Source organism: Mariprofundus ferrooxydans PV-1, from assembly GCF_000153765.1.
In the GTDB taxonomy this organism is placed as follows: domain Bacteria; phylum Pseudomonadota; class Zetaproteobacteria; order Mariprofundales; family Mariprofundaceae; genus Mariprofundus; species Mariprofundus ferrooxydans.
The window spans coordinates 736,178-791,618 of the sequence record NZ_DS022294.1; the positions used below are offsets into that span (position 1 = coordinate 736,178).

65 protein-coding genes (2 of these 65 cut by a window edge) are annotated in these 55,441 nt (G+C 55.0%); 27 read left to right on the top strand and 38 right to left on the bottom strand.

Features of this window, described 5'->3' with window-relative positions:
* Positions 1-1,117 carry the final stretch of an AsmA-like C-terminal domain-containing protein gene (locus SPV1_RS03390; protein ID WP_009849700.1) on the top strand. Its footprint begins 1,961 nt before the window's first position, so the window shows 1,117 of its 3,078 coding nt (coding positions 1,962-3,078); the start codon falls outside the window, past its left edge; it ends in the stop codon at positions 1,115-1,117.
* Between the two features lie 69 nt (positions 1,118-1,186).
* Here the strand turns inward: SPV1_RS03390 and SPV1_RS03395 are convergent, their stop codons facing one another.
* The 17 genes from SPV1_RS03395 to rpmE all read right to left on the bottom strand — a co-directional run bounded on the left by SPV1_RS03395 (position 1,187) and on the right by rpmE (position 15,539).
* Positions 1,187-2,083, bottom strand: a complete 897-nt coding sequence (locus SPV1_RS03395) for a tyrosine recombinase XerC (protein WP_009849701.1) — start codon at positions 2,081-2,083, stop codon at positions 1,187-1,189.
* A complete protein-coding gene (locus tag SPV1_RS03400; protein WP_009849702.1) occupies positions 2,070-3,188 on the bottom strand; it encodes a DUF484 family protein in 1,119 nt (372 codons plus the stop codon). Before SPV1_RS03400 ends, SPV1_RS03395 begins: the two co-directional genes overlap by 14 nt.
* A complete protein-coding gene (locus tag SPV1_RS03405) occupies positions 3,185-4,465 on the bottom strand; it encodes a L,D-transpeptidase family protein (RefSeq protein WP_009849703.1) in 1,281 nt (426 codons plus the stop codon). The genes SPV1_RS03400 and SPV1_RS03405 overlap by 4 nt, the downstream gene beginning before the upstream one ends.
* Positions 4,449-5,399 carry a nuclear transport factor 2 family protein gene (locus SPV1_RS03410; RefSeq protein ID WP_009849704.1) on the bottom strand — a complete coding sequence of 317 codons (951 nt, stop codon included), beginning with the start codon at positions 5,397-5,399 and terminating at the stop codon, positions 4,449-4,451. Before SPV1_RS03410 ends, SPV1_RS03405 begins: the two co-directional genes overlap by 17 nt.
* Before the next feature lie 41 nt (positions 5,400-5,440).
* On the bottom strand, positions 5,441-6,088 hold the full coding sequence (locus SPV1_RS03415; protein ID WP_009849705.1) for a DUF502 domain-containing protein: 648 nt from the start codon (positions 6,086-6,088) through the stop codon (positions 5,441-5,443).
* The gene (locus tag SPV1_RS03420) at positions 6,085-7,044 is read right to left on the bottom strand and encodes a divergent polysaccharide deacetylase family protein (RefSeq protein ID WP_231288261.1); all 960 of its coding nucleotides are present in this window, start codon (positions 7,042-7,044) and stop codon (positions 6,085-6,087) included. The genes SPV1_RS03415 and SPV1_RS03420 overlap by 4 nt, the downstream gene beginning before the upstream one ends.
* Before the next feature lie 28 nt (positions 7,045-7,072).
* The gene (locus SPV1_RS03425; protein ID WP_018294269.1) at positions 7,073-8,401 is read right to left on the bottom strand and encodes a S41 family peptidase; all 1,329 of its coding nucleotides are present in this window, start codon (positions 8,399-8,401) and stop codon (positions 7,073-7,075) included.
* Between the two features lie 92 nt (positions 8,402-8,493).
* Positions 8,494-9,657, bottom strand: coding sequence for a murein hydrolase activator EnvC family protein (locus tag SPV1_RS03430; protein WP_009849708.1), 1,164 nt, complete (start codon positions 9,655-9,657; stop codon positions 8,494-8,496).
* Positions 9,654-10,136, bottom strand: a complete 483-nt coding sequence (locus SPV1_RS03435; protein ID WP_231288262.1) for a 23S rRNA (pseudouridine(1915)-N(3))-methyltransferase RlmH — start codon at positions 10,134-10,136, stop codon at positions 9,654-9,656. The genes SPV1_RS03430 and SPV1_RS03435 overlap by 4 nt, the downstream gene beginning before the upstream one ends.
* Complete coding sequence (gene rsfS, locus SPV1_RS03440) at positions 10,100-10,462, bottom strand: ribosome silencing factor (RefSeq protein ID WP_009849710.1); 363 nt, start codon at positions 10,460-10,462, stop codon at positions 10,100-10,102. Before rsfS ends, SPV1_RS03435 begins: the two co-directional genes overlap by 37 nt.
* Positions 10,463-10,489: 27 nt before the next feature.
* On the bottom strand, positions 10,490-11,116 hold the full coding sequence (locus tag SPV1_RS03445) for a nicotinate-nicotinamide nucleotide adenylyltransferase (RefSeq protein WP_009849711.1): 627 nt from the start codon (positions 11,114-11,116) through the stop codon (positions 10,490-10,492).
* 13 nt (positions 11,117-11,129) lie between these two features.
* The gene (locus tag SPV1_RS03450; protein ID WP_009849712.1) at positions 11,130-12,401 is read right to left on the bottom strand and encodes a glutamate-5-semialdehyde dehydrogenase; all 1,272 of its coding nucleotides are present in this window, start codon (positions 12,399-12,401) and stop codon (positions 11,130-11,132) included.
* Positions 12,402-12,405: 4 nt separating this feature from the next.
* Positions 12,406-13,566 (bottom strand): glutamate 5-kinase, encoded by a 1,161-nt coding sequence (proB, locus tag SPV1_RS03455; RefSeq protein WP_009849713.1) that lies wholly within the window; start codon positions 13,564-13,566, stop codon positions 12,406-12,408.
* Positions 13,563-14,594: a GTPase ObgE gene (obgE, locus tag SPV1_RS03460; protein ID WP_009849714.1), complete on the bottom strand. Its 1,032-nt coding sequence runs from the start codon at positions 14,592-14,594 to the stop codon at positions 13,563-13,565. The genes proB and obgE overlap by 4 nt, the downstream gene beginning before the upstream one ends.
* 154 nt (positions 14,595-14,748) lie before the next feature.
* Positions 14,749-14,997, bottom strand: a complete 249-nt coding sequence (gene rpmA / locus SPV1_RS03465) for a 50S ribosomal protein L27 (RefSeq protein WP_009849715.1) — start codon at positions 14,995-14,997, stop codon at positions 14,749-14,751.
* Between the two features lie 3 nt (positions 14,998-15,000).
* Complete coding sequence (rplU, locus tag SPV1_RS03470; RefSeq protein ID WP_009849716.1) at positions 15,001-15,309, bottom strand: 50S ribosomal protein L21; 309 nt, start codon at positions 15,307-15,309, stop codon at positions 15,001-15,003.
* Positions 15,310-15,323: 14 nt separating this feature from the next.
* A complete protein-coding gene (rpmE, locus tag SPV1_RS03475) occupies positions 15,324-15,539 on the bottom strand; it encodes a 50S ribosomal protein L31 (RefSeq protein ID WP_009849717.1) in 216 nt (71 codons plus the stop codon).
* Positions 15,540-15,867: 328 nt separating this feature from the next.
* On the opposite strand from rpmE, the gene SPV1_RS03480 reads away from it, so the two are divergent.
* From SPV1_RS03480 to SPV1_RS03540, 13 genes are all read left to right on the top strand, one after another.
* On the top strand, positions 15,868-16,605 hold the full coding sequence (locus tag SPV1_RS03480; protein WP_009849718.1) for a cytochrome b/b6 domain-containing protein: 738 nt from the start codon (positions 15,868-15,870) through the stop codon (positions 16,603-16,605).
* Between the two features lie 87 nt (positions 16,606-16,692).
* Entirely contained in the window at positions 16,693-17,574 is an 882-nt protein-coding gene (locus SPV1_RS03485) for a phosphoribosylaminoimidazolesuccinocarboxamide synthase (RefSeq protein WP_009849719.1), read from the top strand.
* Positions 17,574-18,542, top strand: a complete 969-nt coding sequence (locus SPV1_RS03490) for a calcium/sodium antiporter (RefSeq protein WP_009849720.1) — start codon at positions 17,574-17,576, stop codon at positions 18,540-18,542. Before SPV1_RS03485 ends, SPV1_RS03490 begins: the two co-directional genes overlap by 1 nt.
* 91 nt (positions 18,543-18,633) lie before the next feature.
* A complete protein-coding gene (locus SPV1_RS03495) occupies positions 18,634-19,089 on the top strand; it encodes an SUF system Fe-S cluster assembly regulator (protein WP_009849721.1) in 456 nt (151 codons plus the stop codon).
* A complete protein-coding gene (gene sufB / locus SPV1_RS03500; protein WP_009849722.1) occupies positions 19,089-20,543 on the top strand; it encodes a Fe-S cluster assembly protein SufB in 1,455 nt (484 codons plus the stop codon). The genes SPV1_RS03495 and sufB overlap by 1 nt, the downstream gene beginning before the upstream one ends.
* Positions 20,544-20,577: 34 nt before the next feature.
* On the top strand, positions 20,578-20,733 hold the full coding sequence (locus SPV1_RS14265) for a hypothetical protein (RefSeq protein ID WP_155806620.1): 156 nt from the start codon (positions 20,578-20,580) through the stop codon (positions 20,731-20,733).
* Positions 20,726-21,478 (top strand): Fe-S cluster assembly ATPase SufC, encoded by a 753-nt coding sequence (gene sufC / locus SPV1_RS03505; RefSeq protein ID WP_009849723.1) that lies wholly within the window; start codon positions 20,726-20,728, stop codon positions 21,476-21,478. The genes SPV1_RS14265 and sufC overlap by 8 nt, the downstream gene beginning before the upstream one ends.
* Positions 21,475-22,725, top strand: a complete 1,251-nt coding sequence (gene sufD, locus SPV1_RS03510) for a Fe-S cluster assembly protein SufD (RefSeq protein WP_009849724.1) — start codon at positions 21,475-21,477, stop codon at positions 22,723-22,725. The genes sufC and sufD overlap by 4 nt, the downstream gene beginning before the upstream one ends.
* 72 nt (positions 22,726-22,797) lie before the next feature.
* Entirely contained in the window at positions 22,798-24,015 is a 1,218-nt protein-coding gene (locus tag SPV1_RS03515) for a cysteine desulfurase (protein ID WP_009849725.1), read from the top strand.
* 153 nt (positions 24,016-24,168) lie between these two features.
* Positions 24,169-24,624, top strand: a complete 456-nt coding sequence (gene sufU / locus SPV1_RS03520) for a Fe-S cluster assembly sulfur transfer protein SufU (protein ID WP_009849726.1) — start codon at positions 24,169-24,171, stop codon at positions 24,622-24,624.
* A complete protein-coding gene (sufT, locus tag SPV1_RS03525) occupies positions 24,621-25,193 on the top strand; it encodes a putative Fe-S cluster assembly protein SufT (protein WP_009849727.1) in 573 nt (190 codons plus the stop codon). The genes sufU and sufT overlap by 4 nt, the downstream gene beginning before the upstream one ends.
* A 52-nt stretch (positions 25,194-25,245) precedes the next feature.
* Complete coding sequence (locus tag SPV1_RS03530) at positions 25,246-25,560, top strand: non-heme iron oxygenase ferredoxin subunit (protein WP_009849728.1); 315 nt, start codon at positions 25,246-25,248, stop codon at positions 25,558-25,560.
* Between the two features lie 306 nt (positions 25,561-25,866).
* The gene (locus SPV1_RS03540; protein WP_231288264.1) at positions 25,867-28,365 is read left to right on the top strand and encodes an ATP-binding protein; all 2,499 of its coding nucleotides are present in this window, start codon (positions 25,867-25,869) and stop codon (positions 28,363-28,365) included.
* A 53-nt stretch (positions 28,366-28,418) separates the two neighbouring features.
* Here SPV1_RS03540 and SPV1_RS03545 read toward each other — a convergent pair whose 3' ends face one another.
* The gene (locus SPV1_RS03545; protein ID WP_009849731.1) at positions 28,419-29,273 is read right to left on the bottom strand and encodes a crotonase/enoyl-CoA hydratase family protein; all 855 of its coding nucleotides are present in this window, start codon (positions 29,271-29,273) and stop codon (positions 28,419-28,421) included.
* A 398-nt stretch (positions 29,274-29,671) separates the two neighbouring features.
* On the opposite strand from SPV1_RS03545, the gene SPV1_RS03550 reads away from it, so the two are divergent.
* Both SPV1_RS03550 and SPV1_RS03555 read left to right on the top strand, forming a co-directional pair.
* On the top strand, positions 29,672-29,953 hold the full coding sequence (locus tag SPV1_RS03550) for a hypothetical protein (RefSeq protein WP_040881439.1): 282 nt from the start codon (positions 29,672-29,674) through the stop codon (positions 29,951-29,953).
* Between the two features lie 396 nt (positions 29,954-30,349).
* Positions 30,350-31,216: an alpha/beta hydrolase gene (locus SPV1_RS03555; protein WP_009849736.1), complete on the top strand. Its 867-nt coding sequence runs from the start codon at positions 30,350-30,352 to the stop codon at positions 31,214-31,216.
* A 56-nt stretch (positions 31,217-31,272) separates the two neighbouring features.
* Here SPV1_RS03555 and nfo read toward each other — a convergent pair whose 3' ends face one another.
* Together nfo and SPV1_RS03565 are read right to left on the bottom strand one after the other, a co-directional pair.
* Positions 31,273-32,118, bottom strand: a complete 846-nt coding sequence (gene nfo, locus SPV1_RS03560) for a deoxyribonuclease IV (protein WP_009849737.1) — start codon at positions 32,116-32,118, stop codon at positions 31,273-31,275.
* Positions 32,119-32,179: 61 nt separating this feature from the next.
* Positions 32,180-33,475, bottom strand: coding sequence for a M18 family aminopeptidase (locus SPV1_RS03565; protein ID WP_026195353.1), 1,296 nt, complete (start codon positions 33,473-33,475; stop codon positions 32,180-32,182).
* 137 nt (positions 33,476-33,612) lie between these two features.
* On the opposite strand from SPV1_RS03565, the gene SPV1_RS03570 reads away from it, so the two are divergent.
* Together SPV1_RS03570 and brnA are read left to right on the top strand one after the other, a co-directional pair.
* A complete protein-coding gene (locus SPV1_RS03570) occupies positions 33,613-33,876 on the top strand; it encodes a BrnT family toxin (protein WP_152909330.1) in 264 nt (87 codons plus the stop codon).
* Positions 33,866-34,090 (top strand): type II toxin-antitoxin system BrnA family antitoxin, encoded by a 225-nt coding sequence (gene brnA / locus SPV1_RS03575; RefSeq protein WP_009849740.1) that lies wholly within the window; start codon positions 33,866-33,868, stop codon positions 34,088-34,090. The genes SPV1_RS03570 and brnA overlap by 11 nt, the downstream gene beginning before the upstream one ends.
* A gap of 73 nt (positions 34,091-34,163) precedes the next feature.
* On the opposite strand, the gene SPV1_RS03580 is transcribed toward brnA, so the two are convergent.
* From SPV1_RS03580 to SPV1_RS03590, 3 genes are all read right to left on the bottom strand, one after another.
* Positions 34,164-34,499 (bottom strand): type II toxin-antitoxin system RelE/ParE family toxin, encoded by a 336-nt coding sequence (locus tag SPV1_RS03580; RefSeq protein WP_160315787.1) that lies wholly within the window; start codon positions 34,497-34,499, stop codon positions 34,164-34,166.
* 2 nt (positions 34,500-34,501) lie between these two features.
* On the bottom strand, positions 34,502-34,777 hold the full coding sequence (locus tag SPV1_RS03585) for a type II toxin-antitoxin system Phd/YefM family antitoxin (RefSeq protein WP_009849742.1): 276 nt from the start codon (positions 34,775-34,777) through the stop codon (positions 34,502-34,504).
* 129 nt (positions 34,778-34,906) lie between these two features.
* Complete coding sequence (locus SPV1_RS03590; protein ID WP_009849743.1) at positions 34,907-35,197, bottom strand: nucleotidyltransferase family protein; 291 nt, start codon at positions 35,195-35,197, stop codon at positions 34,907-34,909.
* A 373-nt stretch (positions 35,198-35,570) separates the two neighbouring features.
* On the opposite strand from SPV1_RS03590, the gene SPV1_RS03595 reads away from it, so the two are divergent.
* From SPV1_RS03595 to SPV1_RS03605, 4 genes are all read left to right on the top strand, one after another.
* Positions 35,571-35,843 (top strand): HVO_A0114 family putative DNA-binding protein, encoded by a 273-nt coding sequence (locus tag SPV1_RS03595; RefSeq protein WP_160315786.1) that lies wholly within the window; start codon positions 35,571-35,573, stop codon positions 35,841-35,843.
* Complete coding sequence (locus SPV1_RS03600) at positions 35,830-36,351, top strand: hypothetical protein (protein ID WP_009849746.1); 522 nt, start codon at positions 35,830-35,832, stop codon at positions 36,349-36,351. Before SPV1_RS03595 ends, SPV1_RS03600 begins: the two co-directional genes overlap by 14 nt.
* A 163-nt stretch (positions 36,352-36,514) precedes the next feature.
* Positions 36,515-36,682: a hypothetical protein gene (locus SPV1_RS14270; protein WP_155806622.1), complete on the top strand. Its 168-nt coding sequence runs from the start codon at positions 36,515-36,517 to the stop codon at positions 36,680-36,682.
* 148 nt (positions 36,683-36,830) lie between these two features.
* Positions 36,831-37,487 carry an NAD(P)H-dependent oxidoreductase gene (locus SPV1_RS03605; RefSeq protein ID WP_009849747.1) on the top strand — a complete coding sequence of 219 codons (657 nt, stop codon included), beginning with the start codon at positions 36,831-36,833 and terminating at the stop codon, positions 37,485-37,487.
* Between the two features lie 158 nt (positions 37,488-37,645).
* Here the strand turns inward: SPV1_RS03605 and SPV1_RS03610 are convergent, their stop codons facing one another.
* The 15 genes from SPV1_RS03610 to sppA form a co-directional block, all read right to left on the bottom strand.
* Positions 37,646-37,849 (bottom strand): addiction module protein, encoded by a 204-nt coding sequence (locus SPV1_RS03610; RefSeq protein ID WP_009849748.1) that lies wholly within the window; start codon positions 37,847-37,849, stop codon positions 37,646-37,648.
* Positions 37,850-37,951: 102 nt separating this feature from the next.
* Positions 37,952-38,458 carry a DUF2141 domain-containing protein gene (locus SPV1_RS03615; RefSeq protein WP_009849749.1) on the bottom strand — a complete coding sequence of 169 codons (507 nt, stop codon included), beginning with the start codon at positions 38,456-38,458 and terminating at the stop codon, positions 37,952-37,954.
* Between the two features lie 272 nt (positions 38,459-38,730).
* Positions 38,731-39,432 (bottom strand): hypothetical protein, encoded by a 702-nt coding sequence (locus tag SPV1_RS03620; RefSeq protein ID WP_009849750.1) that lies wholly within the window; start codon positions 39,430-39,432, stop codon positions 38,731-38,733.
* Positions 39,429-39,944 (bottom strand): LexA family transcriptional regulator, encoded by a 516-nt coding sequence (locus SPV1_RS03625; RefSeq protein WP_009849751.1) that lies wholly within the window; start codon positions 39,942-39,944, stop codon positions 39,429-39,431. The genes SPV1_RS03620 and SPV1_RS03625 overlap by 4 nt, the downstream gene beginning before the upstream one ends.
* 309 nt (positions 39,945-40,253) lie before the next feature.
* Positions 40,254-41,099: a glutathione-dependent disulfide-bond oxidoreductase gene (yghU, locus tag SPV1_RS03630; RefSeq protein WP_009849753.1), complete on the bottom strand. Its 846-nt coding sequence runs from the start codon at positions 41,097-41,099 to the stop codon at positions 40,254-40,256.
* Between the two features lie 191 nt (positions 41,100-41,290).
* Positions 41,291-41,635, bottom strand: a complete 345-nt coding sequence (locus SPV1_RS03635; RefSeq protein WP_040881662.1) for a hypothetical protein — start codon at positions 41,633-41,635, stop codon at positions 41,291-41,293.
* 28 nt (positions 41,636-41,663) lie between these two features.
* Positions 41,664-42,452 carry an HNH endonuclease gene (locus SPV1_RS03640; protein ID WP_009849755.1) on the bottom strand — a complete coding sequence of 263 codons (789 nt, stop codon included), beginning with the start codon at positions 42,450-42,452 and terminating at the stop codon, positions 41,664-41,666.
* Positions 42,453-42,454: 2 nt separating this feature from the next.
* Complete coding sequence (locus SPV1_RS03645) at positions 42,455-43,357, bottom strand: nuclease-related domain-containing protein (RefSeq protein ID WP_009849756.1); 903 nt, start codon at positions 43,355-43,357, stop codon at positions 42,455-42,457.
* A gap of 108 nt (positions 43,358-43,465) precedes the next feature.
* Positions 43,466-47,140 carry a YobI family P-loop NTPase gene (locus SPV1_RS03650; RefSeq protein WP_330939449.1) on the bottom strand — a complete coding sequence of 1,225 codons (3,675 nt, stop codon included), beginning with the start codon at positions 47,138-47,140 and terminating at the stop codon, positions 43,466-43,468.
* A 10-nt stretch (positions 47,141-47,150) separates the two neighbouring features.
* Positions 47,151-47,360, bottom strand: coding sequence for a hypothetical protein (locus SPV1_RS03655; RefSeq protein WP_009849758.1), 210 nt, complete (start codon positions 47,358-47,360; stop codon positions 47,151-47,153).
* Between the two features lie 121 nt (positions 47,361-47,481).
* Positions 47,482-47,841, bottom strand: coding sequence for an ArsR/SmtB family transcription factor (locus tag SPV1_RS03660; RefSeq protein ID WP_009849759.1), 360 nt, complete (start codon positions 47,839-47,841; stop codon positions 47,482-47,484).
* Positions 47,834-49,216 carry an NAD-dependent succinate-semialdehyde dehydrogenase gene (locus tag SPV1_RS03665; RefSeq protein WP_018293878.1) on the bottom strand — a complete coding sequence of 461 codons (1,383 nt, stop codon included), beginning with the start codon at positions 49,214-49,216 and terminating at the stop codon, positions 47,834-47,836. The genes SPV1_RS03660 and SPV1_RS03665 overlap by 8 nt, the downstream gene beginning before the upstream one ends.
* Positions 49,217-49,225: 9 nt before the next feature.
* Entirely contained in the window at positions 49,226-50,137 is a 912-nt protein-coding gene (locus SPV1_RS03670; RefSeq protein ID WP_009849761.1) for a carbohydrate kinase family protein, read from the bottom strand.
* Positions 50,134-50,652 (bottom strand): putative molybdenum carrier protein, encoded by a 519-nt coding sequence (locus tag SPV1_RS03675; protein ID WP_009849762.1) that lies wholly within the window; start codon positions 50,650-50,652, stop codon positions 50,134-50,136. The genes SPV1_RS03670 and SPV1_RS03675 overlap by 4 nt, the downstream gene beginning before the upstream one ends.
* Complete coding sequence (sppA, locus tag SPV1_RS03680) at positions 50,649-52,478, bottom strand: signal peptide peptidase SppA (RefSeq protein WP_009849763.1); 1,830 nt, start codon at positions 52,476-52,478, stop codon at positions 50,649-50,651. The genes SPV1_RS03675 and sppA overlap by 4 nt, the downstream gene beginning before the upstream one ends.
* A gap of 149 nt (positions 52,479-52,627) precedes the next feature.
* Here sppA and SPV1_RS03685 point away from each other — a divergent pair, with 149 nt between their 5' ends.
* From SPV1_RS03685 to dxs, 5 genes are all read left to right on the top strand, one after another.
* Positions 52,628-53,395: an undecaprenyl-diphosphate phosphatase gene (locus SPV1_RS03685; RefSeq protein WP_018293877.1), complete on the top strand. Its 768-nt coding sequence runs from the start codon at positions 52,628-52,630 to the stop codon at positions 53,393-53,395.
* Positions 53,395-54,192 carry a prolipoprotein diacylglyceryl transferase gene (gene lgt, locus SPV1_RS03690; protein ID WP_009849765.1) on the top strand — a complete coding sequence of 266 codons (798 nt, stop codon included), beginning with the start codon at positions 53,395-53,397 and terminating at the stop codon, positions 54,190-54,192. Before SPV1_RS03685 ends, lgt begins: the two co-directional genes overlap by 1 nt.
* Positions 54,193-54,313: 121 nt before the next feature.
* Positions 54,314-54,526, top strand: coding sequence for an exodeoxyribonuclease VII small subunit (locus SPV1_RS03695; protein ID WP_009849766.1), 213 nt, complete (start codon positions 54,314-54,316; stop codon positions 54,524-54,526).
* Positions 54,526-55,413, top strand: a complete 888-nt coding sequence (locus tag SPV1_RS03700) for a polyprenyl synthetase family protein (protein WP_009849767.1) — start codon at positions 54,526-54,528, stop codon at positions 55,411-55,413. The genes SPV1_RS03695 and SPV1_RS03700 overlap by 1 nt, the downstream gene beginning before the upstream one ends.
* Positions 55,410-55,441, top strand: partial view of a 1-deoxy-D-xylulose-5-phosphate synthase gene (dxs, locus tag SPV1_RS03705; RefSeq protein WP_009849768.1) — the 5' end (the start) only. It continues 1,831 nt past the right edge of the window; 32 of the gene's 1,863 nt are visible here — the first part of the coding sequence; the start codon lies at positions 55,410-55,412; the stop codon falls past the right edge of the window. Before SPV1_RS03700 ends, dxs begins: the two co-directional genes overlap by 4 nt.

Below are 55,441 nucleotides of genomic sequence, written 5' to 3' on the forward strand. Positions count from 1 at the left end.
AATCAAGGCGCAGCTGCAGGATATCCACACGCCTTCATTCAGCGGCTCGCTGACGATTAATGTCCCCTTTGATAACAAAGCGTGGCAGGCAGATGTGAAGGCCAGCTACCTCAACCGCAACGCGCTCCCGGAATCACTCAATGGCACTGAGCAACTGACAGACAAACCCTGGGTGCTGCACGCCAACATTGACCGTTTCGACTGGGATGCGGCCAGCATGTCCGGCGTCAGGGTAAATCTGGCATCCAAAAGCGGCAGTATCGGCGAATTTGAAGCCGCGCAGATTCATACATCACAACTGAACATCATGGATGTCGCCGCCCGTTTTACGCTGCCCGGTCAGGGGCGGGTGGAGCTGCGCAAATTAGCCGCCAGCGTCGAAAGACAGCATCTGCTGATGTCTGCCACCCTGGAGCCGGAAAAGAGCGGCGGCATGCGCTGGAGCGGCTTTGCCGAGCTGGAAGGAGACTTCGGTCATCTGGTCAAGATCGGCCACCTCTCTGAACGCTTTCTGGGAGGGCGCGGGCACCTGCTCTTTTCCGGCCAGGGCCTGATACTGCGCGATATGCCATGGTGGAAGGGGTTGGACGGTCGACTGCGTATGCGCGTGGATAACGGGCGGATACTGGAAGGAGGCTCCCTGACGACGCTACTGGCGGCAATCAACCTGAGCAAGCTGCCAGCGCTGCTCTTCGGCAAGCGCGATGATTTAACCGGCCCCGGCATCAAATATGACCGTCTCCAGATGGAGGCCATCATACAGAACCAGGATATTCACATCCGTAATGTCGCCATGCGCTCGACTGCCTTTGACCTCATCGGTCACGGCAAGCTGGATATTGATCAGGACACCATTGACCTTTACCTGATCGCGCGCCCCTTGCAAAATCTGGATGCGCTGCTGGCTCATGTGCCGCTGTTACGCGATATCATCGGTGGTGCATCGCACAGCCTGATGCGCAAGGTTTACTATATGCATGGCCCATTCACCAATGCCCAGGTCGACGAGGTTGCACCCGAGCAGGCGGGCATGGCATCGCCGGGACTGATCGAGCGCATGCTGGCCCTGCCCAATGAGTGGTTTGGCGGCGGCAAAAAACCTGCTGTCAAACCATAGTCACCCTCCCCGAGGGTGACACAAGGCTCCCTGTTTCGCTTCAAACCTGTCGAATACTACCAGCCCTTTTCAACTGTCGCGCCGACCGGCACGCGGATGACTCCGATCATATACCTCGGTAAGTTTGGCTATATCCAGATGCGTATAGCGCTCTGTGGTTGCAAGCGAGGCATGGCCGAGCAGCTCCTGAATCGCACGCAGATCCACACCGCCGGCCAACAGATGTGTGGCAAAAGAGTGACGCAGACGGTGCGGTGTGACCGAGATATCAGCGCCGCTTTCCAGCGCACGCGTTTTAAGCATCCGCTGTACACTGCGCGCTGTCAGGCGCTGGCCAAAACGATTAAGAAACACCGCCCGCTCATCCCTGACAAGGCCCAGCAGGCGTTCGTCCAGCCACTGGCCCAGCAGGTCGGCAGCCGTTGTCGGCAGAGGCACAATGCGCTGCTTGCTCCCCTTGCCCAATACACGCAATTCGCAGCTATGCAGGTCGATATCGTGCAGATCAAGCCCCACCGCCTCCGAAACACGCAGGCCGGCGCCATACATGACTGCCAGCAGCGCCAGGTCACGTCGGTCGGCACTGGCATGCGTCGGTTGCATCAGTGCTGCGGTCTGCTCCGGCGGCAATGTACGTGGCAGGCGTGCCGACTTCTTTGGCGGCCGCACCCCGGCAGCTACATTTGCCGGACAGATGCCGGCCTGCACTGCACTATCCAGCAGCCCCGTAAGCGCGGATAGTCGACGCGCCAGCGTTGCTGCTGCAAGTCCTTTCGCATGCCCGACCACCAGCCAGTCCTGCACCTGCAGGCGGGTAATCTGTTGCAGCCCTATATTGCCGCAATGCTCGCCGAATGCGCCGAGATCCCGCCGATAAGCGGCAATGGTGTGGGGTGAAGCCAGGCGCACTTCAGCCAGCTCCTGCAGATATGCGCTGACTGCGGTCCGAAAGTCAGCTGCAGCCATCGGACTGTTGATCCGCAAGTTCAAAGCGGTTACCGCCCAGCGCCTTGGCCACATACATAGCCTGATCGGCATGAGCAATCAGCGCCTTGACCGTCATGTCCTGAGCGGGTCGGGAATAAGCCACCCCGATACTGATCGTCAGGCCATCCGCCCCATGCTGATCGGATGCGGCAACCCCATGCACGACAAGACCGGCGATCTCTTTGGCTTTCGCCTCGGATATGCCCGGCATAAAGAGGACAAACTCATCGCCATCCATGCGAATCAGCGGATCGGTGGTACGCACAAACTGGCGAACCACGCCGCATACACTGTTAAGCGCCTGATCGCCGGCTTCTTCACCTGCACGCTCTGTATATCTCCGGAACTGATCAATATCGAGATAGAGACAGGCAATCGGATTATCTACACCAAACCACTGTGACAGACGCTGATGACTGTGCGGCTGCAAAAAACGACGATTATGGCTGGCTGTTACCGTATCGGTAACCGACAGGCGCGCCAGACGCTCCTGAGCAACAGCATGTTCCATGGTAAGGCCAATGACCTGAGCCAGATGCTGTAGAAAATCACTGCTCTGGTCGGGTGCAAAACGATCACGATCCACCGAGCCCAGCCCCAGCACACCAAACGGATGCTCCGGATTGCCTAGTGTCAGCAAAGCCAGTGAACCGAGATGACTATCCTGCGTCTGCAGCCAGACAAACGGTTTCTCTGATGAGAGTTGAATCAGCCAGACAGGCTTGCGGGAGAAGCCCATGCCGGTGATTTCATCCTTCTCCACCCACACCAGATCCCGGTCGGACAGGCCGTCGAGTTTATGCCCCCCCATAAAACTGGAACGATCCAGCCAGAAGCGCACCAGATCCAGGTCAAATCCCGAACGCAATCCCCGCAGCAAGGTAAAGCAGAGGTCTTCCGGGTCAGCTGCCTTGAGAACCTGCGACTCCAGTTCAAACAAGCGCGAAAACAGCATCTCGTTCTGACGCAGGCGCTGCATCACCTCTGCCACATAGGACTTCAGCTCACGGTTCTCATCCGCCATCTTCTCAAAACGGCGATCAGAAAAGTCTTTAACCTTGTCATTCGGCACCTTGGAGATCACTTGCCCAGAGTCTCCTCAAGCAGGATTTTCCAGTGACTCTTTGCATCCGAGCGCGCCAGATACAGGCGTTTTCGACCGGAATCGGCATAATTACTGGAGCGGTAATGCTGCACAAACTCAGCCACCACCACTTCACCTTCCGGCCAGCGGTTGGGATCATGGATCAGTGTCATATCACTCAGGCTGACATCGATAAATGCCTTGCCTGCATTGACCCGGCGCTTGTACGCCTTCCATGCAGCCAGATCGCGCGTGCCGGAGTGGAACTCGGGATGGTAGTGGGAGAGGTAAGCATCGGTATTCAATGTCGCCCAATCGTGACGCCAGGACTCGATATCCTGCTTGACGGAGGCCAGTAGTTTCTGTTTATCGTCGCTATGGCCAAAGCGGAGGTTTTCTCCAACCACGACCCATGTCTTGCCCAGGCTCACATGTTTAGCCATGGCCAGCAGACGTTTATTGGAGAGCGAGAAGCAACCGCGTGTGTCCTGCGGGGGACGACGGCTTACATCCATAGGATAGCCGTGCAACCAGATGCCGGAGCCATCCTTGTGATGCAGGCGATCCAGTTCATTGGGGTAATCGATAGGAAAAGCGATCGGCCCGTAAATAGCCTGTAACTGTTTGCCCTGCAGCTTTTTGATAAAGCGATATATGCCGTTAGGAGTACGTCCGTCGCCGCGATGCTCCTTATCACCCTTCACTGAACCGGTTACAACATACTCATCTGTGATTTTCTTCAACCGGCCATCCTCTCCCGGCTGATAGACAAACATACGGCTGCGCGCCTTGTCGAACATGAATATACTGGCGACATCGGGGCCCGGTTGCAGAATATCAACCGGCTCACCGCTAATCGGGTCCAGCCTGTCCATAAATGCCTTCAGACGCGCATCCGCCTCACCCAGCCCGCGATTGAGATCGGCAGATGCCAGCATCTGCACCTCTTTGCCGCTACCGCCGGCTTCGCGCACGGCCGCAATGGCCTGCTGCCGACGCGCTTCAGCCTCCAGCAATGCAACCAGCGGATCGCTGCCGCCCTTAGCGCTGGCCAGCAGGCGCAACGCCTGCCCCGGCTTGTCTGTCTTCAGTGCCAGAGAAGCCTGCAGTATAGTACGCTCTTGCGTCGAAAGGTTGGTAACTGCTGCCGCACTGTTATCCTGTAGTGCTATCGAAGCTTGTTTCCATTCCCCGGCATCATCCGCCATGCCTGTTAACGGCATACAGAGCATCAGCGCCAGCAGGCCGAATCCGGTCAGGTTACTGAGTCGTTTCATGTATAATCTTCCATCCGTCAGGCATCTGCTTCAACAGCAGCTCCTTCTGATCATCACTGTCAAAGGCATCAGAGCGGAAGTGCTGTGTAAACGTCACGTGGAATCCATCAGCGTGTTGCACCGCCTTGATATGCTCCAGCGTCACTCGGATAAATGCCCGTTTCCCAATCACTAACCGCTTGTATTTTTTCCATGCCGCAATATTTTTAAACCGCTTTCCGGTATCGAAATCATCTGCGTAAGCGTTAAAGTATGCGTTAATATCGCGCCTGCTCCAGGCTGAGCGCCAGGCCTCCACCGCCGACAATACAGCCGCCTCGGCAGGCAATGTCGGTGTGATATGCGCAGCCTCCGCGACAGGCGGGGTTGCCGGGGCCCCGGTCTGTCGCTCTTCGCCTGTTAGCGCAGGCCGCGACTCCGATACTGATTCATTTGCCGGAGAAGCTGCATCATGGACGTGCAACAACCGTGCATAACGCTGTTTGAGCTCGGCACTATCATGTTTCTGCAACGCCTGCTTATAGGCATTGGCTGCCAGCTTCACATACAGATCGCCGATATTTTCATAGGCGGTAGCATATGCAGGGTTGAGTTTCAGCGACGTTTCCAACTCAGCCACAGCTGCTCGAAGATCCCCCAGTTCATTATAAATCACCGCCAGATTATTATGCGGTTCTGCCAGTGCAGGTTTCAGGCTGATAACCTGCCGGAAGGCAGTGATGGCATCCTGATAGTGACGTTGTTTGGCTTGCTCCACACCCAAACCGAACCACGACTCATAGTCACCCGGATCTTTAGTGACCTTCGCCTGATAACGGGCGATAGCCGCACTGCCATCCGAAGTGACTGCAGGGGCAGCCTGCTGCGCTCTTGCCGTCCCCGCAAGCGACACCACAGACAATAGCATCATGATAGCAATAAAAGCCTTTAACATACGGAGATCGTATGCAAACCGGCCCCAAGGTACAAGTTCGCTCACTGATGCCCCTCTTGCCGCGGCTGATCATGCACCTGTTCGTCTGCCTGTATCGCCCCGCCGGAAAGCAACAGCTTCATACCCTCCTCCACGCTCATATCCAGGTGTACCAGCTGCGAAGGCTCAACAAACATCAGCCATCCGGTTGTCGGCAGCGGGGTCGAGGGTACAAACACGGAGACTCGCTCGGCAAGCGGTGCATCACCCACCACAGCCACAACAGGCAACGGCTTTTTGCCGGTAACAAATCCGATCACCATACTGTCGCTGGTGGGAAAGGGTACCAGTACCACTTCACTGAATGCCTTTGAGCTATCGCCGAACACAGCCTCCAGCATTTGCCGTGTCGCTTTATAGACAATACGCACCAATGGAATGCGTTCCATGGTTTCGTGAATCAGGCGCATCACATGCCGCCCGACAAAATGGCTCGTCAGCGCACCCGTCAGCAAAATAACCAGCAGCGCCAACAGAATGCCCATACCCGGGATATCCATACCAAGCAACAGTTCAGGGTGGTAGGCCGCCGGCAGCAAGGCAATCGCCTTGTCCGACATATCCAGCAACCAGTTGATCAGTGCAACCACAACCAGTAGCGGCATCATTGCCACCACGCCGGCCAGTAGATACCTGCGCAACAGAATCATGGCCTTGCCACTGTCATCCTGTTCATCTCCTGCCTGGCCAGAAGCGACGCCGGGTGCAGCAGCCGCTTCAATGGCACCATCATGGCCCGGTCATCCGCACTTATATTGTTCTCCAGAAATGTCACGGTCTGCCGGTGCGGGTGCCCGATCACAACACAGCGATGCCCCTTGCGGGCGCATATACGCACCTTCTCCCACATGGCTTTGAGCGCCGGTGTGTCCAGATTATTATCCAGGAAAAATTGCCTTCTGCCTCGTTCCAGCCCCATTTCGGTCGCAACTCGGCCGGCCACACTTTTACCGCTGGTGACAGAATCGACAAAAAACAGCCCCTTCTCCAGACAGACCTGCATCACCCAGTGCATAGGCTTTTCCAGCTGAGTCAGCGCTGAGCCCATATGATTGTTGACTCCCTCGACATAGGGCACCAGTGCCAGATCATTGATAAATGTACGGCGCAACTGCATCTCATTCATCTGATCTGTCAGAAAGGCATCGCTCATGCGGCTACTGTATTTTTCACTGACCGGCTGCATCGGCAGATGCAACATCACGACATGTCCGGCCTGATGGGCCATGACCGCTGCCTGTCGGGCATATGGCGCATCCGGAATCACCGCAATAGCCACAGGCACGCCGAGCTTGAGCATGCGTTGCAGCTCCGGCAAATCATAGCCGGCATCATCCAGAATCAAGGCGATACCTGCCGCCTTTCCCGCATCACTTATTTCAGGTTCCGGCGCCTGCACCGGCTCATCTACAAGCGGTGGGGTCGTCTCCGGCCTGGCTACGGTATGAGCCGGAGCATGATGCGCCCGATGGGCAGCAGTATGCTCCGCACTCATTTTAGAGCGCACGTCGCTCATTTCCGAAATCATGGCGATCGCCAATAAAGCCGCCAGCAACAGGAACAGCGTGACCACCAGCCACATTGGGAGGCCCTTTCTGAGCGCCATCAGTTAACCTGCGCTGATCAGGTCTCTATCAACCCTTGAGCGCATGCAGCCCCCGGAGCAGATCAAGCGCCCGTTGCAGCTGGGTATCAATCTGCAGACGCTCTTTCATCGCAGCACTGGCATCATCCCCTGCTATTGTTTTTTTCTTGACGACTTTCTTGTCGTGATTGCCGTTAGCCAGATGTCCTTTCAGGTTGCTCTCGAACAATGAAGGTAACCTGGCCTTACCCTTCTCCGCTGGCTTGATTGCCTCTTGCTCCACCTTGATATCCGGTTCAATGCCGGTGGCCTGAATCGAGCGACCGCTCGGTGTATAATAGAGAGCCGTGGTGAACTTGATCGCCGTGCCATCCGACAGAGGGACAACCGACTGCACCGAGCCTTTACCAAAGCTGCGGGTTCCCAGCAGCACGGCACGGTGATGATCCTGCAGAGCGCCGGCGACAATTTCCGAGGCGGAAGCTGAGCCATGGTTAATCAGTACGATCAGGGGCAGACCGCCCAGCGCATCGCCTGCCTGTGCATCAAAGCTCATATTTTTGCCTGCACGCGATTTGGTGCTGACAATATTGCCTTTATTCAGGAATGTATCGGAGACCGCAACAGCCTGATTGAGCAGGCCGCCGGGATTGCTGCGCAAATCCAGCACCGCACCCGAGAGCTGGCCACCGGCGCGCTTTTTCAGCTCCCCGATCTGCTTCTCCAACAGGTCATCTGTGCGCTCCTGAAACTGGGTAATGCGCAGATAGGCATAGCCGGGAGCCAGCAAATCACTCTTCACCGACTTCACCTTGATGATGGCACGCACGATCTTCACTTCCCTTGGCGCATCCTCTCCCTTGCGGAAGATCGTCAGGGTAATGCTGGTGTTGGGTTTGCCGCGCATCTTTTTCACCGCGTCTGCCAGTGACATATCGCGCGCCAGTTCATCATCAATCTTGATAATCAGATCGCCTGCCTTGATGCCCGCGCGATAAGCTGGTGTATCCTCAATCGGAGAGACGATACGAATACCGCCTTCAGCAGCGGAAATCTCGATGCCCAAACCACCGAACTCACCGGTGGTATCAACATTCATCTGCTTGAACATCTCCTTGTCCATATAGGTTGAATGCGGATCAAGACTGGAAAGCATGCCTGAGAGAGCGCCGTCGATCAGCTTCTCATCACCCACCTTCTCGACATAGGCCTGACGCACCATTTCCATCACGCGTGAAAACTTCTGTAGCTGCTCGTAATCCGTAGTGGCTGCATTGGCCTGCTTGACCCCGCCACCCGGCTGCCAGGCCATGACACCCACTCCGATCAGGGCAACGGCGCCTGCACTTAACAATAGTCGACGAAACATCAAAGACATATATTTCTCCATGGTATGGCTATCACAGGAACCTCACGAAACAACGGTGTGTGACGACCAAATACATTCAAGTGTCGCAGCATGCCAGCAGGTCAGCGTCTGCACCAGTATTTCGGGTTAACCGGCTTCCCTTTGTCGCGAATTTCAAAATAGAGCAACTGCCTGCTCACCCATCCGGTACTGCCTGAGTCAGCCAGCACCTCTCCTGCTTCCACCCAGTCGCCCAACTGCTTGTATAGCACTTCGTTATGAGCATACACACCGAGGATGCCTTCGCCATAGTCGACGATAATCATTAGCCCGTAACCACCGAACCAGTCGGCATAGCGCACCTGACCTGCCCCCATGGCCTTCACCTGATAAGCGCCATGATCGGGCTTGAGCTGCACGCCCTGCAGACGGGGCATGCCTTTTAGCGGCCTGGAGTGGTAGCTGGCAACAATCCGCCCCCTTAGCGGCCATGGCAGCCGCCCCTTGCGCTTGCGTATCTGCTCTACCGATCCCGGATTATCGCCTGCAACGATATCCTCGGATATCCCCTGCAGCAGGCGCAGCAGCGCTTTCTCTTCTCTGGCCAGCTGTGAATCGTGCCGCTTGCTGGCTCTCATCTCTCCGTTTACCCGCTTGACCAGGTTGCGCTTATCCCTGACGCGCGCTTCAAGTTGCGCCTCAGCCCGTTTCTTCTCCTCATGCAGGCGCGTCAACTGATCACGCTGCTGTTTCAAATCGGCCTCGATATGCGCCAGATGTTCCACACTCTTCAGATATTCCTGGCGATCCTTCTGCTGCGCCTGCATCACCACATTCAGCAGAAAACGCCGGTGTGGAATATCGCTGACCGGCACGCCGGTCAGTATACCCATCCACGGTGAGGATCGGCTGCTGCGCTGCCAGGCAGCGACAGCCTCCTCCATCATCGTCTGTTTCAATGTCTCAATATGCCGCTGCAGGTCTGCCCGCTCAGCTTCCAGATTGGCAAGTTTGTGGTCGGACACCCTGATGCTCGCCCGCACATCGCGACTGGCCCTGCGCGCTGCAATCAACTCGGTATCAAGCTCTTTTAATTCCCGACCAATGCTACCGAGCTCCTGTTCCATGGAGTGCCGCAGTTTCGCCAGTCGCTGTCGCTCCAGCTTGATCTGCTCGATCTTCTGCTTGGTCGTGATGCCGGCAGCAGCAATAGATGGCGATATCAGCACCATCACAACAGCAAGTGCTGCGGCAAGAGAGAGTATGCTGGTAGTGAGTCGTTTCATACGCGGTGGTAGGGATGCCCCTGAATAATGGTAAAGGCACGGTAGATCTGCTCCAGCACAATAGCCCGGACAAGCTGGTGGGGCAGCGTCAACTTTGACAGGCTCCAGCATGCAGCAGCCTCTCTGCGCACCTCATCAGCCACCCCATCGGCTCCGCCAATGACAAAATCCAGTTGCGCATTACCGGCCTGACGCTCCAGGTGAGCAGCCCATTTCACACTCTCCAGCAAGGCACCACGCTCATCAAAGAGAATAAACCCCTTGCCGGCATGGGTCAGTATCTGTTTTGCCTCTTCCTGCTTACGCTGCACAGGCTGTTTCGCGCGCCCCTCCGGCAGCTCAACAACCTGAAAGTCGGCAAACGGGCGCAATCGCTGATCAAACCGCGATTCGAATTCAGCCAGCTCGCGCGAGCCGCGGCCGACAACCAGCAGGCGCAACTTCACGAGGCCGTGATTACTCCGGAAGGAACTGCCCACAGGCGCTCCAGCTGGAAGCTTTCACGCACTTCCGGCAGGAACAGGTGAACAACGACATCACCCAGGTCAACAAGCACCCATTCGGCAGCCTCCAGCCCTTCTGTCTTGGCCGGCAGTTGAAAACGGTGTGCGGCTTCGCCGACTGAATTGGCCAGCGCCTTGAGCTGCCGGTCACTGCGACCGGAGGCCAACACAAAGCGGTCGGTAAAGTCGCAACGGCCGCGTACATCAATCACCAGTATGTCGGTTGCCTTTTTATCTTCCAGCGCTTCAACCACAGCTGTGGTCAGCGCCTCCAGCGATTCCTGTTCTGTCTCTTTACTCACATGTTCTCCTGTTCTTCTCTTAAAAGTTCAAACCCTGTTTACTGCAGACATCTTTCGATAAGCCGCTTCCACCGCAGGACGGATAGGCTCGGGCACCCGCCCTTTCAGCGAGCGGCCTGCATCTGCATCGCAGCGCAGATCTGTCGCTGAAATATCCGGCAGCGATACAGGCACATAGCACCAGCAACCTGTCGTCTGTGCCGCATCTGGGGCATTCACCCGATGCCAGCCGGCATGTTGCGGCAAATCATCGATACCTGCACGGGCAAATACGGCCACATTACACAGCCTCATGTGCGCCGGGTATTCACGCCAGCTATCGAAATCCCGCCATGCATCCGCCCCCAGCATCAACCATGCACGATCATGCGGAAACTCATGCGCAAACCGGCTTAGCGTTTCCATCGCCGGAATCGGTCGATCCTGAACCGCCTCCCAGTCTACAACACGAATGCCAGGCTCATCGGCAAACAGCTGCTGCATCCAGCCCAGTCTGGTTTTACCGTCGGCACAACCGGATAGCCGCCGGTGCACCGGGTTGGCGGGGATAACCCAAACCTCATCGAAACCTGCTACTTCAAGCCCTGCTTGCGCCAGCGCCAGATGGCCGGCATGCGGCGGGTCGAAGCTGCCTCCGAACAGGCCGATGTTCATCGTCCTGCCTGCACTATGATCTTATCTCACCGTGACCCAGCACAATCCACTTTTGCGTTGTCAATCCTTCCAGCCCCACCGGGCCGCGCACGTGCAGACGGTCGGTAGAGATACCGATCTCCGCACCCAGTCCGTACTCAAAGCCGTCGGCAAAACGGGTGCTGGCATTCCACATCACCGAGGCGGAATCCACCTCGCGCAGAAAGCGTTGCCCCGCCTCGTAGTCGGCGGTGACAATGCTCTCCGTGTGACCGGATGCATAAGCCTCAATATGGGCGATCGCCGCATCCAGATCATCGACAATGCGCACAGAGAGGACCGGCGCCAGATATTCCGTCGCCCAGTCTTCATCGGTGGCGGTGCCGACCTGCAGATCGCCGCATAACGCCTGTGTGCGCTCACAACCACGCACCTCCACACCTTTATCGAGCATGGCCCGGACAATTGGTGTCAGCGTGGCAGCTGCTGCCTGCTGATGAATGAGCAGGGTTTCCATCGCATTGCAGACGCCGTAACGATGGGTCTTGGCATTGAGCGCAATGGCCAGTGCCATAGCAGGGTCGGCGGCGGCATCGATATAGACATGGCATATACCATCCAGATGCTTGATCACCGGTACGCGCGACTCTGCCGCAACCCGCTCAATCAGCGAGCGACCGCCGCGCGGTATAATGACATCGACATACGATTCGCTCTTCAGCAGCGCACCGACCATGGCCCGGTCGGTAGAGTCAATCAATTGCACCGCATCCTGTGTCAGGCCGGAATCAACCAGCGCCCGGCGCAGGCAGGCGGCAATGGCGCGGTTGGAATGTATCGCTTCGGAGCCGCCACGCAGAATAACGGCATTGCCCGACTTCAGGCAGAGAGCGGCAGCATCGGCAGTTACATTGGGACGCGATTCATAAATCATACCGATGACACCCAGCGGTACGCGCATATGACCGACCTGAATGCCGGAAGGGCGATAACGCAGATTATCAACAGCGCCGATCGGATCAGGGAGGGCTGCAACCTGTTCCAGCCCTTCAGCCATGGCATCAATGCGATCGGAATTAAGCATCAGTCGATCGAGCAGGGCTGCATCAATGCCGTTCTCTTCGGCAGTCTTCATATCCATGGCATTGGCTGACAAAATCTCGGTCATTTCGCGCCGGATGACGGACGCAGCCAGACGCAGCGCACTATCCTTGGTCTTTGTGTTGGCCATACGCAAGGCAGCAGCCGCAGCTTTTGCGCGCTCGCCCAATGCCGTCATCACACTTGTTGCATCTGTTCCGGTCATCTCATTACTCCCCTGTATGCTCTGCCGATGGCTGATGCGCATCCGAGAGCACCAGATTATCGCGGTGAATTAGCGAGGTAAAATCCATATAGCCGAGCACCTCCTCTATCTCATCACTGGTCTTACCCATGATTTTATGTATCTCTTCCGCCGTATAATTACTCAGTCCGCGCCCGATTTTTCCATCCGGGCCGATGATCTCCACGCAATCGCCCTTGTCGAATACGCCATGCACCGCCACAACACCAACCGGCAACAGGCTGCACCCCTGCTCCAGCACGGCCCTGTTCGCACCACGGTCAATATGAATTTCACCTGCAGAGCGCAGCAGTTCGGATATCCAGTGCTTGCGCCTGGTTTGCCTGTCCTCGCCACAAAGAAACAGTGTCCCCTCATCCTCACCTGTCAATAATCGGGTCAGAGCTCCGGGATTTTTACCACTGACAATCGCAGCCGTAACGCCTGCTCTGGTGGCGATCTGGGCAGCGATCAACTTACTGGCCATACCGCCGGTACCGAATGATGAGCCGGCATCGCCGGCCATCTTCACATGCTTCTCTTCCAGATGGCTGATTTCGGAGATGCGAGAGGCATCGGCATGTCTAGCCGGATTCCGGTCATACAGGCCATCGACATCGGTTAACATCACCAGCAGGTCCGCCTCAACCACCAGACTAACCAGTGCACCAAGACTGTCATTGTCACCGAACTTGATCTCCGACACCACGACCGTGTCATTTTCATTAACGATCGGCACCACGCCTACCGAGAACAGTGTTTCGCTGGTATTGCTGGCATTAAGATAGCGGCGCCGGTTTCTCAGGTCGTCCTTGGTCAGCAACATCTGCGCAACACAGCGGCCGTGGCGGCCAAACGCCTTGCCATAAGCGCTCATCAGCTGGGGCTGCCCCACAGCGGCAGCGGCCTGCTTCTCATGCACAGTCAACTCACGCCCCAGCCAATCCAGACGTACTCTCCCGAGAGCCACGGAGCCTGATGTGACAATCACGATATCCCGGCCATCGACCATCAGTTGCTGCAATTCGTCGACAAGGCGGTCAATGACATCCAGACGAATACCATGCTCGGCATCGGCCAGCAGAGAGCTGCCGATTTTTATCACCACCCGACGGGCGGAGGCCAACTCAGCTCTGTTCCGGATCATGCCTCTTTTCGCGCCTCCGCCTGACGCTGCTCACGATCACTGAGTACCCGCTCATAGACAGTGTGCAACAACATTTTTACACCCTCTCCGGTGACGGCGGAAATGACCATCACCGACAAACCCGTCTGCTTTGCCTGCTCAAGCGCACTTTCCAGCTCTTCATCCAGTAGTGCATCGGCCTTGTTCAGTACCAGCAGACGCGGCTTGTTCCACAATGTTTCTCCGTAACCCTTCAGCTCGGCTTCGATTTCGGCAATTTGCTCAGCAACCGACCTGCCTTCCTCGCAGGCACTGTCCACCAGATGCAGCAGCACGGCAGTGCGCTCAATATGACGCAGAAAGCGAATGCCCAGACCTCGCCCTTCATGAGCTCCTTCAATCAGCCCCGGAATATCCGCCACAACAAAACCATCACCATCGTCCATGAACACCTGTCCAAGCTTGGGCTTGAGCGTGGTGAAGGGATAGTCGGCTATTTTCGGGCGTGCATTGGAGATACGCGCGAGCAGCGTGGACTTGCCCGCATTGGGCAGACCAAGCAGACCGACGTCGGCCATCAGCTTCAACTCGAGGTGACGGATACCCTGCTCACCCTCCAGACCCGGCTGGGAGTAGCGTGGTGCGCGGTTGGTGCTGGTAGAGAAGCGGGCATTGCCCATGCCGCCGGCGCCGCCGCGCGCCAGTGTAAAACGCATGCCCGGAGTGGAGAGATCACATAACAGGTGGCCTGTTTCATCGTGAACCATCGTACCGACCGGCACTTCGACAATAATGTCTTCACCATTTTTGCCGTGGCAGTCGCTGCCCATGCCCGGTTGTCCGTTTTTGGCGATCAGGCGTTTGCGCAGGTATAACTCCTGCAGTGTATTCTTGCTGATGCTGGCGACAAAGATGACATGGCCGCCGCGGCCGCCGTCACCGCCGTCCGGACCACCTTTGGCCACATACTTTTCACGCCGGAAGGATGAACATCCCTTGCCGCCGTTGCCGGCCCGTACTTCAATTTTCACTTCATCTATAAAACGCATGCTGCATTACACCATAATTATCCTGAACCACAAAGACAGAAGCGGTGCACGGGATAGTCCATTCGTTGTTATCTTTGTGTTTTAATGGTAAAAAACACAAACAAAAAAGGGGTGCGGCCAGCGCACCCCTTATCTAATTGTAGTTCCGACAAGCTTATGCAGTAATGCGAACGGTTGTACGGCCTGCACTCTTGTAATACTCAACCTTGCCGTCAGTCAACGCGAACAGGGTGTAGTCGCGGCCGCAGCCCACATTGTTGCCCGGGCGGATTTTGGTACCGCGCTGACGTACAATAATATTACCTGCGATCACAGCTTCTCCGCCGTATTTCTTGACGCCGAGGCGCTTGGAATTGGAATCGCGTCCGTTCCGACTGGAACCACCTGCTTTCTTGTGTGCCATGGTTTACTCCTTGATGCTTTCGATACGCACAGAGCTGTAGCTCTGGCGATGACCCTGAGTCAGGCGATAGTTTTTACGGCGACGCTTCTTGAATACGACCACTTTCTGGCCGCGACCTGCTTCCGTTATCACCGCAGTTACCTGCGCGCCGGCAACATCTTTGCCAACCTTGATAGCATCACCTGCGCCAACAAGCAGCACGTCATCAAAGGTGACTGTGTTGCCTGGTTCAGCGTTCAATTTTTCGACACGCAGTGTATCGCCTGCTTTTACGCGATACTGCTTGCCACCGGTTTTGATTACAGCGTACATATTATCTCCGAGCCTCAGGCTGCCGTCGTCGCAGGCTTGCCGTATTTCTTGTAGAAACGCTCAACGCGACCTTCAGTATCCATAACCTTCTGCTTGCCCGTATAGAACGGGTGGCAGGATGAGCATACTTCCACACGGATATCTCCGTGGGTTGAACGCGTCTCAAATGTGTTGCCGCATGAACAAGTTACCTTGGATGCGATATATTCTGGATGGATGTCAGCTTTCACGTCTTGTTTCTCCGTCGATATTAAAAGGGGCGCGATTTCTAGCGTCCCTGCTCGCATTAATCAAGGACTAAAACATCACTTCTGCAATTTATCAGTATTCCAAAGCGTATACACGGGATACTGAGCATGCCGACACGGCATTACAGCGCCCAACACACAAACCGGAAGCTGACAGGTTCATGGCCACTCCTCAACCCGGTCGATCAGGAGTGTGCGGCATTTACAGCCGTTTCCTTCCTATGGGCATCGCCAACCGGTATCATTGTCCCGAAACCGCAGCAACAGGATCTTTATTAACCACTTATATTATATAAGGAGGGAACCAACAATGACCGAAGCGATGCTAAAGAGATACAAAGTCTGGGATGCACCTACGCGCCTGTTTCACTGGGTGAATTTTACCACAGTACTGCTACTCATCCTCGTGGGACTGTTGATGATATATAAGAAGGATATCGGCATCACCAGCCTTGAGGCCAAGATTGCCATCAAGGAGATTCATATCCTGATCGGCTACATCTTTACGCTGAACCTGCTGATCCGGTTGGTCTGGGGCTTTGTCGGCAACCGTTTTGCCCGCTGGAGCCGCATTGTGCCGGGCAAAGGGTTTGGTGCCGTACTCTCCGGCTATATTGCCAGCATCAGGAGCGGTAACCCTCAGCAGTTCCTCGGTCACAATCCGCTGGGCAGGCTTGCCGTGGTGGCGCTGATGCTGATGCTCATGACACAGGCAGTCACCGGACTGGTGCGTGCAGGCACCGACGTTTACTACCCGCCGTTCGGTGCGATGTTTGCCGCACAGGTAGCTGCCGATGGTGTTAACCCTGCAAGCCTCAAGCCTTACGACAAAACAGGTGTGGATGCAGCAAAACTAAAGGCGCTCGGCGCATTCAAGAGCCCCTTCGGTGAAGTGCATCTCTACACGGCCTATGCACTGATACTGCTGATCCTGCTGCATATCGCAGCCGTTGTCCGGGCTGAAATCAGCGAGGGTGGAGGAATGGTATCAGCCATGTTTTCCGGCAGCAAAACTCTGTCGAAACAACCTGAAGATCTCGATGACTGAGCGGCCGTGATTCAAATACTTGTATCCTGACCGCGTATCAGGCACGTTACGTCGCTTTTTTCAGCCATAATACCGGGAGATGAATCCATGGACGCGATGATGCATGCCGATATCAAGAGCCTGAAGCTGCTGCACAGCGGCAAAGTACGCGATATGTATGAAATTGATGAGAATCACCTGCTGATTGTCACCACCGATCGTCTGTCGGCTTTCGATGTGGTGCTGCCAACACCAATCCCCGGCAAGGGGCAGGTGCTCAATGCCGTATCCGACTTCTGGTTCGAAAAACTGGCCCATATCCTGCCAAATCACACTGCCACCATGACGCTGGAAGAGGCGATACCCGATGCCGATGAACGTGAGCGTGTCAGGTCCCATGCCATCGTGGTCAAGCGTCTGCAGCCCCTGCCGATTGAAGCGATCGTGCGCGGTTATCTGATAGGCTCCGGCTGGAGCGAGTATCAGAAACAGGGTTCGGTTTGCGGCATTGCACTGCCGGAAGGATTACCTCTCGCCGGAAAGTTACCTGAGCCGCTGTTCACACCTTCCACCAAGGCCGCTGTGGGCGAACATGACGAAAATATTGATTTTGACCGCATGTGCGGGATTGTCGGCACAGAACTGGCGACAAAAATGCGCGATGTAAGCCTGCAGCTATATAAAGAAGCCGCCGCCTTCGCACTGACAAAGGGCATTATTATCGCCGACACCAAGTTCGAGTTCGGCCTTGATCAGGATGGTAACCTGACCCTGATTGACGAGGTACTGACCCCCGACTCTTCGCGCTTCTGGCCGGTTTCCGACTATCAGCCCGGCATCAGCCCGCCAAGCTTCGACAAGCAGTTTGTGCGCGACTGGCTGGAAACACTAACGTGGAACAAGCAGTCGCCGGGGCCTGCTGTGCCGGCTGACATCGCCGAAAAGACATCGGCAAAGTATGCCGAAGCACTGGCCCGGCTGACCGCCTGATGCTGCTCGCCGTCGCAGCCATCGCGGTTGGCGTTGCCCTGTTGATCTGGGGAGCCGACCGCTTTGTCGACGGTGCCGCCTCCGTTGCAAAAAACCTGCGCGTACCGCCCATGGTGATCGGCCTGACGATCGTCAGCCTGGGCACATCACTGCCTGAAATGATTGTCTCTGCGATGGCCGCTCTTGATGGCAACAGGGATCTCGGCATCGGTAATGTGCTCGGCTCCAATATTGCCAATATCGGCCTGGTGCTGGGCATCACCGCGCTGGTCATACCCCTGACCGTAAAGTCCATGACCCTCAGGCGCGAGATGCCGGTGATGTTCATGGTCACCCTTCTGGCTTTCGCATTGATGGCCGATGGCGCACTGAGCCGGGGTGACGGCATCATCCTGATCATCGGACTGGTACTGCTGCTGGCGTGGATCACCATGCTTGGTCTGCGTGACCGGGATGATCCGCTGGTTGCGGAGTTCACCGACTCAATCCCGGATCAGATGAGCATGGGCATGTCACTGCTATGGTTTGTGGTCGGCCTGGCACTGTTGATCATCAGCTCCCGCATGGTGGTCTGGGGTGCGGTGGAAATCGCCCACCTTCTGGGGGTCAGCGATCTGATTATCGGACTGACGATTGTGGCCATCGGCACCAGCCTGCCGGAGCTGGTTGCATCACTGGTCAGCGCGCTCAAGGGCGAGGCCGATCTGGCCATCGGCAATGTGATCGGTTCAAACATGTTTAATCTGCTGGCCGTACTGGCCATGCCTGCCCTGATTCACCCCGGCGCATTCGCGCCCGAAGCACTGATGCGCGATTTTCCGATCATGATAGGTTTTACCATCGCGCTGTTTGTCGTCTCCTTTGCCCTGAAAAAGAGTGGCGGCGTGATTAACCGTTTTGAAGGCGGCCTGCTGACGGCAGGTTTCGCCGGCTATCTGATACTGCTCTATTTCCAGTCGGCGGCATGATCAGAACGGCTGCGCACGAATAACCATAAATCTGTACCGTATTGCTCCTGTTTTAATACCAGACTAGAATAGTCGCCTTTAAGAGGTGGCAATGCTGAGACTGACCAAATTGACCGATTACGGAATCCTGCTGCTGACGCGCATGGCATCATCGGAGCAACTGCGTTTTACCGCTACCGAACTGGCTGAAATGACCCATATCCCCATGCCCACGGTCAGCAAAATCCTGCAAATGCTGTTGCATGAGAACCTGCTGAGTTCAACACGCGGTGCCCGCGGCGGCTATCAACTGACACGCGATGCAAGCCAGATCAATATACGCGATGTCATTAACGTATTCGAAGGATCCATCGCACTGACCGAATGTAATATTGAGGGCAGCGTCTGCGATCAGCATGACGTCTGCTCGACCAGCAACAACTGGAAACGTATCAATATCGCTGTGGGACAGGCTCTGGAAGGCATATCTCTGGCTGATATGAACGAGCAGAGCTTTGTGCCGGTATTCCGGCTGCAACGCGGCATTGCCATTGAGAAGGTGCACTGATGAGTGAAGTAAAGCAGGAACGCAAACCGGAAGAATTTACCAATCGTGATTATCAGGCCGGTTTTATTACCGACATTGATACCGACACGCTGCCGCCGGGCCTGAACGAGGACGTGATTCGTCATATCTCGGCCAAAAAAGATGAACCGGAGTGGCTGCTGAACTGGCGTCTGGAAGCCTTTCGCCACTGGCAGACGATGACCGAGCCGCACTGGCCCAATGTAACATATACGCCTACCGATTATCAGTCGATCTCATACTATTCCGCACCGAAATCGCAGGCGGACGGGCCCAAGAGTCTGGATGAGGTGGACCCGAAACTGCTGGAGACCTATGCCAAGCTGGGCATTCCACTGCGCGAGCAGGAGTTTCTGGCCGGCGTGGCCGTCGATGCCGTATTTGATTCGGTATCGGTTGCCACGACATTCAAGGGTAAACTGAAAGATGTCGGCGTGATCTTCTGTCCGATTTCGGAAGCCGTTCGCGATTATCCGGAACTGGTACAGCAGTATCTCGGCACGGTTGTACCGACCGGCGACAACTTTTTCGCCGCACTCAATTCAGCGGTTTTCACCGACGGTTCATTTGTATTCATACCCAAAGGTGTGCGCTGTCCTATGGAGCTCTCCACCTATTTCCGTATCAATGCGCTCAATACCGGCCAGTTCGAACGCACACTGATTATCGCTGAAGAGGGCTCCTACGTCTCCTACCTGGAGGGGTGTACCGCACCGCAACGCGATGAAAACCAGTTGCATGCCGCCGTGGTGGAGCTGGTCGCGCTCGATGATGCGCAGATCAAATACTCCACCGTGCAGAACTGGTATCCGGGCGATGAGAACGGGCTGGGCGGCATCTACAATTTCGTTACCAAGCGTGCCGACTGCCGCGGTGCCCGCTCGAAGGTGAGCTGGACACAGGTGGAAACCGGCAGCGCCATCACCTGGAAATATCCAAGCTGCGTGCTGCGCGGTGATGATTCGGTGGGCGAGTTCTACTCCGTCGCACTGACCAAGATGCGCCAGCAGGCCGACACCGGCACCAAGATGATTCACATCGGCAAAAACACCCGCAGCACCATCGTCTCCAAGGGCATTGCTGCAGGATTTGGCAATCAGTCCTACCGTGGCCTGGTACGCATTGCCAAATCGGCCGAAGGCGCTCGCAACTATACCCAGTGCGACTCCCTGCTGATCGGGGACAAGTGCGGCGCCCACACCTTCCCCTATGTGGAGGTGAAGAACCCGAGCGCAACGATGGAGCATGAGGCAACCACATCGAAAATCGGTGAAGATCAGCTCTTCTACTGCCAGAGCCGCGGCATTTCGGAAGAGGACGCGGTGAACATGATCGTCAACGGTTTTTGTAAAGACGTATTCAACGAGCTGCCGATGGAGTTTGCCGTGGAAGCCAACCGGCTGATGGAAGTCTCCCTCGAAGGTGCGGTAGGCTAAAGAAACAACAGCGGTTCACCACAGAGTGCGCGATATGAGCCAGGCAGAAAAAGGCATCCGCTTGTTGTGTCGAACCGGATTGATAAAAATATATAGCCCGGAATCACAGGGACAAAGAGAAAAACCAACCATTTTTCCTCTGCGTGCCCTGCGTCCTCTGTGGCAAGAGAAGGTTTACAAAGATGATTAAAATTGAGAATTTGCATGTATCGGTAGCAGGCAAAACCATCCTGAAAGGTATCAACCTGGAGATCGGTGAGGGTGAAGTGCATGCCATCATGGGGCCGAACGGCTCGGGCAAATCGACGCTGTCGAATGTCATTGCCGGACGCGACGGCTATGAGGTCACGCAGGGCTCAATCACCTACAAGGGGCGTGATCTGCTCGCCATGGCGCCGGAAGAGCGCGCATGGGAAGGCGTATTCCTGGCATTCCAGTACCCGGTTGAAATACCCGGCGTGAACAACACCTATCTGCTCAAGGCAGGCGTGAATGCCGCGCGCCGCCATCGCGGCGAGCAGGAGCTCGATGCCATGGATTTCATGCAGCTGGTCAGGGAAAAAGCCAAGCTGGTGGAACTGGATCAGTCATTCCTCTCGCGCGGCGTTAATGAAGGCTTCTCCGGCGGTGAGAAGAAACGCAATGAGATTTTCCAGATGGCCGTGCTCGAGCCCTCTCTGGCGCTGCTGGATGAAACCGACTCAGGTCTGGATATCGATGCCCTGCGTATCGTCGCCAAAGGGGTCAATACACTACGCGCGGCTAATCGCTCCATTATTATGATCACCCACTATCAGCGTCTGCTCGATTACATCCAGCCGGATGTCGTGCATGTGCTCGCCGATGGCAAAATCCTCAAGACCGGCGATAAGAATCTGGCACTGGAACTGGAAGAGCGCGGTTATGACTGGGTCAGGGAAGAGGCTGCTGCATGAGCGCATCACTGCAACATATCCGCGATGAGGCGTGGCAGGCTTTTGAGGCCCGTGGCCTGCCGACAACCCGTGATGAAGACTGGAAATATACAGATATCTCGCGCATTCAGGCGCTGCTTGGCGATCAGTGGTGGCAGAGTGCCGCTACCGAGCCATGCGATGCTGCATCGTTTGTTATTGCGAAACTCGATGCCTATCGTGTGGTGATCGTGAACGGTCATTTCGATGCACAGGCATCCGATCTGCCTGCATCGGTCAGCGTGAAGTCGCTGGCCGCCATGATTCAGGATGAGCCGGAGCAGGTATCCGAGCTGATCACATACAGGGATGATGCATTTCTGAGTAACGGTATTGTCGCGGCCAACAGTGCACTGGCCAGCGATGGCGCCTGCATCTGCGTGCCGGACAACACTCGTCTGGACAAGCCGATACATATCCTGAACGTGAACAGCGGCGGCACGACCCACCTGCGCACCGGCATCCATATCGGCAAACAGGCGCAGGCTGAAATCATCGAACACTTCGCCGGCAATCACAACAATAGCGGGCTGACCACGGCCGTAACGGCCATCCGCCTGCTTGAGGGAGCCCGCATCGAGCATTACCGCCTGCAGATGGAAGCGCCAAAGCAGTGTCATCTGGGCCGCGTGGAGATTACGCAGCAGCGCGACTCCTCCTGCACGCTGCACGCAACCGAAATCGGCGGCATGATCTCGCGTGCGGACGTGGTTGTCCGGCTACAGCAGGCCGGTGCAAGCTGCACACTCAACGGGCTGTTTGTCGCGGCTAATCGCCAGCATATCGACCACCACACACGCATCGACCACAATGCGCCGCATTGCACCAGCCGCGAAAATTACAGGGCGGTGCTCGACGGCCGCTCGCACGGCGTATTCAACGGCAAGATTGTCGTGGCAGAAGGCGCAATAAAAACCGACTCGGCGCAAAACAATGCCAACCTGTTGCTCTCGCAACATGCCGAAATCGACACCAAGCCTGAGCTGGAAATTTACAATGATGATGTAAAATGTGCGCACGGGGTCACGGTCGGACAGCTGGATCAGAATCAGCTGTTTTATCTGAAATCGCGCGGTCTCTCCGACGATGAAGCCAGACAGATGCTCACCTTTGCCTTTGCCGATGAAGTGCTGGCCAAAATGAGTAATCAGGCGGTACGCCGCTATGTTGAGCATGCAGCCTTCGCCAAACTGCCGAACATCTCCGATCTGGAAGGCATGCTGGGATGATCACTGTTTCAGCAGCCACGCCTGCACATTCATGCACTCTGCGTCGCTCTGCGGTGCAAAAGGTTGAATATAATGTTTGATATTGAAGCCATACGGAATGATTTCCCGATTTTGGGGCAGCAGATTTACGGCAAGCCGCTGGTCTATCTGGATAATGCCGCCACCACACAGAAGCCGCAGTGCGTCATTGATGCGGTGAACCATTACTATGCGTGCGATAACGCCAATGTGCATCGTGGCGTACATGCCCTCTCCGAGCGGGCCACAGCCGATTACGAAGCGGCACGCAAGATCATTGCCGGTTTCTTCAATGCCCGCAGCGAGCGCGAAGTGATCTTCACCCGCGGCACCACCGAGGCGATCAATCTGGTCGCATCGGCATGGGGTGGAGCCAATGTCCGTGCCGGTGATGAGGTAGTGATCACCCACATGGAGCACCACTCCAATATCGTGCCGTGGCAGATGCTGTGCGAGCGGGTTGGTGCCACATTGAAGGTTGCACCGATCAACGAGCAGGGCGAGCTGATCATCGATGCGTTTGAGGCGCTGCTTAACGAGCACACAAAGTTTGTCGGCGTCGTGCACATGTCCAATGCGCTGGGCACGATCAACCCGGTTGCCGAGATCATTGCCAAAGCCCATGCCGTCGGTGCAACAGTGCTGGTCGATGGCGCCCAGGCCGCCGCCCATCTGGCTGTCGATCTGCAGGCGCTGGATGCTGATTTTTATGTGACCAGCGCACACAAGATGTACGGCCCCACCGGCGTCGGCGTACTGATCGGCAGGGAGTCGATTCTCGATGCCATGCCGCCGTATCAGGGTGGTGGCGACATGATCCGCATGGTCACCTTCGAAAAAACGGAATACAACGAGCTGCCCTACAAGTTTGAAGCCGGCACACCGCATATCGCCGGCGCCATCGGTTTCGGCAAGGCCATCGAATATATTCAGGGCATCGGTTTCGACCTCATTGGCAAACGCGAAAAAGAGCTGCTGGCCTATGCCACGGCCAAAGCCGAAAGCTTTGACGGCCTGCGCCAGATCGGCACCGCAGGAGAGAAGGCATGCGTGCTCTCATTTGTGCTGGCCGGCGTACATCCGCATGATCTGGGCACCATTGTCGATCGCGAGGGCGTGGCCATTCGGGCAGGCCATCACTGTGCCATGCCGGTGATGCAGTTTTTCAAGGTGCCGGCTACCGCACGCGCCTCCTTCTCGATCTATAACACAAAGGCGGAAGTCGATACCCTGTTTGCCGCCCTGCAAAAGGCGCAGGCTATTTTCGCATGAAAAAATTTCCTGACCACACAAAGACTCAAAGCAGCCATACGCGTGTAATATTTTTGCTTGCATCGTCAGCTGCCGCATGTTTATTTGCCACGATGATAAACAGCTGCTTTTCTTTATATCCCCGTACCTGTGTGGTTGACCAAGAGGCTTTGAATGTTTGAATTAAGAGACCTGTACCAGCAGGTGATTGTCGATCACAACAAGAGCCCGCGCAATTTCGGCAAGCTGGCAAGCTTCAACCATGAGGCTGACGGCTATAACCCGCTATGCGGCGACAAACTGCATATCTATCTGAATGTCAGCGATGACGGCATCATTGAAGATGTCTCATTCGAGGGTGAAGGTTGCGCCATTTCGGTTGCATCGGCTTCGCTGATGACCGATGCACTGAAGGGAACTGAGCTGGCGGCATTTCAGCAGCGCTTTGAAGGCTTTCAGCACATGGTCACGGCCGATATCGATGAAGAGCCGGATACCGATGTACTGGGTAAGTTGGCCGTGCTCTCGGGCGTGCGCGAATTCCCCAGTCGTATCAAATGCGCCTCGCTCTGCTGGCATACCATGAAAGCGGCGATTGAGGACTCCGGCAAGGCGGCAAAAACAGAATGAACAGTGCAGGCAATATGATTACTACCACCCGTGATGTTGATGCCATTCTGATTCCGCTCGGCACGCCGGTGACCATTCCTGCCGGGGCGCTGGTGCTGATCACCCAGGAGTTGGGCGGCACCTATACCGTCAGCGTATCGGGCAATCTGGCACGCGTGGAAGGCAAGGATGCCGATGCGCTCGGACTGGGCATGGATACAGAGCAGGCAGTTGCCGCTGCCACGGCTGAAAAAAGCCCGGAAACCGAACAGGGTCCGGTTGATGAACAGGCCATCTGGGATGTGCTGAAAACCTGCTACGACCCGGAAATTCCGGTTAACATCGTTGATCTGGGCCTTGTTTACGACTGCCATGTGGTGGAAACCGATGAAGGCGGCAACCATGTGGATATTGTCATGACACTGACCGCACCCGGTTGCGGTATGGGGCCGTTTATTGTCGATGATGTGCGCGCCAAGGTATTGAGTGTGGACCATGTCAGCGATGTCGAGGTCGATCTGGTATTTGATCCGCCGTGGGATCGCTCCATGATGAGCGATGAAGCACGTCTTCAGTTAGGCATGTTTTAATCATAGCGCAGCAAAAAGCGGGCTGATCACAATCAGGGAAGAGGAGTGAGCAATGGCTGAATGGATGGATGTGGGCGAGATCGGTGAGCTGCCGCCGGGCAGTCGAAAAATCTTCAATACCCCCTATTGTGAAATCGCCGTATTCAATCTGGCCGGTGAATTCTTCGCCATTGAAGATGTCTGCAGCCATGACGGCGGCGAACTGGCCAGCGGCGTCTGCGAAGGCGATCAGATTATCTGCCCGCGCCACGGCGCCCGCTTCTGTATCCGCAACGGCCGCGCGCTGACCCCGCCGGCGTATGAGGATATATCCACCTTCCCTGTACGCATTGAAAACGGCATGGTACAAATCGATATTGATGACTAAGGATTCAAACCGGCCGGCGCAGTGTCGCACCTGCCGTTACTATTTCATTACCTGGGAGAAGCAGCGCCCACACGGCTGCAGCGCCTTCAATTTCAAGTCTCCGCGCCTGCCCTGCCTTGATGTCCGGCATGCCTCCGGAATGATGTGCCAGAAATATGAAGTCAAAGAACAGCAGGGATAGCGTCACCACATTCTTGCTGTAGGATTGGATACTATGACAAGAAAACACTTTGACCGGATACAGGTTCGATTTGAGATGCGCTCCGTGACAGGGAGTGGATGTCACCAATCTACACTGATATCGGTATGACTTTGTACAACAGCAACAGGGACAAGCAGAAAACTACGTGGCGCAGGCGGCATGCATCACGCAGTCCCGAATATGGCCAGTCATTTACCCGCGTTATCGTTGTATTTGTTATCTGCCTCTATTTCTATATCACGCAGAATCATCTTATATTCACAATAGCAGCAGCATATCTGGCTGTTTCTATCGCATTCCTGATATGGATCACCCTCTCGCCGGCAGCCAACAACAGACGCAGAGGCTTGATGGCCGTTGGCGATGTCGTGACCACCTCCGTCTGCATGTATCACGGCGACGGCGAAGACGGCGCACTATTCGTCGGCCTCTACCTGTGGATTATCGTTGGTCACGGTTTCCGCTTCGGCGTCAAATACGCCTATCTGGCAATGGCACTCTCGGTAGCCGGCTTTGTTACCGTTGTTTATCTCAACCCGTTCTGGATGCAGCATATTTATATGGCTATCGGCAATCTGCTACTGATTCTGGTGGTGCCGTTGTTCATGGCCAGGCTCATTCAAAAACTGCACCATGCCATTGATGCAGCAGAAGCCGCCAATCGCGCCAAGTCGCAGTTTATGGCCAATATGAGCCATGAACTGCGCACGCCATTAAACGGCATCATCGGCATGAGCGATCTGTTATACAGTACCAGTTTAAGTAACGAGCAGAAGCGTTTCACGTTTGTGATCAAGGAATCCGCATATCATCAGCTGAGCCTGATTGAGCGCATTCTTGATATGGCCAAACTGGAGGCGGGCAAGCTTGAGTTGCTGCATGAACCTTTTGATCTGCACCAGTTATTGCACGGCACTGTTGCGCTGTTTGAAGGACAGGCCAAGGAAAAGGCAATCCGGATAGCATTGCGATATGACCCGGAAATTCCATTTGCGCTGATCGGTGACCCGAAGCATATCAAGCAGATTCTGCTGAATATTGTCGGTAATGCGGTCAAATTTACCGAGCATGGAAGTGTCACGCTGAAGGTTGAGGCATCGGAGGTAACCGAGAAAAATGTAGTATTGCAGTTTACCGTGACCGATACCGGAATTGGTATGTCCGAAGATGTGCAGGGCAGAATATTTGAACAGTTTACTCAGGCCGATGCCAGCATTACCCGCCGTTTCGGTGGCACGGGTCTGGGTACGACGATCGCCAAAAACCTGACTGAACTGATGGGGGGAAGCATCAGCCTGAAAAGCCGGGCGGGCGCCGGCACCACCTTTACCATCAACCTGCCGCTCTCCCGGCAGCAGCCAGGGACCAGCGAGCCGAGAGATCTCTCACGCCTGCATCTGCTGCTACTGGCAAAGCAAGCCGATGCAGATCTCGTTGCACCGCTGCTGCAGCAGTGGGGCATCGGCTTTACGTTGATTGAAGATGAAAAGCTGCTGCTATCGGCTCTGGTTGACGCATGGTCCATGGGGCAACCCTATGATATCGCCATTATTTACAGCAGCGCTCTGCGCTTCAGGCCGGAGCGTATTGCAGGCGCCATTCGCGACAAGTCGGATCTGACAGGGCTGGATGTGATTCTGGTTGAACCTGCGTCTGAGCGGGAAAACAGTTCGGTGATGATTGCAGCCGGTTACTCTTCAGTATTGTCTCTGCCACTGCAGCAGTCGCTGCTATTCAATGCGCTGCATGCTGCAAGCGTCATTCATCACCCCGCCGATGTGATTTCCATTACCGATGTCATTCATCGCAAGCAGCAGCTCAAACCGCTGCATATCCTGCTGGCTGAAGATAACGCAGTGAATCAGGAGGTGATGCAGGAGGTGCTGAAAAAAGCCGGCCACAACGTCCAGCTTGCCGAGGATGGCGAACAGGCACTCGATGCGCTGGCCGGAGACACTCAGTTTGATCTGGTGCTGCTGGATATGAATATGCCCAAGGCCAGCGGACTGGATGTGCTCAAGCAGTTCCGTTTTATGGATACAACAGGCAAAACCCCGGTGCTGATGCTTAGCGCGGATGCACTGCCGGATACCATCAGGGAGTGTATGGATGCCGGTGCCAATGATTATCTTACCAAACCGGTTCAGCTTGCTTCATTGCTCGAGAAGGTCGCCGCATTTACCAGTCATGAGGATGCCCCTGAAGGTGAAGAATTACCTGCCTACAGCCCGGAGCATGACTCACTGCTGGACGAAGGCCGTCTGGACGACCTGTTCCGTGTAATTCGTACAACAGAGAAGCAGGAGCATCTGTTACGTTCATTCAAAGATAGCGGTCAGGAGCATCTGACACAGCTGGATTTATACGCAAGGCAAGGTAACAAAGCCCTGTTTCTGACTGCACTGCATCCATTCAAGGGCAGCGCCGCCACATTGGGTATGCAAGGCATACTGAGCATCTGCAACAAGATTGAAGGGCAGAACGAGTCGCTGGATGCTGCGGCGATGTCATCCTGTGTCATCGAGTTGCGCAGCTGTTTTCAGGCAGGTTGCTCCGCCCTGAATAGATATATACAGGAATACCCTGCATCACATCATCGTTGAACCCTGTCATGCTCCGGAGGGCTGCTTTCCCCCGGAGCATGATGGTTCATCTGCTATGCTGATTTAGCCGACTGCTTCTTTACCAGTCTCTCTATCATGCGCAGATCTCTGCTCTCCAGCCGGAATGCCGTATCCACCCAGATATTTGCTGCCTCCATCAGCTCTTCAAAGGTAATCGGATTACAGCAGCGTTTGGCCTTTCGAAATGCGCGATAGCCGTTTCTCAGGCGGCTCTCCTTTTTGATGTAGTCATACACCGCCTGCCTGCCTGCACCTTCTTCGGCCAGCACATCCACAACCCCCAACTCATACATCTCTTCAGCTGAATACAGTCGACCGCTCAGAATCAGGCGTTCTGCTTCGGCCATACCGATTTTTCTGGATAGCAGGCTATAAGCCCCGGCACCCGGAAACAGGTTAAACAGAATATCCGGCAAGCCCATTTTTGCACCGCGTTCAGCAATCAACACCTCGCTGGAAATAGCCGCTTCAAATCCGCCGCCAAGCGCATCACCCTGTACCAGTGATATGGTTGTGATATTGCCATTGATGGCGTTGTAGTTGCGCATAAACATCTGATTGCACATGGTCACATACTTCAACAGTCCCTCCCTGTCACCACGTTCAATATGCTCCAGAAACAGATTCAGGTCTCCGCCGAGATTAAAGATGCCCGGCACCTTCGATCCTCCGACCACATATTGAATATGCTGCTGATCACTCAGTGTTTCACACCAGTCCAGGATTTCGGTGATCAGTTCGGGGGTAAAGCATGGCCGTGGCTGTGCCTGCATGTAGAACCATGCAAGTCCGAGTTCTTCTTCGTAGCATACCTGCAGACTGCGGTAGCCGTGTGCATTGTCGCTGACTTCTATGTTTGATTCTGACTGTTTCCTCTGTTCTAGCATTGTAAAGCTCCATATCGGTTGGATGTCGGAGGTGGTGGTGTCTCCCCCCGCACTGCTCAGGCTGAACGTCGCGGGACAGAAGCGTCAATTTATCATCGCTGCATGCGTGGACGTTTCGTATGAGGGGCGCGCGGCCGGGGAGAGGTCGAAATGGTGAGTCATGTGTGTGAAAAACAGTCAAAATATCAACATGGCGCTCTCATATCCATGCAGATGGACAGCAGAATGCCTCCCGAACCCCTTAAAACAGGCGGGGTTTTACATCGGCTTTCGGGCTAAACGAAGCGACAAAAGGGAATCGGATGACTTCTCCGTTGAATTAGACATAATTCGCCGCGGAACGGGAGCCTGAGGGCTCCCTTTTGTTTCTGACGCATACCATAGATAATGAGGCTACCATGACACCTGAAGATCTGAGCATTGATTACGAAGAGGGCGGTATCAAAACCACCAAACAGCTGGACAAGGTGATCCTCAGCAAGGGCGCATGGACAACGATTCTGTTCCGCTACCAGAACTGGGAGAGCGCCAGCGAGGCTTACGGCGAGGACAAATACACCATCCGCCGCTACCAGAAGCGCAACGGCGAATATACGCCGCGCTCGAAGTTCAATATCACCAATGCCAGGCAGGCAAAGTTGATTATTGAATCGCTGCAGGGCTGGATCGACGAAGCGTAAAAGATTCGGGGCAGCAGCGACAACACCTAACAGTGTGAACAGGCCCTATCAAAGAGGGAGCCATTACGGCTCCCTCTTTTAACATCTGTCGTCTGTTTATGCGGCTGCTTTTTTGGCCTTTTTTGCAGCCTTCTTCTCTTTCGGTGATTTAGCCGGCTCTTTTTTACTTTCCCGGCTGCTCTTCTGCTCTTTACCCACGGTTTCGCTCCTGATCGGCAGCCTTCAGGAGAGGCGTTGCATCGGTCTGACCCATGCTCTCCCTGGCAGGTGTGAAATCTCTGTCTGCCGGCAACCACGCTACAGGATACGCCTTTTCTACCATCCTGCTATCTTCTGCGGATACAGGACAAATCACCCGGACATGATCCCCGGCGCAAATCGGGTTAGGGTAGTGCGATGAAACTTGTACTGCGTGCCATCTTCCTGCTGCTGCTGGCTATCGGCGGCACGATGCTGTGGATGCTGAGCCATGAAGATCATTACATCTATTTTCCCACGCAGGAGATGGTACAGAGCCCTGCCGGCGTGGGGCTGAGCTTTCGCGACATCTGGTTCACCACGGCCGACGGCGTCAAACTGCACGGCTGGTATATACCGCATGCCCACGCCCGCTTCACGCTGCTGCATCTGCACGGCAATGCCGGCAATATCAGTCAGCGACTGGCGCAATATCGGCGCTGGCACGCCATGGGTCTCTCCGTATTCGCCTTCGACTATCGCGGTTATGGCGCCAGCGAGGGCACACCCTCTGAAGAGGGGCTGCATAGCGATGCAGTGGCCGCCTGGTCACTACTGCAGAATCCGGGCTATGCTGCAGCGGACAACATCATTATCGCCGGCCGCAGTCTGGGTTGCGCCGTGGCTGCGCGGCTGGCCGGGGAGGTCAATCCGGTCGGGCTGGCGCTTGAGGTGCCATTCACCAGTTTGCCGGACATGGCCGAGGCGGCCTATCCGTGGCTGCCGTTGCGCCACTTTGTGCGCAGCCGTCTGGATACGGAAGCTGCGGTACGCAGCCAGCATGCGCCGCTACTACTGATCAGCGCGGCCAACGATGAGATTATCCCCCACGAGATGGCCGATCAGATCTTTGCCGCAGCCAACCCGCCCAAATTACGCGGTAATCTTGCCGGCGGGCATAACGATTTCGACGTCAAATCGGAAAGCCGCTACTTCACGCTCTGGCTGCAATGGTTGAACAAACTACCTGAAAAGCAATCTGCGCCGGGTCAGTGGGTCAGTCGGGAGCCGAACACCCTGCTGTAGAAGCAGGGCCTTGATGGCGTCGATTTGGCTGAAAATCCGGGCGGCACTCCCCGCAGCTATGCTTCAGCCAGGCTGTAGAGCAGCCTGATCTCCTCAGGCCAGATGGTCTCGTCAATCGTCTCCAGCACCATCGGGATATCGTTAAATTGATCGCTGTTCATAATGTGACGGAATACATCCAGCCCCAGCTCCCCCTGCGTCAGTGAGTGGTGGCGATCCACACGCGATGCGAATTTGGCTTTGGAACCGTTGATATGCATGGCGCTCAGGTATTGAAAACCGACGATATCATCGAACTCGCCGAAAGTGCTCTCGCAATCGGCCGGCGTGCGCAGGTCGTAACCGGCGGTGAAGGTATGGCAGGTATCAAGGCAGACACCGACACGCGATTTATCCTCCACCTGCTCGATAATCGCCGCCAGATGCTCGAAACGGAAACCGAGATTACTCCCCTGACCACTGGTATTCTCGATCACGGCTGTGACGCCGGAGCTCTGGGCCAGCGTCAGATTGATCGATTCGGCGATACGGCTCAGGCAGTCGGCTTCGGAGATCTGCTTCAGGTGTGAACCGGGATGGAAATTCAGCAACTTTAGCCCCAGCTGCTCGCAGCGCTGCATCTCATCGAGAAAGGCCGCGCGCGATTTCGCCAGCGCCTCAGCCTCCGGATGCCCCAGATTGATCAGGTAACTGTCATGCGGCAGCACATGCTCCGGCCGGATATCGGCCAACTGCAGATTGGCTTTAAAAGCGGCAATACTCTCGTCCGTCAGCGGTTTGGCGACCCACTGGCGCTGGTTTTTGGTGAACAGTGCAAACGCCCTGGCTCCGATCTCTTTCGCTCTGAGCGGCGCATTCTCCACCCCGCCTGCCGCACTGACATGCGCCCCGATATATTTCACATCTGTCTCCTGATCCGGCCTGCGGCCGGGATGATCATCCCAAACGGCAATCTGTTTTCCGTCAGCCGAAATAGTGCCGCAATACGGTGTAGAGATAAAATGCATCCTTAACACCGGCCAGTTCGCGAATCGAGTGCATGGCAAAGGTAGGTACGCCGATATCCACCGTACGCACGCCGAGCTGATTGGCTGTGATCGGGCCGATCGTGCTGCCGCATGCCATATCCGAGCGTACGACAAACGATTGCACCGGCACATCGACTGTTGCGCACCAGTGCCGAAACAGCGCACCGGTTTCACTGTTGGTGGCATAACGCTGGTTGGCATTGACCTTGATCACCGGCCCGGCATTGATCAGCGGGCCGTGACCCGGCTCATGCCTGTCGACAAAATTGGGGTGAACGGCATGCGCATTATCCGCCGAGATCATGAAGCTTGAGGCCATTGTGCGCGACATCCCCTGCTCATCCCCGCACAGGCGGGCGAGCACCGATTGCAGGAAATTACCCTGCGCACCGGCCGTCGATACGCTGCCGACCTCTTCATGATCGTTGCATACCAGCAGCGCATTGTGCTCACCGTCATGATCGAGCAGCGCCATCAGGCCGGTATAACAGCTGAGCAGGTTATCGAGTCTGGCAGCAGCGATAAAATCATCGTTCAGGCCGATCACGGCAGGCTGCTGCACATCATAGAAGCTCAACTCATAATCGAGCACCTTCACCGCTTTTGCGCCGGCATCATGCTCTGTCGCCAGCTGATCATTCACCATCTCAAGCAGCAGCGCAGGGAAATCCGGAGCTGATCCACTCTCCGGCAACGGCATCAGGATCGGCGGCAGGTGCAGCTGCTTGTTGATTGCATGCTGATCGTTGGCCTCCCGGTCCAGATGGATGGCCAGACTGGGTATGACGGCAATCGCCTGCTGCCAGTCGATCAGCCTATGAGCCACCTGCTGATCCTCGTTCAGATAACTGACCCGGCCGGCGAGCGACAGATCCCGGTCAAACCACGGATTGAGCAGGGCGCCGCCGTAAACCTCAACGCCCAGCTGCAGGTAGCGATTGGCCGTAACTGCTCCATTCGGTTTCACCTTCAGGCACGGACTGTCGGTATGCGCACCGATCATATGGATGCCATGCTCTGTCAGCGGCCGGTTCAGAGCGAAGGCTACAATCGATGAATCATTGCGCGTGACAAAATAGCGTCCGCGGCTGACATCCCACTGCTCTGTTTCCGTCAAACGCTGAAAGCCGGCGTGCTCGAGCAGTTCCGCCATGCTTTGTACCGCATGAAAAGGGGTGGGTGATCTTGCGATAAAATCCAGTAATCCATCGGTGAAATCTTCGTTTTGCATCAGCGCCTCTGTCACATCATTTTGTATCGCACGATGTTATCCGGATTCACCCTGCAAGGGTAATGCTCTGCAAACACCGTTTTTTATTTTGCTGTGGCTCCAATACATTGACAAGTGATATTAATGGTATAATTATTATTCCTATGTTTGATTTTGACGAGCAGAAAAGTCTGTTGAATCTGGCCAAACACGGGATTGATTTCATTGATGCCCGGCAACTATGGAATGATCCTGCCATATTGGAAATTCCCGCCAGAACAACTGACGAACCAAGGTATCTTCTGATCGGAAAAATTGCAGGCAAACACTGGTCCTGCGTGGTGACATATCGGGATGACAGAATTCGTATCATTTCAGTACGTCGTTCACGCAAGGAGGAGGTGGCATTATATGAAAGCTAAAGATTTTGATCAGGCCTTTGAAAACGGGGGTGACATCACAGGAGAACTGGATTTAACCCGCGCCCGCAGACCTGAACTGGAACAGAAAAGGGTAAACGTCGATTTTCCCGTCTGGATGATTCACCAGCTCGACAGGGAAGCCAGACGTCTGGGTGTCACGCGCCAGTCCGTGATCAAGATGTGGCTTGCCGAACGACTGAAAGAAGCCGCCTGATTTGATTGACCTGCCCGGTCAGCGAATAGCTGGCCGGGGTAGACCAGACACCGTTCTTCCCGCGTGGGACGAATCATGAACCCGGGGAGAGCAAGCGCCTTCTCAGCAATGATTGCATATCGCGGCGACCATCGCAGACCAGATGAATGTAGACGACCGAATCGGTGACCTGATAGATCATGCGGTAAGGCTTGAAGTGCAATTCAAGAAACTTCCGGCTGCCCATCTCTGCAAGCTCTGGCGGCACATGCCCCCGCGATGGCATGGAAGCCAGATCTTCACAAAGCGCCCTGATTCGATTCAACACAAGCCGGGCCCGGTCGGTAGACTCCTTTTCGGACAAAAAGCTCAGCAACTCATAAAGGTCATTTTTTGCGCTGGTAAGATAGCGCACTTCGTAGCGTTTCACGCTCAATCCCGTTGAAGCAGTCGATCCGCCCCTGCGAATACCTCATCAGCACTCATGGTCTCTCCGGCAGCAATCTCCTGCTCACCGAGCGCGAGAATTCTCAACAGAGCCAGTGTCTCCTGGGTCTTTTCATACTCGGCCACGCCCTGCACAACCGCTTTGGCCTCGCCATGCTGAGTAATCACACAGGGGGCCTGCCCTTCGGCAACATTCCGAATCACCTCGGCGGTATGGGATTTCAGATAGCTGATAGGTTTGACGGAATCACTGTAACGCATACGGCCTCCATTGGTGCCTTAAAGAGACCCAAATATAGGCCCATGCCGATGTTTCGGCAAGGTGCATAGCACCACCATTCCTGTCAAATGCGCGATTCAAGACCGGACACCGTTCTTCGTGTCAGGCTTTCAGACAAGTATTGCCTCTTTTTCTATGAACGGGCGCAGTTCCGCCCGGAGCGCTTTTTCTGTTACCAGATCCACCGGGCAATGAAACAGGTCTTCGAGATAAAACTGCACGCCGAAATAGCGTTTCGACGTCGCCGGGCCATCGAAATCAACCAGGATATCCACGTCACTCCGGTCGGTCGCAGTATCCCGGGCCGTGGAACCAAACAGGGCCAGGCTTGTAACGCCGAAATGAGCGGCCAGAAAAGCCTTATGTTCAGTCAGCAAAGCATGTGCTTGCGCATATTTCATATTGCCTCCTTCAGCATTTCGTCAAAGGTGCCGTTGGCCTGCCATCTGTATGCGATAAAGTAACCCATCATCATTGAAACGCCAAACACAAAACCTCGGCTCAGCAACATCATACTCCGGATGTCATGACTCGGCAGAGTTTATTCGACTGACGCAGCAGGTCGATGCGGGTCAGCGCAAAACAACGTGCGGGAAGCAAGCTATGTGAAGCAACAGATGTTGCTTCGCACATGCACCGGGGCGAATGATCGGGAAATCTGCCGATCAAGAGATACGAGACTGCTGATCCAGGGGCTGTTCACACTAATATTCTTTGCCAGCATTCAGGCAAAAACAGTTGCCATTATGATCGCCGACCAGCAATATGGCATATATGACAAAACTGACACGCAGACAGAAAGAGTTACTGGCCGAAATTGAGCAATCCCGGCCGATGTCGATCTATGCCCTGGCCAGACATAGCGGGCGGAATTACCGGCGCGTATTTGACCATGTAAAGCAACTGGCCGCAGCCGGTCTGGTAGATATTTCCCCGCAAGTCCGTAACGGCCGTCAGGTGTCGATAGTTGAAAGCATCTATCAGCAACGTATGCGACGGCTGGATGAGATATTTGCCTTCAAGGTGAAGATTGATGCAACTCAGTGAAGCGGCCCACCGACTGCTGGATATCCTTGATCCGGATGCAGTATTGATCGGAGGTATCTGCGGCGCTCTCTACGGAGTGGAACGATTTACCAGAGATGTCGATATTGCAGCGGACCTGGAGCCGGAAACGATTATACAACGCCTGAAGGATGCAAGCATCGATGCCGCGGTACGCTACAGCAATGAACCGGATGATTTGAGCTGGGTTGTACATGGTCTGTTTGAAGGGATTGAATTTCAGGTGTTGCCCGCTGCCGAAACAGGTATTTCCCGTGGCTTATTTGAAGTAAAGGCCGGCTACAAAGTGCCGGACATTCACAGCTTTATGGTCAGTAAATGCATAGCTGCCGGTCAGCAGGATATGCACGATGTGGCTGCGTTATGTCTGTTGTATCCCGAACTGAACAGCGCAGGACGAGAACTGGCTGCAAAGTATGGTTGCCTTGAAAAACTGGAGTCCTGGCTGAGTGACCGCCGATTGCGACAGCGCTATGCCGGGAAGGGGTGACAATTAAGCTGCTTCCGATCTGCATGCGCGAAGCAAGACCAGGTTCCGCTACTTTTATATCAACCCGATCTCCCCGCCAGTCGTGCGCCAAGCAAGCTATACGAAGCAATGGGCGTTGCTTCGTATAGTGCGATAGTGCAAAGAAACAAATCCAATTCACGGTGTGAATACCGGCCAGAATCCATTGATCGCCATCGTCACCATCCACCACTGTCCAGAGTTTCGCGGCGTATGGACACGCCGCGCATGCATGCGCTATACGGCAGATATTCTGCCAGCGTGGGCGGTGATGGACCCGTGTCTCTCATTCGACCTGCGTCGTCAGAGGTAGTGGATCAATCTATTTCATCCAAACACCCATTATCAAGCCAGGTACCGCTTGAGAGGCACAGACCGTTGCGCGCATTGATCCTGCGGCTACCCAAGTGAACAGCAAGTTGCATACTTCGCCCTCATGCAAATGATAAAATGGAGTATTGATGAATCATCCGATTATTGAAGACCTGCTTTGGCGGCACACCACAAAGAAATATGACAACACCAGAAAAATTCCTCAGGCAGATCTTGATGTGTTCCTTGAGGCGTTGCGGTTGACAGCATCTTCGATCAATTCACAGCCGTGGAAATTTGTAGTGCTGGCAAGCGATGCTGCCAAAGCGCGCATGAAGCACACCTTCGGTGATATATCACCGCTGAATCAGCAGCATGTGATCGATGGCTCCCATGTGATCCTGTTCGGCAATCATCCCCGTTATAGTCGCGATGATTATGCGGCAGTAGTGGATCAGGACATTAAGGTTGCGCGCACCCGGCCGGAAAACCGCGATGCAGCCTTTGGCGCCTGTGTTTATGTGGAGAAAAATACCGATAGCCATGGCTCCACATCCAGCTGGACCAAAGCACAGACCTATATCGCCCTCGGCAATGCCCTGCACACATTGGCGCGCCTGAAAATCGACTCCACCCCCATGGAAGGGCTTGATGCCGCAGCCGTCACTAAAGAGTTTGCCAAAGAGCTCGATGGCCATGAATGCAGCCTCGCGCTGGTGATTGGCTATCATCATCCCGAAGGCGATTTCAATGCCAAACTGTCCAAATCCCGCAAACCATTTGAGCAGGTTTTCACCGTCATCTGAAAGCGTGAGTGAAGTATACCCCCGGATTCCTGATGCCGATTTATCCCGCATTCAGGGCGTAAAGCTTTGCGATCAAACGGTTCCGCCTCTGGTCAGACCCCGGCATCACTCCGGCACCCCGGTATTTATTGTTAAATTGCCAAGTCAGACACCTACAATCACCGGGACTTGTTGCGCAGCCGCTCTTTAACCTCGTTCAAATCAGCGAACTCGCCGCTGGCTGCTCTGGATTCCAGCACTTCACCATGCCATGCGGGAGATGGCACATTCGCCGGATGACTGGAAAGATCATCCCACAGCTGTTCGATTGCAGTGAGTTTGTCCGCTGTAGACATGGACTCCAGCGATAATGCAACGGCCATCCAGGCACCTCCTTTTCAGCATCTGGCAGATACAGTAGCCGTTCATAATAAAAGCTCCAAATAAAAACCGCCTCTTTTAGCAGCCGGAGGCACCCGCTGCTATTAGTTGCGCATGTTAATCTGCAGCGCCATCTCGCTCTTGTTTAGCGGGAAGCTCGCCTTGAGGAAGTCGGGTTTAGCGAAGGGTTTGTAGTTGTTGGAAAAGCCGTAGGGCTCATCGGGGCCGGGCAGAGGGAACCAGTGCATGTCCAGTTTGTGGTTGCCGTTCCCGTCCCTAAACAGCTGCACCGCATAGCTCGCAGGGTATGGTATGTCCGTCAGGGTGAGCTCAAGCGCACCCTTTCCGTCCACCGGAACCTCAATATGGCGAATCGCCTTCTCCGCATCGAGCCAGCCCGAACGATCATACAACAGGATAACCAGAGCGCCGCTTTTCTGTGGCTGAATGTCTGTAATGCTAATGTGAATAACACCCTTACCCGCGGCATCAGCCGCAGCCCCCGGAAACGGTGAGAAGACCAGCTCAATCAAAACGAATGCAAGAATGGCGACCCGCTTCAGCCAAGGGGACTCGCTTGCAAGCGCCTGTGCGGAACTATTCAACTCCATTCATCGCCCCCTGCTTTGAGATTAGACATGATCGACAAACACTACGTCCCTGTGCCGTACCCGTAACCCTTTGTCGGGAGGAAATGCGGAGGCAAGGTCCTTCTCTACCCTTTCATGAAGCCGGATAATCACCGGGACTTGTTGCGCAGCCGCTCTTTAACCGCGTTCAAATCGGCGAGCCCGCCGCTGGCGGCTCAGGATTCCAGCGATCATGCAACGGCCATCCCAAACCTCCATTTCAGCATCTGGCATTGGCTTGCTATTCCCTGTTTCTACTGCACCATATCCCGAATAGCGGACATACGCTGCAATACAATCACCGCTCGCTGCTGGCTTGCTGTATCGGCCGGCAAATGACATGGCAAAGCATCCTGAAATTCATCCAGCGCCAATAAACGCCGAAACTCTTCGGCCAGATATAATCTGACAGTACCCGAATCTTTCACTTCAGAAACGATGGAATCTCTTCCGTCCAGCACAGCAATCAAATCTTCGAGGTCATGACTGGCCATATAATCGCCATTGCCACGACCATGGAATGCCTCAAGTTTGGTGGCCAGAAAAAACGGCGCCGTTACCATGCGAATGTCGATTCCGGCAGGTAAGCGCATATTCCGGGCAGACAAGATCGCATCTGCATACCATCTGTTACTAAAGCCAAGAATTGCACTATCGGTTGGCATGAGATCAACTTTTACACTCCGGTACAGCCATCGGCACATCGGAGCACCTTCGCTTTGATCTTCACAAAAGCCCCGGTTGCGTAACTTCTCTGACAGACAGTGGTAATCGTGACGACTTGCCAGTTCGACAATCACATCCACATCCGCTGTTTCCCGCGTTGGCGGGGCTGCCGGGTCTGTGATTAACAATCCGGCCGCACAGCCACCAACAAATACCACCTCATCAAGCAGGGGGCCCAATCCATCAGCAGCCAACTGCAACATGGCAATATTCGGGTCATCCAGCCTCATGGCGCTGACAGACGCCGGCTTAACTGCTCAATCGCCATCTTTCGCTCACGCGCACGCCCTCCGCGAATGGCATCCACCATGGCGAGCAGTTCATAGAGTTCATGGTCTTTACGGGCGGCTTTTGGTGCGGATTTGTGCAAGGGTGAAAATGATATACCCCGAACTTCTCCTTCCGGATCCGGCCACACATGAGCCTGATCACTGGCTTCACCGAATTCCAGATTGAGCGGCGGCGCAAAGGAGGCCGTCGGCATCCCCCGCGTCGGTTCGCCAATATCCGGCACGAATGCAAAACGAATCCCATGCACGATAAACTCCTTCAGGTTGGCTAATACCGGCCGGTATGCCTTATCCTTCCGGATCAGCCTGGCTTTAATCAGGCGGTGAATGGAGTCATGTACCCGGGATGCACTCATGCCCAATGCTTCCCCGATACGCTGCATCGAACAGGGCTCCCCTTTTAGCACAACCAGCTTTAATGCAACGTAAATATCCTGTTGTTTCAATTCCATCACAGCACCTCAATCATTCCTTATTCTGGAATCCGGAATATAGAATGTCAAACACCGCAAACAGCGGGGTGTTTTTTTATGATGCCGGTGCCCCGTTCATTTGGTGGTATTTATTTGTTCGCGAAGCAGGCCGATGCAGGTCAGCAAATAGCCCCGGCGTGGCATACGAAACTGAATCTCTTTCCGGTCGTGCGCCAGGCAAGCTATACGAAGCAGTGGGCGTTGCTTCGCATTGTGCGATAGTGCAAATAACAAATCCGGTTCACGGCATGCACGATTCAAGACCAGGAACCGCGACTCTTCCGGCGATCAGCCGCGATCCAGGTCGGAGGCTGCGTGGCGCTCGGGCTGCTGTTCGTCGGGCTCGCCCCAGGTCCGGTTGACCATACGCCCGCGAATCACTGCCGGGCGGGCGGCGATCTGCCCGGCCCAGCGCAACAGGTGGCGGTATTCCCGCACCTGCAGGAACTCCGCTGCCTCGTACAGCTCGCCGAGCACCAGTTGCCCGTACCACGGCCAGATAGCCATGTCGGCGATGCTGTAGTCATCGCCGGCGATGTAGTCCCGGGTCGCCAGCTGCCGGTCCAGCACATCCAGCTGCCGCTTGGCCTCCATGGCATAGCGGTCGATGGCATACTCAAACTTTTCCGGGGCATAGGCATAGAAGTGGCCGAAGCCACCGCCCAGCAGTGGCGCGCTTCCCATCTGCCAGAACAGCCAGCACATGCACTCGCTACGCGCGGCCGGATCATCGGGCAGAAAGGCACCGAACCTGCCGGCCAGGTAGTGCAGGATGGCGCCGGATTCGAATACCCGCACGGGCTGCGGGCCGCTCTGGTCGAGCAGGGCCGGGATCTTCGAGTTCGGGTTGAGGGCGACAAAACCGCTGCCGAACTGGTCCCCCTCCTCGATGCGGATGAGCCAGGCATCGTATTCGGCACCCGCGTGGCCTTGGGCCAGCAACTCCTCCAGCATGATGCTCACCTTCATGCCATTGGGGGTGGCCAGCGAATACAGCTGCAAGGGGTGTCTCCCCCGGGGCAGCTCCCTGTCATGCGTGGCACCCGCCACGGGCCGGTTGATGTTGGCAAACTTGCCGCCGTTGCCGGGCTTCCAGGCCCACACCTTCGGCGGCAAATAGCTGGTATCACTCATGGCACACACTCCCTGACGAAATAATCGTGGAGGACCGCACCCGGATCAAGCCGGTCCGATACAGAGGATACGTTACTTGTCTCTCCGCCCCGAATCAAAATTCGATGCACGGATATCCCATCCTCTTTCCTGCCGCCTGGAGTGCGGCGACCGCCCCAATCCCGGTGAAACGGCCAGCAAGGCACTCTTTTTTATTGGAACAGATGATTTAACTTATTGATTTGCCGCTTAAGCCCCATGGGCGTCAGCGAGTAGCCCCGGCGGGGTATCCGGAATTCGATCTCTTTCCAGTCGTGCGCCGCTTCCGTAATCAGGTAACAAATCCGGTTTACGGTGTGGATGCCGGTCAGAATCCATTGATCGCCGCCGTCACCATCCACAACGGTCCAAAGATTGGTGGTTGGCAAGGATTTCACCAGCTCCAAATCCGCACCAAATGTTTCCAGCCCGACGCCGCCCCAGATATCGCAACTGGACTGCGGATGCCGATAGGGGCGAAAGAATTCGTAAAATGCGTCCTCATGCACCGTCAGCATCGGTTCGGCAGACTGAGCCTGCTGACAGTTAGACATGGCCCACAAATACCACATCCCGATGCCGCGCCAGAAAGGCCTTATCGGGTACAAAGCGCTCGGGCAACGTAATGGCCTGTCCGGCCAGCGGATGAAAGAACTCCTGCACGAACGGCTCGTTTCGTTGCTCCAAATCTTTGGACAGAATCACGCGAAAATCATCGTCCAATGAAATCAGCCCGCGATCAAATGCCTTATCGTGCAACGCCGATAGACAGAGCCCATTGCGGGGATTGAGTCGATTTTCCTTATCCTTGCTCCACGGCACGATATGACTGGCAATCAGCAGGCGAGAGTCCGATAGCCCGGACATGCAACAGCAGCCGCGATAGCTGCTCAGCACGGCCCGCCGAAAGAAGCTCTGCCGAATACGCTGCTCGGTGATGACGCGTTTTGTTTCTCCCGTGAAGTCGTCGATATCTCCCAACCCATCATCGACCGACTCTTTGGCTTCGGGCAGGCCCTTCTCCACCCGAAGCTGCTCATGAATATGCGCACATTCCAACGCCAATCGATCCCAATCGGCATTGAACTCATCCCAGACCTCACGGTCGAGATCTGATGCACCACTCAACCCTTTTCGTCCGCTACTGGTGATGGCCGGATCAAGGCTGGCGATATTGCACAGTTTCATAGCCAGGGCTGACGGTGTGCGTCCAATCAACCCAGCAAGCTCAATGATCTCCTTATTGCCCTTGTGCAGCTTCCCGAACGGCAGCTGGCAATAAAGGTTGAAGGCAAGCTTTAGCTGCTCTTTTGTCCAACGAGTTCCGGTTGTCATGCTTATGCCTTCTCTTTTGTGTCATCGACGCATTTTTGTTCCAGCTGATGCGTGATCTGATTAATCTGCTTCTCAGTTAACGAAGCCCCGCCATTCATTCGCACGATGAACTCCAAGTTGGTTCCGTTCGTGATGTAAATACCACCCAGTTTTGCCTTAAGTTCAACGAACCAGCCAGGAATTACCAGCAAAGGAGAAACCGGCACCTGTTCACCTACAGCAGAGCTTAGCCACTTATTCAGCCACTGCGCCTGTCGCTTTGCTTGTTCAATAGATTTGGATTCTTTGTAATCTGGGAAAATAAGCTGTCTTCCATCGAAGACTATCCTTGAGTCAACAGTGTTATTTCCGCGATCTGGTTTACTCCGAGCTTTGGTTTCCACAGCGAACACTCCAGTTGGCCCAACCAGAACATGGTCAATATTGAAACCCTTTGCCTGAAAATCGTGATAGATGTAAAAGCCTTTTCTTTTAAGAGGGTCTAACAGTTGAGCCGTAGCGACCTCGCCATCCAGCCCCAGTCGCAGTGCCGTTAACTCTTTTCTGTTCTTGATAAGCTTATACAAAAAGTAAATAACGGTTCCAATTACCATCATCACGCTGGACACAATACGCATTTTTGTTTCTGGCGCAGGTATGAAATACGATTGCGATATGTGAATCGTAAATATTAATATCGGCGCAACAAATATAAACAGAAGGTTGGTATCGAACTCTTCTCTTATAATCTCTATTTTATCCTGTAGCGACTGGCCGGGGAGTCGCATGAAGTCCTTAGTGAACGGCCTACGAATCGGCTTTTTTTGCTCGAATCGTAAGTAAAGCTTAAACCCTAATATTCCGGCGAAAACAGGAAGGAACCATGCCAATGAAGGTAGTAATAAAGCTATAAAAGATTGCATCATCTTTAATGTTTCCTTTGCTCATTCAATAACAGAAGACCTATCAAAACAGTAATCTTCAACTACTCTTTAGTCCAACGGATGCGCGAATCAAGACCAGGCACCGCCACGTTAGAGCTGGCCTTCGAAACTGAAGTGAGGCCGAGGCTTGTGAAAATTTTGAATATAAATCTTCTTGCCCTTTTGATCGAATTTTGAGATTAATTGGCGATCGAAAAGCAACTGAGCAAGTTTCAGGTTTCCTGGGGTAGTAGGGAGAGTGGGTTTGCCTCTCCTACGAACCAAATCATCATATGGCTCAGGCATATGATGCATAGTCCATACAACCTGATTCCCATTCAACTTATCTTGGCACTTGAACAGAAGCGTGAGGGCGTCATCAGCAGATGAGACGTGCTCTATAGCATGTGCCAATAAACCCGGCTCTACTTCACCTGGACCAACACCGGTTTCAAGCAAAAGCCGGGCTATACCTGCTGACAGTTCTGCGTGAGGTTCAGAAGGGTCAAACTCGGCACCCTCGACAATACGCAGCTTGTCTTGGGCGGAAAGCTGAGACTCCAGCAACGCTGCGCGGTCATCATCATCGATTGGGTAATTGCTGACACCCGCAAAATACCTGCCTCTATTGGTGGCGATCAGTGCCGCTCTTTCTTCCGGTAAGCCTTCCGTCTGAGGAAAAGACTCTTCATTCAGCCCAACACGACCGGCATTAGCCAAGATGAGGCTCTTGGTTTCACCTAAGGATGAAGGAAATGTTTTAAACCTAGTTTCAATTGCATTGACCAATTGCTTATACACATCGCTATGTAATTCAACACAGTTAAATATCCATCTATCAAACTCAAGTTGTTTTCCTTCGGCAAACACTTCCGATCGATAGCCTGATACCACTGCCGTGACCCATGCCGAATTCGAATTCAGCAAATCAACTATCGCCTCATCATCTTCACGCGCATAAAATTGAGCCAAGAAGTTTTCGATGGAAGGCGTGATTTTTCCTTGATCGACTAGCAACCCCCAAAACTCTTCCGGAATATCCTCAAAACTATCGAACACACGCTCCTGCTTGCCTATAAGCTGTTGCTTCAACTCGATTTCCAAATCTTCATGGTTTAACAGGCTGCGAATCGCGTGCGCTGCTTCTTTGGTGTTGTCAGGAAGCTTTAGCAGCACATCCCGAACATATGTGTTTATGTTCTCGCTGACATACTCCTGCAACGGCTGATCGTTACTGTGAATAATCTTGGTGTAGTTGCCAGTAACGATTTGTGATTCATCGTTTAGGCGGCCGTCCAATAGATGTTTCAGATGAAAAACGATGTTGATGTCATTGATCTGGTACAGAGTGTGTTTGCATGCGTATTCGGCTACAGCATTAGCATGCCGAAGAGCATCTAGATCAATAAACCTGACTCCTAATTTCTTCAATGCCTGAAGATCGGCAGGAGGATCATAATCTGGTGCAAACACTTTTTCACCATGCTTGGAGAGAAAATCGGACAAGGATCCATTCTGATTCAGGCGCAAAAGTTTAGGAATGTGACTGCCAGAGTAGGCATGAAGCAATCGCTGAATAAAGAGGACTCCGATGGCTTCGTTTGCGATTGTCTTGGAAGCCATCTCTTCATCTTGCCGCCCCCAAGCTCGTAAGAATTCATCCCTTTGCTTTGCGCTCGACAAATAGGCCAGTAGGAAACGCTCGGCATCTTCTATATGGCAGCTTAAATACTTCATCTCAGCTTCAAGGTAACGGCGGTATCCACTGTTCGTAACCAGAAAGTCCGTGATAGCGATATTCCAGAAATGTGGTGATTCAAAGTCTTTCGGCTCAAAGGTATCGCAAATCTCTTCCGGCTTATTGACCCTAGCTTCTGGGGCGGCCTCTATTCCGTGCATTGCTCCACAGATGAAATTATAATCATCACGTGTGAGCCGCCCTTCATGAAATAACGACGTGTAAATAGGGTATGTTTCATCGACATACCCACCTTTGACCAGAAACTCGAACAGGGCGGGCTGATGCCTCAAACCCTCTAACCCATTGGGCATGAAGTCTTCTAAATATCCGTCGTGATACAATTCGCTCAGACGCTTGAATGGAAGTTGATCAACCTCTTTTGCTAGATCGGCGGCGTCTTCCTCTAGCGACTCTTCCAACCCATTCACATCCGCGCGAATTTGCTCAGCCATTTCCTCAATGGTGTAGCCAGGATGCAGCTCTGATTCGGCTTGACTAAAATCAACATTGCCGCGATTCCCGTTCGGGTTATTGATGTAATAGATATACGCTTGAGTTGTGGACTTGATTTGCAAGAGGTTATCCAAGGTCAAATTAGAGAAGGGGATTCGATTGTTGCCGAATGTGACACCAGCGACTTGGTTGCCAGCGTATTTATTCACAAAATAGCCGACATACATCATAGCTAGCCTTTTCTCACCAAGCTTCTGCTGCTCTTCGATGTTGGCCAGTTTGGAAGTAATACCTTTGATTCTCTGGTCTAACTCTCCGCGCCGTTTTTTGATGAACTCTTTTTTGGCGCTGGTCAGTTTGAAAAGCACCCCATCCTTATGATGGAGCATTTCGAAGTCTTCAGGATAGGTATTCTTGTAAATGATGATGGCCAATAGTCGGGAAAGGTCGGTATCCGTTTCGGCAATGATTGATGCGTATATCTCAAATTCATTAAGAATATTGGCAATTAAGCGCGGATCAACAATAAACACCGAAGCTCCAGCTATCAGTTTCTTGTCGACTCGGCCGTTCAAACCCAATGCTTCTAACTCCCCATGAAACATATCAAGCGAATTGTTGGGGTTGATGACAGGGACCACCGGAATGATCAGGTCAAAAAATTTGGTTCGATCTTCGCCTTTGATCATGGCGTCCTTGAGAGCGTAGATAAATTTGACTGGCTTTTCTGCACTCAAATTATCGTTGATGACCTTGTTCAGCTCTTTCAATTTGAAGAAAATTTCGGATGTCCCAAACCTGTCCAGGTCTTCAAAAACTACTACCTGATACTTGGCGGCCTCGAAGAAATAAAGAATTTCGTCAATGTGCTGATTGAGGACAGATTGATTGCGTTTATTGGATGCTTCGAGTTCAAGGTTCTTCAGAGACAGTTTGCCTAAAGTGATCCCAAAGGTCGCTTCGTAAATTTTAGCTATCAGATAGATGGGCGGAATTGCAAAGGCAATAAATGCCAAAAATGATAAGACCGGCGGATAATTCACAATAGCATCTTTCAATATGGCCAAGGCCTGCTCAGAGTTCATATATCCAAAACCAATCAGGCTCAGCCAAATCAATGTAAAGCTGGCCTTGGGCCATGCCATCCGTGGGCTTGTGATCCTCCTGAACCGCGACTGGGGTAATTTATCGGCAGAGAGGCTATAGATCATCTGCTCCAAGATGCCTCGCTCAACCTTTTGTAGAATCTTTTCATGCCCTTCCTCAGGGATTCCTCGGGGTTGATTGATCGTGTCGCTATCCGCATATGCCCGCTCATATTTTTCTGTCACAAATGAGGCTAGCGAAATTTTCAGGAAAGGTTTCCCGCCTTTCTGAAACCGGCTTTTCCGGGCTGACTCTATTCTATTTTTCTCATAAGAGAGCAGGACGGTGCTCTTGCCGGAGCCATATGGTCCAGTCAGAGCAATGTTTCTAATACTACTGTCGGAAAGGGCCTTGTCCAAAGCCTGCTTGTATGTTCCATCAAGTTTATCATCGGCTGGTGCTAGACTCCTCAGATTAAGCATCTTTTCTGTAGGGCATGTTTCCATTTCCACACAGTTACCTGTCATAATTCCACCGCCGCAACGATCCCACGTACATGAGTGTCGGGGTCAGGCACGAATTATTGAGTTGTTTGCAAGTCAGCATGACTTCGCCGATGAAGCCTTTGAACCACGGGGATTTGAATAGTGCAGCGAGAATGAACAGCGGGATGGCCCACCAGAAGGAGGCGAAGAGTTGCGAAAGCAGCGAGCCTAAATCGATCATTTAATCAAACCACAGGGGTGATTTGCTCCTGCTCCCCTACGCATCCCATATCCCTTGCGTTGGCCGAGCTTAGACCAAATCGGAAATAAACACAGCCCTGAATTACTGCAGGGGGAGAAGGCTAGGCGTCGCCGGTATTGCAGTGGCTTGCGCTCTCCGGGGCCAATACCTGATGCAGGCGGTTGCGATCTTCCGCCAGCAGCGCGGAGGGGGCGCAGGCATCGATCGCGGCCTGCAGGGACGGCAGCGCGTTCTCGCCGGCACGATAATAGATCCATTTGCCGTCACGGCGTGCCTGCACGAGGCCGGCATGACGGAGAAGCCCCAGCTGACGGGAGACCGTGCTCTGCGGCAGTGACAGCGCCTCGGTCAGATGGCAGACGCATAACTCATCATGATGGGTGATCAGGGCAAACAGTCGTAAGCGGACCGGATCACCCAGAGCCTTAAACATCGCCACGATAGATCCTGCCTCACGCATCCCGCAATCCTCCACTAACCACTGTCTTGATATTCACGAACTCATGCATGCCGTATGTCGCCAGCTCACGACCGTAACCGCTCTCCTTGATGCCGCCGAAGGGCAGACGCGGGTCGGAGCGGACAAAATCATTAATCGCCACATTGCCCGCCTCCAGCCGCGCAGCGATCGACAGGGCCTTCTCTGCGTCTGTACTGAATACAGCAGCACCGAGCCCCATACGTGAATGGTTCGCCAGCCGCACCGCATCTTCATCGTCAGCCGCACGTATCAGCGCTGCGACAGGCCCGAACAGCTCATCGTCAAATGCCGGCATACCGGGCCTGACCTTCTCCAACAGAGTCGGCGGATAATAGCACCCCTCGCCGTCAGGGATGACCCCGCCCAGCGTGCAGCGTGCGCCGGCCGCAATACTCTGCTGCACCTGTGTATCCAGTGCGATACGCAGATCCGCCCGCGCCATCGGCCCCAGCTGCGTGTTATCCAGCATCGGGTCGCCGGACTTCATCGCCGTCATGCGCTCCAGTACGGCCGTGCGAAACGCATCATATACCGCATCAACAACAATCCAGCGCTTGGCTGCAATACATGTCTGGCCGGTATTATTAAAGCGACCGGCAACACAGCGCTCGGCAGCCAGCGTCACATCGGCATCGGCAAGTATCAGATAGGGGTCGCTGCCGCCGAGCTCCAGCACACATTTTTTCAGATGCCGGCCGGCAAGCCCCGCCACAGCCCTGCCTGCAGTTCTGCTACCGGTCAGCGACACCCCGGCAATACGCGGATCGGCAATCACGGAGGCCGTTCGCGCATTGCCGGTACGCAGATTTTCAATCACCGGAATCCCGGCCTGATGCAGCAGCTCCAGCAGCGCTTCGGCACTGCCCAGTACATTGGGAGCGGGTTTGATCAATACCGCATTGCCGGCCAGCAGTGTCGGCACAGCCAGACGCAGCGTCTGCCAGTAGGGAAAATTCCACGGCATGATAGCCAGCACACAACCCAGCGGATCGAAACGAACCGTGGCCTGACGACCGCTTAGATCCACCTGTTTCGCAAGCAGGTCGGCCGGCCCGTGCTGACAGGTATAGCGGCAGAGGGTTGCGCATTTGCGCACTTCGGCCCGGGCCTGACGAATCGGCTTGCCCATCTCCAGTACCATCGAGCGGGCCAGCGGCTCGATATTCGCCTCCAGTGCTTCGGCCAGTCGCAGCAGCGCAGCTGCGCGATGCTCCACACCCTGCCGCACCCAGTCAGGCTGGGCGGCGTACACAGCCGTCAGTTTGCTCTCGACGGCTTCAGCACTATCCTCACAGTAAGATCCGATCAACTGCCCGTTCATAGGGTTGATGGATGTAAAACGGCTTTCGGTCACGCCGGCTCCTCAGAGTTCAAGATTTTCAATTACGATCCCGGGCTGCTCACTCAGCAGTCTCTGCACCGCTGTTGCATCCGGCAGTGCCTGCCGCGCCCCCAGCCGGGTGCAGCTCAGTGCGCCGGCAGCCGAGGCATAGCGCAGCAAATCCGGCCAAACCATAGCCCGCACCAGCCCCAGTGCAAATGCACCATGAAACGCATCACCCGCGCCGGTGGAATCGACACAGTCCACGCGAAATGCCGGCATCCGCCCCTGCCGCCCTTCGCTCGCCCAGAGCAAGCCATCGGCTCCCAGCGTGATCACCACATGGGGACAGATGCCTGCCAGCTTTGACAGCGCCAGCTGCATATCATGCGTGTGACAAAACTGAGCGGCGAAGCGGGCCGATGCGACAAGATAATCCACCTCCGGGGCCAACAGGGCCGTACCTCTATGCAGGGAGCCGGCATCCAGCACGGTTTTACTGCCGTGTTGCGCGGCCTCTGCGCATATCGCCTTCGAGAGCTCCGGCTCATGCCCGTCAAACAACAGAACCCGTGCCTGCGGCAGGCGCTGCAGCGCATCGGCGCTCAGGTGCGGGGTATCACCCTTGAAATTGACCACCGAACGCAGGCCATCGGGCTTGGCCAGTATCTGCGATAGCGGCGTCGGGTAGGCGCCGCGCAGCACAGCTGAGCTGTCCACGCCCGCATCCCGCAATTCATGCAGGTGGGCCTCGCCGAACAGATCTGACCCCAGATAGCCGCAAAAAGCGGCATCACCGCCCAGTCGCGCGATGCATACCGCTGCATTGGCGGCAGGCCCGCCGCCGGCGAGTTGCATGGCATCAGCCACTGTTTTTTCATCGGCACCCGGATGATGAGCAACCGCCATGGTAATATCCCAGGATGCGTGGCCGACACAGCAGACATCACTCATACCACAGACCCTTTCCCGGACGGCGCGACAAACAGCGGGCCGTGAGCCGGCGGTTGCCACCGGGCGAGAAGCTGGCAGAGCAGCGCGTATGCCTGATTGTAGATCGGGCAGGCCCTGCTCTGGCGCGGCCCTGCCACATTCAGCACCGCCACCTGCTGCTCCGACAGCCAGTTCAGCAATGCCTGATCCGGTTCGGGTTCGCGATCCCTGTGCAAGCGACAGATATAACAGGGTTTTGACAATGTCTCACAATAGCGCACCGTCAGCGCCGTGCCGCCGCCCGGTTCGCCGTAGCAGAGTATCAACGTCGCATCGCTGTCGCGCACATTCCATTTTGTGCGCGTCTGATACCCCTTGCCGCGCGTTTCCGTCAGCGGATAGCGCGCGGGTATCTCACCGTCCAGCGCCCGGCGCCCGCGCGGACACCAGCCGCCAACCGGAATATCGAGGCTCATCGCTGCATCCAGCGCGGCCCGGTCCACGCCGGTTTGACCGCCGCTGACAACCTTTTTCACTCGACGCGCAAGTTGCTCAGCGCCAGCGCGCCGGACTGATGCAAAGGCAGCCCGAGCCAACCGGCATACTGACGCAGAATCGCGGGCGACAGGGCCGGGGTTGAACCGGCCATCAACAGCCGGTTCATGCCTTGCCATACGCCAGGAAACAGGGCGTCTGTTTCGCCAACAATCCTTGAGAGCAGCATCTCGCCCAGCCCCTCAGGCGCCCTGATCCAGCTGCGCCCGTAGTCATCACCCAGTGCGGCCAGACGGGCGGCGGCTTTGATCGCATCATCAAATCCGCCGAGATGATCCACCAGACCCAGCCGCTGTGCATCCAGACCGCTCCATACCCGTCCTTCCGCAATAGCTGCCACCCGGCTTTTATCCATCTTGCGACCGCTGGCGACAACACTCAGAAAGTGCTGATACACATCGGATATCGTCAACTGCATCACGCGCGAGAGCTCCGGCGGCATGGCACGATCCGGGCGCATGCCGCCGGCGATCGTTGTTGTGCCCAGTCCGTCGCTGTGAATACCCAGCTGCTCCAGCCCCTGCTGCAGATTCAACATCACGCCGAAGGCCCCGATAGAGCCGGTAATCGTCGTCGGCGACGCCCAGATCTCATTGGCCGGAGCCGCCATCCAGTAACCGCCGGAAGCAGCGACTCCGCCCATCGATACCACCACCGGTTTGCCCGCCTTCTGCAGACGCATAATGGCTGTACGGATCTCTTCCGATGCCTGCGCACTGCCGCCGGGGCTGTCGATACGCAGCACCACGGCCTTGATCGCATTATCCTCTCTCGCCTGCTGGAGCATTTCGACCATGGTATCGCTGCCGATGCTGCCCGGCGGCTGTTCGCCGTCGAGAATCATGCCGCTGGCAACGATAATCCCTACCCGGCCGGCATGTTTATGCTCCTTCTCACTGACAGCTGCGTGCAGATAGTCGCGGAACGCAATGGCCGGATACTCACCCTGCTCAATATCCATGGCTCCGGCGATATAGTCATCGATCGTACCCTGATCGGCCAACTCATCCACCAGACCTTCGCCTTTGGCCAGCTCAGCCAGATTGCCGTGATAATCGTTGAGGTAACGACTCGGCGTATCCAGCACCTGCTGCAAACGCTGCGGACGCAGATTGCGCATGCGGGCAATATCCTTCAGGTAGCTGCCCCACAGTGTCTTGAGCAGGGCGCCATTGGCTTCACGATCGGCATCGGACATGTCATTGCGCAGCAGCGGCTCGATCGCCGATTTGTATTTGCCTGCACGAAATACCTCGGCGGTGATGTGCAGCTTGTCGAGCGCATCGCGAATATAGTTGCGGTATATGCTAAAACCCTCAATCGCGACATAGCCCATCGGATGCAGGAATACGGTGTTGGCCGCAGCAGCCAGATAATACTGGCTCTGCGTGTAGTTCGGCCCCTCGGCAATCACCATCTTGCCGGTCGCGCGGAATGCTTCGATGGCACGGCGCAACTCCTGCAGCACCGGCAGCGAAGAGCGACTCATATCATCCAGTTTCAGTACCATCAGACGAATGCGTTTATCACCTGCCGCATCTCTGATCGCCGCCGTCAGATCATGCAGACGGGTCTGGCCCATTGGCGCTGCACCGGTCAAAGACATCGTCAACGGTGAGGGCAGCTCCAGCTCCTCAACTATCTGGCCGTGCGGATCGAGAACCAACGCCGCCTGATCGGGCACTTTCGGGTGTGCCGTCAACATCACGGCAACAAACACCATAATAACCAGTAAAAATAGTCCATTCACCACAATCCGACGTAATCTGTCGATCCAGCGGAGTAGTCCGCGGAAAAATATTTTCATCAGTTTCCTCGCATCATTTGCTTGTCATCCATCCCGGCATCGCCTGTCGCGCCAGCGTAGCAGTGTCGTTTCGAAAAAACATCACGTAGGGTTGCGCCGCACCGATACAACAGGTGCCTGACACCGGCAAGAGTGAGGATAAGCTGACGATGGATATATTACAGGCAACCATTCTTGGGCTGATCGAAGGTGCCACCGAGTTTCTGCCTATCTCCTCTACCGGCCACATGATTGTAGCCAGTCACTGGCTGGGCATTTCGCAAAATGAGGAAAACAAGGCGTTTGAAGTAATCATCCAGCTGGCGGCAATACTGGCCGTGGTGGCCAATTACCGTGACAAATTCACCATTGCACATCTGGAGCTGTGGAAAAAAGTATGTCTGGCCTTTATTCCGGTCGGCATAGTCGGCCTGCTGTTGCACAAGCAGATCAAGGCGATGTTCACGGTTGAAACCGTTGCCGTGATGTTCATTGTCGGCGGCATCATCTTTCTTGTTGTCGAGTATTTACACCGGGGCAAAAGCTATCCGGTGCAGCGGGTCGAGGAGATCAGTTACCGACAGGCGTTGTGGATCGGCCTGGCACAGGTATGCGCACTGATTCCCGGCACGAGCCGGGCCGGCGCCTCGATCATCGGTGCCCTGCTGGTCGGTTTAAACCGCAAGGCCAGTGCCGAGTTCTCCTTTCTGCTGGCCCTGCCGGTGATGATGGCCGCCAGCGGCTTTGACCTGCTCAAACACTATCAGGATTTCATCGGTGCTGATGTCATCGCACTGGCGACAGGTTTTGTGGTTGCCTTTGTCTCAGCCTGGCTGGTGATGCGTTTGTTTATTCACTTTCTCGAGCGCTTCACCTTTGTCGCATTCGGCGTCTACCGTATCCTCTTCGGCGCCCTGTTGTTGTGGGGGTTAAGCTGATGATGTGGCCTGCGATTGATCCGGTTGCCATCCATCTGGGGCCGCTGGCCATTCACTGGTACGGGCTGATGTATATCGCCGGCTTTTCCGCCACCTGGTATCTGGTGCGGCTGCAACTGAAGCAGGCCGGACTGTGGGAAACGCGCGTACCCGAGCAGGCCTATGAGGGTCTGTTCACCGCCCTGATTCTGGGCGTCGTGCTCGGCGGTCGCCTCGGTTACGTTCTGTTTTATAATTTTCCCTACTACTCTCAGCACCCGCTGGAGATTCTCTATGTCTGGCAGGGCGGCATGTCGTTTCATGGTGGTCTTGTCGGGCCGATCATCGCCGGCTGGTGGTATTGCCGCAAACATGATCTGCCCTTTCTGCAGCTGGCCGATCGCTTCTTTACCGTCGCGCCGCTGGGGCTGATGTTCGGCCGAATCGGCAATTTTATTAACGGCGAGTTGTGGGGACGGGTGACCGATATGCCGTGGGGCATGATCTTTCCCGGTGCGGGACCGCTGCCGCGCCATCCCAGCCAGTTGTATGAAATGACACTCGAGGGTATCGTCCTGTTTGTTCTGTTGTGGAGCCTGCGCAAGCGCGACTGGCCTGCCGGCGCGCGCGTCGCACTGTTTCTGACAGGTTATGCCATTGCGCGCATTATCTGTGAAGAGTTCCGCGAGCCCGATGTCCAGCTGGGCTTTTTGTTCGGGCCGGTGACGATGGGCATGCTGCTCTCATCGGTGATGCTGGTGGCCGGGCCGGTGTGGTTGTGGATACTGTTCCGGAAACAAAAAAACAGGCATCACTGAAAGCTGCTTGCCGCCGCACATTGACCGCAACAGCCTGACTCCTAGAATCTGCTGCCTTTTTTAGGCGTCTCTGACTTTTTCCGGGTGTCTTTAATTCGATAAAAACAGGGAGCGTCCGGCGATGAAAAGCGATAACAATGTCAAAGAACTCAGTTTTGAACAGGCGCTGGCTGAGCTGACTGCGCTGGTCGAAAAACTGGAATCCGGCGCCCTGTCGCTCGAAGACAGTGTCGGTGCTTTCGAACAGGGCGTACAACTCTCACGCCGCTGTGAATCGCTGCTTGATGAGGCTGAGCAGCGCCTGCAAGTACTCAACACCAGCGATTCAGCCTGATGCGGGCTCCTGCATTTCTGGCTACGCATGCCACAACTGTGGAGCAAGCGCTGTGCGCCATGCTCGATGCACGCGCCAGCGTCGTGCCGGAGCGCCTGCTCTCGGCCATGCGCTACAGCCTGATGGCCGGCGGCAAACGCGTGCGACCGGCGCTGTTGCTTGAGTCCTATCTGGCTTGTGGCGGCAAGGATCACGCCGCGGCGATGCCTGCGATGCTGGCGATCGAATGCATTCACACCTATTCGCTGATTCACGATGACCTGCCATGCATGGATGATGACGACCTGCGCCGTGGCAAGCCGACCTGTCATCGCCGCTTTGATGAAGCGACCGCAGTGCTGGCTGCCGATGCGTTGCAGGCGCTGGCATTTGAACTGCTGGCGGAAGCCGAACTGGATCCCGAACTGCGTCTGGAGCTGATCCGCAAGCTGGCACTGGCTGCCGGTTGTCAGGGCATGGTCGGCGGCCAGATGATGGATATGCAGGCCGAGCACGACAGCGATATCGATATGCTGATGGTGGAGCGCATTCACCTGCACAAGACCGGGGCACTGCTCTGCTGGTGTTGCGAGGCAGGCGCGATGCTGGCCGGAGCCGGTACAGCAGAGCTGGAAGCCAGCTCCCGCTACGGCAAGGCGGTCGGCCTGTTATTTCAGGTTGCCGATGATATCCTTGATGCCACCGCCAGCTCTGCAGCGCTGGGCAAGAGTGCGGGCAAGGATGCGGCGCAGAACAAGGCAACCTATGTCTCCGTACTGGGGCTCATTGAGGCCAGAGCACTGGCAGCAGAGATGCTGGAGCTGGCAACCTCGGCATGTTCAGAACTGGGTGAAGGTGGTAATCATTTGAAAACATTGGCACAATACATAATGGAACGCGGCCAATGAACTATGCCTTACTCAACAGCATCCACGG

What these genes read in the sequence shown, in the direction of transcription:
- SPV1_RS03590 (WP_009849743.1), bottom strand. Translation starts at nt 35,197, where the DNA reads ATGAAATATGCGCAAGCACATGCTTTGCTGACTGAACATAAGGCTTTT.
- SPV1_RS03610 (WP_009849748.1), bottom strand. Translation starts at nt 37,849, where the DNA reads ATGGCCGTTGCATTATCGCTGGAGTCCATGTCTACAGCGGACAAACTC.
- SPV1_RS03450 (WP_009849712.1), bottom strand. Translation starts at nt 12,401, where the DNA reads ATGACCGGAACAGATGCAACAAGTGTGATGACGGCATTGGGCGAGCGC.
- SPV1_RS03430 (WP_009849708.1), bottom strand. Translation starts at nt 9,657, where the DNA reads ATGAAACGACTCACTACCAGCATACTCTCTCTTGCCGCAGCACTTGCT.
- SPV1_RS03490 (WP_009849720.1), top strand. Translation starts at nt 17,574, where the DNA reads ATGCTGCTCGCCGTCGCAGCCATCGCGGTTGGCGTTGCCCTGTTGATC.
- SPV1_RS03600 (WP_009849746.1), top strand. Translation starts at nt 35,830, where the DNA reads ATGCAACTCAGTGAAGCGGCCCACCGACTGCTGGATATCCTTGATCCG.
- SPV1_RS03640 (WP_009849755.1), bottom strand. Translation starts at nt 42,452, where the DNA reads ATGACAACCGGAACTCGTTGGACAAAAGAGCAGCTAAAGCTTGCCTTC.
- SPV1_RS03425 (WP_018294269.1), bottom strand. Translation starts at nt 8,401, where the DNA reads ATGTCTTTGATGTTTCGTCGACTATTGTTAAGTGCAGGCGCCGTTGCC.
- sufB (WP_009849722.1), top strand. Translation starts at nt 19,089, where the DNA reads ATGAGTGAAGTAAAGCAGGAACGCAAACCGGAAGAATTTACCAATCGT.
- yghU (WP_009849753.1), bottom strand. Translation starts at nt 41,099, where the DNA reads ATGAGTGATACCAGCTATTTGCCGCCGAAGGTGTGGGCCTGGAAGCCC.
- SPV1_RS03550 (WP_040881439.1), top strand. Translation starts at nt 29,672, where the DNA reads ATGACACCTGAAGATCTGAGCATTGATTACGAAGAGGGCGGTATCAAA.
- SPV1_RS03695 (WP_009849766.1), top strand. Translation starts at nt 54,314, where the DNA reads ATGAAAAGCGATAACAATGTCAAAGAACTCAGTTTTGAACAGGCGCTG.
- SPV1_RS03420 (WP_231288261.1), bottom strand. Translation starts at nt 7,044, where the DNA reads ATGGCGCTCAGAAAGGGCCTCCCAATGTGGCTGGTGGTCACGCTGTTC.
- SPV1_RS03605 (WP_009849747.1), top strand. Translation starts at nt 36,831, where the DNA reads ATGAATCATCCGATTATTGAAGACCTGCTTTGGCGGCACACCACAAAG.
- sppA (WP_009849763.1), bottom strand. Translation starts at nt 52,478, where the DNA reads ATGAAAATATTTTTCCGCGGACTACTCCGCTGGATCGACAGATTACGT.
- SPV1_RS03555 (WP_009849736.1), top strand. Translation starts at nt 30,350, where the DNA reads ATGAAACTTGTACTGCGTGCCATCTTCCTGCTGCTGCTGGCTATCGGC.
- SPV1_RS03660 (WP_009849759.1), bottom strand. Translation starts at nt 47,841, where the DNA reads ATGCGTGAGGCAGGATCTATCGTGGCGATGTTTAAGGCTCTGGGTGAT.
- SPV1_RS03540 (WP_231288264.1), top strand. Translation starts at nt 25,867, where the DNA reads ATGACTTTGTACAACAGCAACAGGGACAAGCAGAAAACTACGTGGCGC.
- SPV1_RS03650 (WP_330939449.1), bottom strand. Translation starts at nt 47,140, where the DNA reads ATGGAAACATGCCCTACAGAAAAGATGCTTAATCTGAGGAGTCTAGCA.
- SPV1_RS03595 (WP_160315786.1), top strand. Translation starts at nt 35,571, where the DNA reads ATGACAAAACTGACACGCAGACAGAAAGAGTTACTGGCCGAAATTGAG.
- SPV1_RS03545 (WP_009849731.1), bottom strand. Translation starts at nt 29,273, where the DNA reads ATGCTAGAACAGAGGAAACAGTCAGAATCAAACATAGAAGTCAGCGAC.
- SPV1_RS03565 (WP_026195353.1), bottom strand. Translation starts at nt 33,475, where the DNA reads ATGCAAAACGAAGATTTCACCGATGGATTACTGGATTTTATCGCAAGA.
- SPV1_RS03530 (WP_009849728.1), top strand. Translation starts at nt 25,246, where the DNA reads ATGGCTGAATGGATGGATGTGGGCGAGATCGGTGAGCTGCCGCCGGGC.
- SPV1_RS03585 (WP_009849742.1), bottom strand. Translation starts at nt 34,777, where the DNA reads ATGCGTTACAGTGATTCCGTCAAACCTATCAGCTATCTGAAATCCCAT.
- SPV1_RS03685 (WP_018293877.1), top strand. Translation starts at nt 52,628, where the DNA reads ATGGATATATTACAGGCAACCATTCTTGGGCTGATCGAAGGTGCCACC.
- brnA (WP_009849740.1), top strand. Translation starts at nt 33,866, where the DNA reads ATGAAAGCTAAAGATTTTGATCAGGCCTTTGAAAACGGGGGTGACATC.
- SPV1_RS03700 (WP_009849767.1), top strand. Translation starts at nt 54,526, where the DNA reads ATGCGGGCTCCTGCATTTCTGGCTACGCATGCCACAACTGTGGAGCAA.
- SPV1_RS03670 (WP_009849761.1), bottom strand. Translation starts at nt 50,137, where the DNA reads ATGAGTGATGTCTGCTGTGTCGGCCACGCATCCTGGGATATTACCATG.
- SPV1_RS03515 (WP_009849725.1), top strand. Translation starts at nt 22,798, where the DNA reads ATGTTTGATATTGAAGCCATACGGAATGATTTCCCGATTTTGGGGCAG.
- sufT (WP_009849727.1), top strand. Translation starts at nt 24,621, where the DNA reads ATGAACAGTGCAGGCAATATGATTACTACCACCCGTGATGTTGATGCC.
- proB (WP_009849713.1), bottom strand. Translation starts at nt 13,566, where the DNA reads ATGATCCGGAACAGAGCTGAGTTGGCCTCCGCCCGTCGGGTGGTGATA.
- sufC (WP_009849723.1), top strand. Translation starts at nt 20,726, where the DNA reads ATGATTAAAATTGAGAATTTGCATGTATCGGTAGCAGGCAAAACCATC.
- SPV1_RS03645 (WP_009849756.1), bottom strand. Translation starts at nt 43,357, where the DNA reads ATGATGCAATCTTTTATAGCTTTATTACTACCTTCATTGGCATGGTTC.
- lgt (WP_009849765.1), top strand. Translation starts at nt 53,395, where the DNA reads ATGATGTGGCCTGCGATTGATCCGGTTGCCATCCATCTGGGGCCGCTG.
- sufU (WP_009849726.1), top strand. Translation starts at nt 24,169, where the DNA reads ATGTTTGAATTAAGAGACCTGTACCAGCAGGTGATTGTCGATCACAAC.
- rplU (WP_009849716.1), bottom strand. Translation starts at nt 15,309, where the DNA reads ATGTACGCTGTAATCAAAACCGGTGGCAAGCAGTATCGCGTAAAAGCA.
- SPV1_RS03480 (WP_009849718.1), top strand. Translation starts at nt 15,868, where the DNA reads ATGACCGAAGCGATGCTAAAGAGATACAAAGTCTGGGATGCACCTACG.
- rpmA (WP_009849715.1), bottom strand. Translation starts at nt 14,997, where the DNA reads ATGGCACACAAGAAAGCAGGTGGTTCCAGTCGGAACGGACGCGATTCC.
- SPV1_RS03395 (WP_009849701.1), bottom strand. Translation starts at nt 2,083, where the DNA reads ATGGCTGCAGCTGACTTTCGGACCGCAGTCAGCGCATATCTGCAGGAG.
- SPV1_RS03495 (WP_009849721.1), top strand. Translation starts at nt 18,634, where the DNA reads ATGCTGAGACTGACCAAATTGACCGATTACGGAATCCTGCTGCTGACG.
- SPV1_RS03415 (WP_009849705.1), bottom strand. Translation starts at nt 6,088, where the DNA reads ATGATTCTGTTGCGCAGGTATCTACTGGCCGGCGTGGTGGCAATGATG.
- SPV1_RS14265 (WP_155806620.1), top strand. Translation starts at nt 20,578, where the DNA reads ATGAGCCAGGCAGAAAAAGGCATCCGCTTGTTGTGTCGAACCGGATTG.
- SPV1_RS03625 (WP_009849751.1), bottom strand. Translation starts at nt 39,944, where the DNA reads ATGGAATTGAAACAACAGGATATTTACGTTGCATTAAAGCTGGTTGTG.
- sufD (WP_009849724.1), top strand. Translation starts at nt 21,475, where the DNA reads ATGAGCGCATCACTGCAACATATCCGCGATGAGGCGTGGCAGGCTTTT.
- SPV1_RS03655 (WP_009849758.1), bottom strand. Translation starts at nt 47,360, where the DNA reads ATGATCGATTTAGGCTCGCTGCTTTCGCAACTCTTCGCCTCCTTCTGG.
- SPV1_RS03620 (WP_009849750.1), bottom strand. Translation starts at nt 39,432, where the DNA reads ATGAGGCTGGATGACCCGAATATTGCCATGTTGCAGTTGGCTGCTGAT.
- SPV1_RS03410 (WP_009849704.1), bottom strand. Translation starts at nt 5,399, where the DNA reads ATGTTAAAGGCTTTTATTGCTATCATGATGCTATTGTCTGTGGTGTCG.
- SPV1_RS03405 (WP_009849703.1), bottom strand. Translation starts at nt 4,465, where the DNA reads ATGAAACGACTCAGTAACCTGACCGGATTCGGCCTGCTGGCGCTGATG.
- SPV1_RS03445 (WP_009849711.1), bottom strand. Translation starts at nt 11,116, where the DNA reads ATGAACATCGGCCTGTTCGGAGGCAGCTTCGACCCGCCGCATGCCGGC.
- SPV1_RS03485 (WP_009849719.1), top strand. Translation starts at nt 16,693, where the DNA reads ATGGACGCGATGATGCATGCCGATATCAAGAGCCTGAAGCTGCTGCAC.
- SPV1_RS03615 (WP_009849749.1), bottom strand. Translation starts at nt 38,458, where the DNA reads ATGGAGTTGAATAGTTCCGCACAGGCGCTTGCAAGCGAGTCCCCTTGG.
- SPV1_RS03635 (WP_040881662.1), bottom strand. Translation starts at nt 41,635, where the DNA reads ATGCTGACGGTGCATGAGGACGCATTTTACGAATTCTTTCGCCCCTAT.
- obgE (WP_009849714.1), bottom strand. Translation starts at nt 14,594, where the DNA reads ATGCGTTTTATAGATGAAGTGAAAATTGAAGTACGGGCCGGCAACGGC.